The sequence below is a fragment of the Staphylococcus sp. HMSC14D10 genome (assembly GCF_001808125.1).
Taxonomy (GTDB): Bacteria; Bacillota; Bacilli; order Staphylococcales; family Staphylococcaceae; genus Staphylococcus; species Staphylococcus haemolyticus.
The window spans coordinates 1-54,233 of sequence record NZ_KV792271.1 but is presented as its reverse complement, the minus strand read 5'-3'; the positions used below and the strand labels follow the sequence as shown (position 1 = coordinate 54,233).

69 protein-coding genes are annotated in these 54,233 nt (G+C 32.6%); 63 read left to right on the top strand and 6 right to left on the bottom strand.

Annotation, left to right across the window (positions count from 1 at the left end; all coding sequences use genetic code 11):
* Positions 1 to 36: 36 nt before the first annotated feature.
* Positions 37 to 432 carry a hypothetical protein gene (locus HMPREF3134_RS10750; protein WP_070442791.1) on the bottom strand — a complete coding sequence of 132 codons (396 nt, stop codon included), beginning with the start codon at positions 430 to 432 and terminating at the stop codon, positions 37 to 39.
* A gap of 378 nt (positions 433 to 810) precedes the next feature.
* On the opposite strand from HMPREF3134_RS10750, the gene rpsJ reads away from it, so the two are divergent.
* From rpsJ to rpsI, 35 genes are all read left to right on the top strand, one after another.
* The gene (gene rpsJ / locus HMPREF3134_RS10745) at positions 811 to 1,119 is read left to right on the top strand and encodes a 30S ribosomal protein S10 (RefSeq protein WP_015900978.1); all 309 of its coding nucleotides are present in this window, start codon (positions 811 to 813) and stop codon (positions 1,117 to 1,119) included.
* Positions 1,120 to 1,146: 27 nt separating this feature from the next.
* The gene (rplC, locus tag HMPREF3134_RS10740) at positions 1,147 to 1,809 is read left to right on the top strand and encodes a 50S ribosomal protein L3 (protein WP_070442789.1); all 663 of its coding nucleotides are present in this window, start codon (positions 1,147 to 1,149) and stop codon (positions 1,807 to 1,809) included.
* 26 nt (positions 1,810 to 1,835) lie between these two features.
* Positions 1,836 to 2,459 carry a 50S ribosomal protein L4 gene (gene rplD, locus HMPREF3134_RS10735; RefSeq protein WP_070442786.1) on the top strand — a complete coding sequence of 208 codons (624 nt, stop codon included), beginning with the start codon at positions 1,836 to 1,838 and terminating at the stop codon, positions 2,457 to 2,459.
* Positions 2,459 to 2,734, top strand: a complete 276-nt coding sequence (rplW, locus tag HMPREF3134_RS10730) for a 50S ribosomal protein L23 (protein ID WP_011275127.1) — start codon at positions 2,459 to 2,461, stop codon at positions 2,732 to 2,734. Before rplD ends, rplW begins: the two co-directional genes overlap by 1 nt.
* A gap of 39 nt (positions 2,735 to 2,773) precedes the next feature.
* Positions 2,774 to 3,607 carry a 50S ribosomal protein L2 gene (gene rplB / locus HMPREF3134_RS10725; protein ID WP_011275128.1) on the top strand — a complete coding sequence of 278 codons (834 nt, stop codon included), beginning with the start codon at positions 2,774 to 2,776 and terminating at the stop codon, positions 3,605 to 3,607.
* A 64-nt stretch (positions 3,608 to 3,671) separates the two neighbouring features.
* Positions 3,672 to 3,950, top strand: a complete 279-nt coding sequence (rpsS, locus tag HMPREF3134_RS10720; RefSeq protein ID WP_001829710.1) for a 30S ribosomal protein S19 — start codon at positions 3,672 to 3,674, stop codon at positions 3,948 to 3,950.
* A 27-nt stretch (positions 3,951 to 3,977) separates the two neighbouring features.
* Positions 3,978 to 4,331 (top strand): 50S ribosomal protein L22, encoded by a 354-nt coding sequence (gene rplV / locus HMPREF3134_RS10715; protein WP_001829734.1) that lies wholly within the window; start codon positions 3,978 to 3,980, stop codon positions 4,329 to 4,331.
* 23 nt (positions 4,332 to 4,354) lie between these two features.
* Positions 4,355 to 5,008 carry a 30S ribosomal protein S3 gene (gene rpsC / locus HMPREF3134_RS10710; protein ID WP_011275129.1) on the top strand — a complete coding sequence of 218 codons (654 nt, stop codon included), beginning with the start codon at positions 4,355 to 4,357 and terminating at the stop codon, positions 5,006 to 5,008.
* Positions 5,009 to 5,010: 2 nt separating this feature from the next.
* Complete coding sequence (gene rplP, locus HMPREF3134_RS10705; RefSeq protein WP_002432945.1) at positions 5,011 to 5,445, top strand: 50S ribosomal protein L16; 435 nt, start codon at positions 5,011 to 5,013, stop codon at positions 5,443 to 5,445.
* Complete coding sequence (gene rpmC, locus HMPREF3134_RS10700) at positions 5,435 to 5,644, top strand: 50S ribosomal protein L29 (protein WP_011275130.1); 210 nt, start codon at positions 5,435 to 5,437, stop codon at positions 5,642 to 5,644. Before rplP ends, rpmC begins: the two co-directional genes overlap by 11 nt.
* A 26-nt stretch (positions 5,645 to 5,670) precedes the next feature.
* Positions 5,671 to 5,934, top strand: a complete 264-nt coding sequence (gene rpsQ / locus HMPREF3134_RS10695) for a 30S ribosomal protein S17 (protein ID WP_011275131.1) — start codon at positions 5,671 to 5,673, stop codon at positions 5,932 to 5,934.
* Between the two features lie 31 nt (positions 5,935 to 5,965).
* The gene (gene rplN, locus HMPREF3134_RS10690; RefSeq protein WP_002466492.1) at positions 5,966 to 6,334 is read left to right on the top strand and encodes a 50S ribosomal protein L14; all 369 of its coding nucleotides are present in this window, start codon (positions 5,966 to 5,968) and stop codon (positions 6,332 to 6,334) included.
* Between the two features lie 35 nt (positions 6,335 to 6,369).
* Complete coding sequence (gene rplX, locus HMPREF3134_RS10685; protein WP_033079619.1) at positions 6,370 to 6,687, top strand: 50S ribosomal protein L24; 318 nt, start codon at positions 6,370 to 6,372, stop codon at positions 6,685 to 6,687.
* 25 nt (positions 6,688 to 6,712) lie between these two features.
* Positions 6,713 to 7,252 carry a 50S ribosomal protein L5 gene (gene rplE, locus HMPREF3134_RS10680; protein WP_037549744.1) on the top strand — a complete coding sequence of 180 codons (540 nt, stop codon included), beginning with the start codon at positions 6,713 to 6,715 and terminating at the stop codon, positions 7,250 to 7,252.
* Positions 7,253 to 7,274: 22 nt separating this feature from the next.
* Positions 7,275 to 7,460, top strand: a complete 186-nt coding sequence (locus tag HMPREF3134_RS10675; protein ID WP_001140799.1) for a type Z 30S ribosomal protein S14 — start codon at positions 7,275 to 7,277, stop codon at positions 7,458 to 7,460.
* A gap of 31 nt (positions 7,461 to 7,491) precedes the next feature.
* Positions 7,492 to 7,890 carry a 30S ribosomal protein S8 gene (gene rpsH, locus HMPREF3134_RS10670; protein WP_011275134.1) on the top strand — a complete coding sequence of 133 codons (399 nt, stop codon included), beginning with the start codon at positions 7,492 to 7,494 and terminating at the stop codon, positions 7,888 to 7,890.
* 24 nt (positions 7,891 to 7,914) lie between these two features.
* The gene (rplF, locus tag HMPREF3134_RS10665) at positions 7,915 to 8,451 is read left to right on the top strand and encodes a 50S ribosomal protein L6 (protein WP_011275135.1); all 537 of its coding nucleotides are present in this window, start codon (positions 7,915 to 7,917) and stop codon (positions 8,449 to 8,451) included.
* A gap of 31 nt (positions 8,452 to 8,482) precedes the next feature.
* On the top strand, positions 8,483 to 8,845 hold the full coding sequence (gene rplR / locus HMPREF3134_RS10660) for a 50S ribosomal protein L18 (protein ID WP_011275136.1): 363 nt from the start codon (positions 8,483 to 8,485) through the stop codon (positions 8,843 to 8,845).
* A 20-nt stretch (positions 8,846 to 8,865) separates the two neighbouring features.
* Complete coding sequence (rpsE, locus tag HMPREF3134_RS10655; protein ID WP_011275137.1) at positions 8,866 to 9,366, top strand: 30S ribosomal protein S5; 501 nt, start codon at positions 8,866 to 8,868, stop codon at positions 9,364 to 9,366.
* 16 nt (positions 9,367 to 9,382) lie between these two features.
* Positions 9,383 to 9,562, top strand: coding sequence for a 50S ribosomal protein L30 (gene rpmD / locus HMPREF3134_RS10650; RefSeq protein ID WP_011275138.1), 180 nt, complete (start codon positions 9,383 to 9,385; stop codon positions 9,560 to 9,562).
* Positions 9,563 to 9,581: 19 nt separating this feature from the next.
* Entirely contained in the window at positions 9,582 to 10,022 is a 441-nt protein-coding gene (gene rplO / locus HMPREF3134_RS10645) for a 50S ribosomal protein L15 (RefSeq protein ID WP_070442783.1), read from the top strand.
* Positions 10,022 to 11,314 (top strand): preprotein translocase subunit SecY, encoded by a 1,293-nt coding sequence (secY, locus tag HMPREF3134_RS10640; protein WP_070442780.1) that lies wholly within the window; start codon positions 10,022 to 10,024, stop codon positions 11,312 to 11,314. Before rplO ends, secY begins: the two co-directional genes overlap by 1 nt.
* A gap of 18 nt (positions 11,315 to 11,332) precedes the next feature.
* Entirely contained in the window at positions 11,333 to 11,983 is a 651-nt protein-coding gene (locus HMPREF3134_RS10635; RefSeq protein ID WP_011275141.1) for an adenylate kinase, read from the top strand.
* A gap of 198 nt (positions 11,984 to 12,181) precedes the next feature.
* Positions 12,182 to 12,400: a translation initiation factor IF-1 gene (infA, locus tag HMPREF3134_RS10630; protein ID WP_001829792.1), complete on the top strand. Its 219-nt coding sequence runs from the start codon at positions 12,182 to 12,184 to the stop codon at positions 12,398 to 12,400.
* A 31-nt stretch (positions 12,401 to 12,431) separates the two neighbouring features.
* A complete protein-coding gene (gene rpmJ / locus HMPREF3134_RS10625) occupies positions 12,432 to 12,545 on the top strand; it encodes a 50S ribosomal protein L36 (protein WP_001829709.1) in 114 nt (37 codons plus the stop codon).
* A 22-nt stretch (positions 12,546 to 12,567) separates the two neighbouring features.
* Positions 12,568 to 12,933 (top strand): 30S ribosomal protein S13, encoded by a 366-nt coding sequence (rpsM, locus tag HMPREF3134_RS10620; RefSeq protein WP_011275142.1) that lies wholly within the window; start codon positions 12,568 to 12,570, stop codon positions 12,931 to 12,933.
* A 22-nt stretch (positions 12,934 to 12,955) separates the two neighbouring features.
* Complete coding sequence (rpsK, locus tag HMPREF3134_RS10615) at positions 12,956 to 13,345, top strand: 30S ribosomal protein S11 (RefSeq protein WP_000101625.1); 390 nt, start codon at positions 12,956 to 12,958, stop codon at positions 13,343 to 13,345.
* Between the two features lie 83 nt (positions 13,346 to 13,428).
* A complete protein-coding gene (locus HMPREF3134_RS10610) occupies positions 13,429 to 14,373 on the top strand; it encodes a DNA-directed RNA polymerase subunit alpha (protein ID WP_011275143.1) in 945 nt (314 codons plus the stop codon).
* Between the two features lie 21 nt (positions 14,374 to 14,394).
* The gene (gene rplQ, locus HMPREF3134_RS10605) at positions 14,395 to 14,766 is read left to right on the top strand and encodes a 50S ribosomal protein L17 (RefSeq protein ID WP_070442777.1); all 372 of its coding nucleotides are present in this window, start codon (positions 14,395 to 14,397) and stop codon (positions 14,764 to 14,766) included.
* 445 nt (positions 14,767 to 15,211) lie between these two features.
* Positions 15,212 to 16,024 (top strand): energy-coupling factor transporter ATPase, encoded by an 813-nt coding sequence (locus HMPREF3134_RS10600; protein WP_070442774.1) that lies wholly within the window; start codon positions 15,212 to 15,214, stop codon positions 16,022 to 16,024.
* A complete protein-coding gene (locus HMPREF3134_RS10595; protein ID WP_070442771.1) occupies positions 16,021 to 16,884 on the top strand; it encodes an energy-coupling factor transporter ATPase in 864 nt (287 codons plus the stop codon). The genes HMPREF3134_RS10600 and HMPREF3134_RS10595 overlap by 4 nt, the downstream gene beginning before the upstream one ends.
* The gene (locus HMPREF3134_RS10590) at positions 16,874 to 17,680 is read left to right on the top strand and encodes an energy-coupling factor transporter transmembrane component T family protein (protein WP_070442768.1); all 807 of its coding nucleotides are present in this window, start codon (positions 16,874 to 16,876) and stop codon (positions 17,678 to 17,680) included. The genes HMPREF3134_RS10595 and HMPREF3134_RS10590 overlap by 11 nt, the downstream gene beginning before the upstream one ends.
* A gap of 4 nt (positions 17,681 to 17,684) precedes the next feature.
* Entirely contained in the window at positions 17,685 to 18,488 is an 804-nt protein-coding gene (gene truA, locus HMPREF3134_RS10585; RefSeq protein WP_070442765.1) for a tRNA pseudouridine(38-40) synthase TruA, read from the top strand.
* Positions 18,489 to 18,740: 252 nt separating this feature from the next.
* Complete coding sequence (rplM, locus tag HMPREF3134_RS10580; protein ID WP_070442762.1) at positions 18,741 to 19,178, top strand: 50S ribosomal protein L13; 438 nt, start codon at positions 18,741 to 18,743, stop codon at positions 19,176 to 19,178.
* A gap of 19 nt (positions 19,179 to 19,197) precedes the next feature.
* The gene (gene rpsI, locus HMPREF3134_RS10575; protein WP_011275150.1) at positions 19,198 to 19,590 is read left to right on the top strand and encodes a 30S ribosomal protein S9; all 393 of its coding nucleotides are present in this window, start codon (positions 19,198 to 19,200) and stop codon (positions 19,588 to 19,590) included.
* Between the two features lie 166 nt (positions 19,591 to 19,756).
* Here the strand turns inward: rpsI and HMPREF3134_RS10570 are convergent, their stop codons facing one another.
* Positions 19,757 to 20,509, bottom strand: a complete 753-nt coding sequence (locus HMPREF3134_RS10570; protein WP_070442759.1) for an NAD-dependent protein deacylase — start codon at positions 20,507 to 20,509, stop codon at positions 19,757 to 19,759.
* 227 nt (positions 20,510 to 20,736) lie between these two features.
* Here HMPREF3134_RS10570 and HMPREF3134_RS10565 point away from each other — a divergent pair, with 227 nt between their 5' ends.
* The 9 genes from HMPREF3134_RS10565 to HMPREF3134_RS10525 all read left to right on the top strand — a co-directional run bounded on the left by HMPREF3134_RS10565 (position 20,737) and on the right by HMPREF3134_RS10525 (position 29,223).
* Entirely contained in the window at positions 20,737 to 21,492 is a 756-nt protein-coding gene (locus HMPREF3134_RS10565; RefSeq protein ID WP_070442756.1) for a DeoR/GlpR family DNA-binding transcription regulator, read from the top strand.
* Between the two features lie 232 nt (positions 21,493 to 21,724).
* Positions 21,725 to 22,153 carry a galactose-6-phosphate isomerase subunit LacA gene (gene lacA / locus HMPREF3134_RS10560; protein WP_002455017.1) on the top strand — a complete coding sequence of 143 codons (429 nt, stop codon included), beginning with the start codon at positions 21,725 to 21,727 and terminating at the stop codon, positions 22,151 to 22,153.
* 15 nt (positions 22,154 to 22,168) lie between these two features.
* Positions 22,169 to 22,684, top strand: a complete 516-nt coding sequence (lacB, locus tag HMPREF3134_RS10555; protein ID WP_070442753.1) for a galactose-6-phosphate isomerase subunit LacB — start codon at positions 22,169 to 22,171, stop codon at positions 22,682 to 22,684.
* A gap of 12 nt (positions 22,685 to 22,696) precedes the next feature.
* The gene (locus HMPREF3134_RS10550; RefSeq protein WP_070442750.1) at positions 22,697 to 23,629 is read left to right on the top strand and encodes a tagatose-6-phosphate kinase; all 933 of its coding nucleotides are present in this window, start codon (positions 22,697 to 22,699) and stop codon (positions 23,627 to 23,629) included.
* A 3-nt stretch (positions 23,630 to 23,632) separates the two neighbouring features.
* On the top strand, positions 23,633 to 24,610 hold the full coding sequence (gene lacD, locus HMPREF3134_RS10545; protein ID WP_011275158.1) for a tagatose-bisphosphate aldolase: 978 nt from the start codon (positions 23,633 to 23,635) through the stop codon (positions 24,608 to 24,610).
* 19 nt (positions 24,611 to 24,629) lie between these two features.
* Complete coding sequence (locus HMPREF3134_RS10540; protein WP_002448512.1) at positions 24,630 to 24,944, top strand: PTS lactose/cellobiose transporter subunit IIA; 315 nt, start codon at positions 24,630 to 24,632, stop codon at positions 24,942 to 24,944.
* Between the two features lie 5 nt (positions 24,945 to 24,949).
* Positions 24,950 to 26,701 (top strand): lactose-specific PTS transporter subunit EIIC, encoded by a 1,752-nt coding sequence (locus HMPREF3134_RS10535; RefSeq protein WP_070442747.1) that lies wholly within the window; start codon positions 24,950 to 24,952, stop codon positions 26,699 to 26,701.
* Between the two features lie 15 nt (positions 26,702 to 26,716).
* The gene (gene lacG, locus HMPREF3134_RS10530) at positions 26,717 to 28,129 is read left to right on the top strand and encodes a 6-phospho-beta-galactosidase (RefSeq protein WP_141738641.1); all 1,413 of its coding nucleotides are present in this window, start codon (positions 26,717 to 26,719) and stop codon (positions 28,127 to 28,129) included.
* Positions 28,130 to 28,371: 242 nt separating this feature from the next.
* The gene (locus HMPREF3134_RS10525) at positions 28,372 to 29,223 is read left to right on the top strand and encodes an alpha/beta hydrolase (RefSeq protein WP_370739558.1); all 852 of its coding nucleotides are present in this window, start codon (positions 28,372 to 28,374) and stop codon (positions 29,221 to 29,223) included.
* A 42-nt stretch (positions 29,224 to 29,265) separates the two neighbouring features.
* Here HMPREF3134_RS10525 and HMPREF3134_RS10520 read toward each other — a convergent pair whose 3' ends face one another.
* Positions 29,266 to 30,267, bottom strand: a complete 1,002-nt coding sequence (locus tag HMPREF3134_RS10520; RefSeq protein WP_070442739.1) for an LLM class flavin-dependent oxidoreductase — start codon at positions 30,265 to 30,267, stop codon at positions 29,266 to 29,268.
* 144 nt (positions 30,268 to 30,411) lie between these two features.
* Between HMPREF3134_RS10520 and HMPREF3134_RS10515 the strand changes: the two genes are divergently transcribed.
* The 5 genes from HMPREF3134_RS10515 to HMPREF3134_RS10495 all read left to right on the top strand — a co-directional run bounded on the left by HMPREF3134_RS10515 (position 30,412) and on the right by HMPREF3134_RS10495 (position 34,645).
* Positions 30,412 to 31,422: a zinc-binding alcohol dehydrogenase family protein gene (locus HMPREF3134_RS10515; RefSeq protein WP_070442736.1), complete on the top strand. Its 1,011-nt coding sequence runs from the start codon at positions 30,412 to 30,414 to the stop codon at positions 31,420 to 31,422.
* A 120-nt stretch (positions 31,423 to 31,542) separates the two neighbouring features.
* Positions 31,543 to 33,093: a BCCT family transporter gene (locus tag HMPREF3134_RS10510; protein ID WP_070442733.1), complete on the top strand. Its 1,551-nt coding sequence runs from the start codon at positions 31,543 to 31,545 to the stop codon at positions 33,091 to 33,093.
* 176 nt (positions 33,094 to 33,269) lie between these two features.
* A complete protein-coding gene (gene amaP, locus HMPREF3134_RS10505; RefSeq protein ID WP_070442730.1) occupies positions 33,270 to 33,806 on the top strand; it encodes an alkaline shock response membrane anchor protein AmaP in 537 nt (178 codons plus the stop codon).
* 12 nt (positions 33,807 to 33,818) lie between these two features.
* On the top strand, positions 33,819 to 34,058 hold the full coding sequence (locus tag HMPREF3134_RS10500; RefSeq protein WP_011275167.1) for a DUF2273 domain-containing protein: 240 nt from the start codon (positions 33,819 to 33,821) through the stop codon (positions 34,056 to 34,058).
* Positions 34,059 to 34,114: 56 nt separating this feature from the next.
* A complete protein-coding gene (locus HMPREF3134_RS10495) occupies positions 34,115 to 34,645 on the top strand; it encodes an Asp23/Gls24 family envelope stress response protein (RefSeq protein WP_011275168.1) in 531 nt (176 codons plus the stop codon).
* Between the two features lie 77 nt (positions 34,646 to 34,722).
* Here HMPREF3134_RS10495 and HMPREF3134_RS10490 read toward each other — a convergent pair whose 3' ends face one another.
* Positions 34,723 to 36,672 carry an IucA/IucC family protein gene (locus HMPREF3134_RS10490; protein WP_070442728.1) on the bottom strand — a complete coding sequence of 650 codons (1,950 nt, stop codon included), beginning with the start codon at positions 36,670 to 36,672 and terminating at the stop codon, positions 34,723 to 34,725.
* 114 nt (positions 36,673 to 36,786) lie between these two features.
* On the opposite strand from HMPREF3134_RS10490, the gene HMPREF3134_RS10485 reads away from it, so the two are divergent.
* The 7 genes from HMPREF3134_RS10485 (at position 36,787) to HMPREF3134_RS10455 (ending at position 45,616) form a co-directional block, all read left to right on the top strand.
* Positions 36,787 to 37,956 (top strand): MFS transporter, encoded by a 1,170-nt coding sequence (locus tag HMPREF3134_RS10485; protein ID WP_070442725.1) that lies wholly within the window; start codon positions 36,787 to 36,789, stop codon positions 37,954 to 37,956.
* 3 nt (positions 37,957 to 37,959) lie between these two features.
* Complete coding sequence (locus HMPREF3134_RS10480) at positions 37,960 to 39,720, top strand: IucA/IucC family protein (RefSeq protein ID WP_070442722.1); 1,761 nt, start codon at positions 37,960 to 37,962, stop codon at positions 39,718 to 39,720.
* The gene (locus tag HMPREF3134_RS10475) at positions 39,721 to 40,788 is read left to right on the top strand and encodes an alanine/ornithine racemase family PLP-dependent enzyme (RefSeq protein ID WP_070442717.1); all 1,068 of its coding nucleotides are present in this window, start codon (positions 39,721 to 39,723) and stop codon (positions 40,786 to 40,788) included.
* Between the two features lie 238 nt (positions 40,789 to 41,026).
* Positions 41,027 to 42,025, top strand: coding sequence for an ABC transporter substrate-binding protein (locus tag HMPREF3134_RS10470; RefSeq protein ID WP_070442714.1), 999 nt, complete (start codon positions 41,027 to 41,029; stop codon positions 42,023 to 42,025).
* Positions 42,026 to 42,036: 11 nt separating this feature from the next.
* Positions 42,037 to 43,068, top strand: coding sequence for a FecCD family ABC transporter permease (locus HMPREF3134_RS10465; protein ID WP_070442711.1), 1,032 nt, complete (start codon positions 42,037 to 42,039; stop codon positions 43,066 to 43,068).
* Positions 43,065 to 44,030 (top strand): FecCD family ABC transporter permease, encoded by a 966-nt coding sequence (locus HMPREF3134_RS10460; protein ID WP_037549677.1) that lies wholly within the window; start codon positions 43,065 to 43,067, stop codon positions 44,028 to 44,030. The genes HMPREF3134_RS10465 and HMPREF3134_RS10460 overlap by 4 nt, the downstream gene beginning before the upstream one ends.
* A 269-nt stretch (positions 44,031 to 44,299) precedes the next feature.
* A complete protein-coding gene (locus tag HMPREF3134_RS10455; protein ID WP_371106415.1) occupies positions 44,300 to 45,616 on the top strand; it encodes a YjiH family protein in 1,317 nt (438 codons plus the stop codon).
* 75 nt (positions 45,617 to 45,691) lie between these two features.
* On the opposite strand, the gene HMPREF3134_RS10450 is transcribed toward HMPREF3134_RS10455, so the two are convergent.
* Both HMPREF3134_RS10450 and HMPREF3134_RS10445 read right to left on the bottom strand, forming a co-directional pair.
* Positions 45,692 to 46,006, bottom strand: a complete 315-nt coding sequence (locus HMPREF3134_RS10450; protein ID WP_070442705.1) for a heme oxygenase — start codon at positions 46,004 to 46,006, stop codon at positions 45,692 to 45,694.
* A gap of 153 nt (positions 46,007 to 46,159) precedes the next feature.
* A complete protein-coding gene (locus HMPREF3134_RS10445; protein WP_037549668.1) occupies positions 46,160 to 46,420 on the bottom strand; it encodes a SunI/YnzG family protein in 261 nt (86 codons plus the stop codon).
* A 176-nt stretch (positions 46,421 to 46,596) separates the two neighbouring features.
* Between HMPREF3134_RS10445 and HMPREF3134_RS10440 the strand changes: the two genes are divergently transcribed.
* From HMPREF3134_RS10440 to HMPREF3134_RS10410, 7 genes are all read left to right on the top strand, one after another.
* Positions 46,597 to 47,115 (top strand): metal-dependent hydrolase, encoded by a 519-nt coding sequence (locus HMPREF3134_RS10440; protein ID WP_070442702.1) that lies wholly within the window; start codon positions 46,597 to 46,599, stop codon positions 47,113 to 47,115.
* A gap of 55 nt (positions 47,116 to 47,170) precedes the next feature.
* Entirely contained in the window at positions 47,171 to 48,358 is a 1,188-nt protein-coding gene (locus HMPREF3134_RS10435) for a UTP--glucose-1-phosphate uridylyltransferase (protein ID WP_070442699.1), read from the top strand.
* 16 nt (positions 48,359 to 48,374) lie between these two features.
* Positions 48,375 to 49,058 (top strand): PAQR family membrane homeostasis protein TrhA, encoded by a 684-nt coding sequence (locus HMPREF3134_RS10430; RefSeq protein ID WP_011275183.1) that lies wholly within the window; start codon positions 48,375 to 48,377, stop codon positions 49,056 to 49,058.
* 138 nt (positions 49,059 to 49,196) lie between these two features.
* Positions 49,197 to 50,525: a multidrug efflux MFS transporter SdrM gene (gene sdrM, locus HMPREF3134_RS10425; RefSeq protein WP_070442696.1), complete on the top strand. Its 1,329-nt coding sequence runs from the start codon at positions 49,197 to 49,199 to the stop codon at positions 50,523 to 50,525.
* Positions 50,526 to 50,649: 124 nt separating this feature from the next.
* Complete coding sequence (locus HMPREF3134_RS10420; protein WP_070442693.1) at positions 50,650 to 51,117, top strand: SepA family multidrug efflux transporter; 468 nt, start codon at positions 50,650 to 50,652, stop codon at positions 51,115 to 51,117.
* A gap of 75 nt (positions 51,118 to 51,192) precedes the next feature.
* The gene (locus tag HMPREF3134_RS10415; protein WP_070442690.1) at positions 51,193 to 52,644 is read left to right on the top strand and encodes an MDR family MFS transporter; all 1,452 of its coding nucleotides are present in this window, start codon (positions 51,193 to 51,195) and stop codon (positions 52,642 to 52,644) included.
* Between the two features lie 144 nt (positions 52,645 to 52,788).
* On the top strand, positions 52,789 to 53,856 hold the full coding sequence (locus tag HMPREF3134_RS10410) for a P-loop NTPase (protein ID WP_070442686.1): 1,068 nt from the start codon (positions 52,789 to 52,791) through the stop codon (positions 53,854 to 53,856).
* The last annotated feature ends 377 nt before the right edge of the window (positions 53,857 to 54,233 follow it).

Below are 54,233 nucleotides of genomic sequence, written 5' to 3'. Positions count from 1 at the left end.
GCTATTTCTCTAGGGTTTATGTCCCAGACTCTTTTTTTACCATTTATTTGAATGATCATTTTTGTACTGAGTATAAATGACTTTTGCATCTTTATTACGAATATAGATAGGTGCACTCAATACTATAAAAATAAAGAATACCATTAAGAAAAATAGCACCCAATGAACAAACATTCCTACAATTGGAATAAATGCAACAAAAGATCCCACAATACCAATTATTGGAATAATTGACATAGGCTTGATTGCATTTTGATTATCAACTAAAAGAATAATTGCTAGTATGAGATATAAAAAACCATTAATTAACAATGGTTGCCAACCAAAACCTAATATAAAGCTTCCGCCTAGAAAAGGAATGCCATAGAAAAATTCACATAATAATAAGAAGAAACTTATTAGGGCAAGAGCTACTTTAGTATTTCTTTTCAATATAACTACGCCTCCCACTATTTATTAAAAACAAATTTTAAATTCCTACTATTATAATAGTAGAAGCTTAATTTAAGACTTAACTTATATACATTATAAAGTAAAAACAAAAAAAGGGAAAAAATTTACTTAAAATGGTTGATGTACAAAACTATTTAAAGTACAATACTTAAGTATGTGTTAGACAAAGTACAAAAAGTTACAGAAAAACCTTGATTTATCACTGTTTTTCCTGTAACATATCTAATGTTGGACTTGATGAAAGCGATGAAGCGAAAGGTTACTGACACACCCGGCCGCTTTGCCATGGCGTTGTGTGAGATAGTTTTCGTGGAGAAGTCTATCACTTTTAAAGTAGACGAATAAGGAGGGAAAATTATGGCAAAACAAAAAATCAGAATCAGATTAAAAGCTTACGATCACCGTGTGATTGATCAATCAGCAGAGAAAATTGTTGAAACTGCAAAACGTTCTGGTGCAGAAGTTTCTGGACCAATCCCGTTACCAACTGAAAAGTCAGTTTATACAATTATTCGTGCGGTGCATAAGTACAAAGATTCACGTGAACAATTCGAACAACGTACTCATAAACGTTTAATCGATATTGTTAACCCAACACCAAAAACAGTTGATGCCCTAATGGGATTAAACTTACCATCTGGTGTAGACATCGAAATTAAATTATAATAGAAAATTTTAGGAGGTGGACTTTCGATGACCAAAGGAATCTTAGGAAGAAAAATTGGGATGACACAAGTATTCGGAGAAAACGGTGAATTAATCCCAGTTACAGTAGTAGAAGCAAGTCAAAATGTAGTATTACAAAAGAAAACTGAAGAAGTAGATGGTTATAACGCTATCCAAGTAGGTTTTGAAGACAAAAAAGCATACAAAAAAGATGCTAAATCTAATAAATATGCTAATAAACCAGCTGAAGGTCACGCTAAGAAAGCGGGCACAGCACCTAAGCGCTTCATTCGCGAATTCAGAAACGTTAATGTTGAAGAATACGAAGTAGGTCAAGAAGTCACAGTTGATACTTTTGAAGCTGGAGACATTATTGATGTAACAGGAACTTCAAAAGGTAAAGGTTTCCAAGGTGCTATTAAACGTCATGGCCAAGGTCGTGGACCAATGGCTCACGGTTCTCATTTCCATAGAGCCCCAGGTTCAGTAGGTATGGCTTCAGATGCTTCAAGAGTATTCAAAGGCCAAAAAATGCCTGGACGTATGGGTGGAAATACAGTTACTGTTCAAAACTTAGAAGTAGTTCAAGTTGATACAGAAAACAATGTAATTTTAGTAAAAGGTAACGTGCCTGGACCTAAAAAAGGTTTCGTAGAAATCCAAACTTCAATTAAAAAAGGTAATAAATAATAAGTAGCGAAAGGAGGAAAAGCATAATGGCTAATTATGATGTATTAAAAGTAGACGGATCTAAATCAGGTTCTGTTGAATTAAGCGATTCAGTATTCGCTATTGAACCAAACAACAGTGTTCTTTTCGAAGCAATTAACTTACAACGTGCTTCATTACGTCAAGGAACTCACGCAGTTAAAAATCGTTCAGCTGTACGTGGTGGCGGACGTAAACCATGGAGACAAAAAGGTACAGGACGTGCGCGTCAAGGTACAATCCGTGCTCCACAATGGCGTGGTGGTGGTATCGTATTCGGACCAACACCAAGAAGCTATGCATACAAAATGCCTAAGAAAATGCGTCGTTTAGCATTACGTTCTGCATTATCTTTCAAAGTTAAAGAAAACAACTTCACTATCGTTGATAATTTTGGTTTTGAAGCTCCAAAAACAAAAGAATTCAAAAATATATTAACTACACTTGAACAACCTAAAAAAGTGTTAGTAGTTACTGATAGCGAAGACGTAAACGTTGAATTATCTGCACGTAACATTCCTGGTGTACAAGTTAGTACAGCTCAAGGATTAAACGTTTTAGATATTACTAGCGCTGACAGTGTTATTATTACTGAATCAGCTGCGAAAAAAGTTGAGGAGGTGCTCGGATAATGGAAGCAAGAGATGTTCTTAAGCGCCCCGTAATCACTGAAAAATCTTCTGAAGCAATGGCTGAAGATAAATATACTTTTGACGTAGATACTCGTGCTAATAAAACACAAGTTAAAATTGCAGTTGAAGAAATTTTCGACGTTAAAGTTGCAAATGTAAACATCATCAACTACAAACCTAAGAAAAAACGTATGGGCCGTTACCAAGGCTATACAAACAAAAGAAGAAAAGCAATTGTTACTTTAAAAGAAGGTTCAATTGACTTATTCAACTAAACAATAAAATAAAAGTTACCATTAAGGAGGTAAGCGACAATGGCTCTTAAAAAGTATAAGCCAATAACAAATGGTCGTCGTAATATGACTAGTTTAGATTTCGCAGAAATCACGAAATCTACTCCTGAAAAGTCATTATTACAACCGCTACCGAAAAAAGCGGGTCGTAACAACCAAGGTAAATTGACAGTTCGTCACCATGGTGGAGGACATAAACGTCAATACCGCGTTATCGATTTCAAACGTAACAAAGATGGAATCACTGCAAAAGTTGATTCAATTCAATATGATCCAAACCGTTCAGCTAACATTGCTTTATTAGTATATGCTGATGGTGAAAAACGATATATTATTGCTCCAAAAGGATTACAAGTAGGCCAAGTAGTTGAGAGTGGTGCAGATGCTGACATTAAAGTTGGTAACGCATTACCATTACAAAACATTCCAGTTGGTACTGTAATTCATAATATCGAATTAAAACCTGGTAAAGGTGGACAATTAGCTCGTTCAGCGGGTGCAAGTTCACAAGTACTTGGTAAAGAAGGTAAATACGTACTAATCAGATTACGTTCTGGTGAAGTTCGTATGATCTTATCAACTTGCCGTGCTACAATTGGTCAAGTTGGTAACTTACAACATGAATTAGTTAATGTTGGTAAAGCAGGACGTTCTAGATGGAAAGGCATCCGTCCTACAGTTCGTGGTTCAGTAATGAACCCTAACGATCACCCACACGGTGGTGGTGAAGGTCGTGCACCTATCGGTAGACCATCTCCAATGTCACCATGGGGTAAACCAACGCTTGGTAAGAAAACTCGTCGTGGTAAAAAATCATCAGACAAACTTATCGTTCGTGGACGTAAGAAAAAATAATAACAACTTATTTGGGTGTGCGGCTTAATTGCTGCACGCACACAATAAGAAGGGAGGCGCCCAAATGGCTCGTAGTATTAAAAAAGGACCTTTCGTCGATGATCATTTAATGAAAAAAGTAGAAGCTCAAGACGGAAGTGAAAAGAAACAAGTAATCAAAACATGGTCTCGTCGTTCTACAATTTTCCCAAATTTCATCGGTCATACTTTTGCGGTATACGATGGTCGTAAACATGTACCTGTTTATGTAACTGAAGATATGGTAGGTCACAAATTAGGTGAATTTGCTCCAACTCGTACATTTAAAGGACATGCTGCAGACGATAAAAAAACTAGAAGATAATAAATAAAAGTAGAGGAGGAAATCCTAATGGAAGCAAAAGCGGTTGCTAGAACAATCAGAATCGCACCTCGTAAAGTAAGATTAGTTCTTGACTTAATTAGAGGTAAAAATGCTGGAGAAGCTATTGCTATTTTAAAATTAACTAACAAAGCTTCATCACCAGTAATTGAAAAAGTATTAATGTCTGCTTTAGCAAATGCTGAACACAACTATGACATGAACACTGATGAATTAGTTGTTAAAGAAGCATATGCAAATGAAGGACCAACTTTAAAACGTTTCCGTCCACGTGCACAAGGTCGTGCAAGTGCTATCAATAAACGTACAAGCCACATTACAATCGTCGTAAGTGACGGTAAAGAAGAAGCTAAAGAAGCTTAATAACTATTTAAGGAGGGAACACTGTGGGTCAAAAAATTAATCCTATCGGACTTCGTGTCGGAATCATCCGTGACTGGGAAGCTAAATGGTATGCTGAAAAAGATTTCGCTTCACTTTTACACGAAGATTTAAGAATCCGTAAATTCATTGATAACGAATTAAAAGAAGCATCAGTTTCTCACGTTGAAATCGAACGTGCTGCTAACCGTATTAACATTGCTATTCACACTGGTAAACCAGGTATGGTAATTGGTAAAGGCGGATCAGAAATTGAAAAACTTCGTAATAAATTAAACAACTTAACTGATAAAAAAGTACACATCAACGTTATCGAAATCAAAAAAATTGATATCGATGCTCGTTTAGTTGCTGAGAATATTGCACGTCAATTAGAAAACCGTGCTTCATTCCGTCGTGTACAAAAACAAGCTATTTCAAGAGCTATGAAACTTGGTGCTAAAGGTATCAAAACTCAAGTATCAGGTCGTTTAGGCGGAGCTGACATTGCTCGTGCTGAACAATATTCAGAAGGAACTGTTCCACTTCATACTTTACGTGCTGACATCGATTATGCACATGCTGAAGCAGACACTACTTACGGTAAATTAGGTGTTAAAGTATGGATTTATCGTGGTGAAGTTCTTCCTACTAAGAATACTAGTGAAGGAGGAAAATAATAATGTTACTACCAAAACGTGTTAAATATCGTCGTCAACATCGTCCTAAAACAACTGGTCGTTCAAAAGGCGGTAATTATGTAACATTTGGTGAGTATGGATTACAAGCTACTACAACATCTTGGATCACATCTCGTCAAATCGAATCTGCTCGTATTGCTATGACACGTTACATGAAACGTGGCGGGAAAGTTTGGATTAAAATCTTCCCTCATACACCATACACTAAAAAACCTTTAGAAGTACGTATGGGTGCTGGTAAAGGTGCCGTTGAAGGCTGGATCGCTGTTGTAAAACCAGGTAGAATTTTATTCGAGGTTGCAGGCGTATCAGAAGAAGTTGCTCGTGAAGCATTACGTTTAGCAAGTCACAAACTTCCAGTGAAAACTAAGTTTGTAAAACGTGAAGAATTGGGTGGTGAAACAAATGAAAGCTAAGGAAATTAGAGACTTAACCACTTCAGAAATCGAAGAACAAATCAAATCTTCAAAAGAAGAGCTTTTTAACCTACGCTTTCAGTTAGCTACAGGTCAATTAGAGGAAACTGCACGTATTCGTACAGTTAGAAAAACAATTGCACGTCTAAAAACTGTTGCTCGTGAAAGAGAAATCGAAGAAAGCAAAGCTAATCAATAATAAATTCGAAAGAGGAGGTTACAAAAGTGAGTGAAAGAAACGATCGTAAAGTTTATGTAGGTAAAGTTGTTTCAGACAAAATGGACAAAACTATCACTGTATTAGTTGAAACTTACAAAACACACAAATTATACGGTAAACGTGTAAAATACTCTAAAAAATACAAAACTCATGATGAAAACAATTCAGCTAAATTAGGAGACATTGTTAAAATTCAAGAAACTCGTCCTTTATCAGCATCAAAACGTTTTCGTTTAGTAGAAATTGTTGAAGAGTCAGTAATTATTTAATACAAGATTAGAGATAAGGGAGGTTTAACTAATGATCCAACAAGAAACTCGTTTAAAAGTAGCAGACAACTCTGGTGCTCGTGAAGTTCTTACAATTAAAGTATTAGGTGGATCTGGTCGCAAAACAGCGAACATCGGCGATGTTATCGTATGTACTGTTAAAAACGCAACACCAGGTGGCGTTGTTAAAAAAGGTGACGTAGTCAAAGCTGTTGTCGTTAGAACTAAATCAGGCGTTCGTCGTAATGATGGTTCTTATATCAAGTTTGATGAAAATGCATGTGTCATTATTCGTGATGACAAAGGCCCACGTGGTACTCGTATCTTTGGTCCTGTTGCTCGTGAATTACGTGAAGGTAACTTCATGAAAATCGTTTCATTAGCACCAGAAGTACTTTAATTTATAAAAACCAAATCATTTAAGGAGGTGCCCACATGCATATCAAAAAAGGTGACAACGTAAAAGTTATCGCAGGTAAAGACAAAGGTAAAGAAGGTAAAGTAATCGCTACTGAACCTAAAAAAGACCGTGTCGTTGTGGAAGGTGTTAATGTTATTAAAAAACACCAAAAACCAACTCAATTAAATCCTGAAGGTGGAATCTTAGAAACAGAGGCAGCAATCCATGTTTCTAACGTACAATTATTAGATCCTAAAACAAACGAACCTACTCGTGTTGGTTACAAATTTGTTGATGGTAAAAAAGTTCGTATCGCTAAAAAATCTGGCGAAGAAATCAAAACTAATAATTAATAACTAGTTGAAAGGAGGATCCACTTTGAACCGTTTAAAAGAAAGATACAATACTGAAGTTACTGAAAATTTAGTGAAAAAATTCAACTATAGTTCTGTAATGGAAGTACCAAAAATCGAAAAAATCGTTGTAAATATGGGTGTAGGTGATGCAGTTCAAAACTCTAAAGTGTTAGATACCGCTGTAGAAGAATTAGAATTAATCACTGGTCAAAAACCATTAGTAACAAAAGCAAAAAAATCAGTTGCAACATTCCGTTTACGTGAAGGTATGCCAATCGGTGCGAAAGTTACACTTCGCGGAGAAAGAATGTATGAATTCTTAGATAAATTAATCGCAGTTTCATTACCTCGTGTACGTGACTTCCAAGGTGTTTCTAAAACAGCATTCGATGGTCGTGGTAACTACACTTTAGGAATTAAAGAACAATTAATTTTCCCAGAAATCGACTATGATAAAGTAAGTAAAGTAAGAGGAATGGATATTGTTATCGTAACAACTGCTAACACTGACGAGGAAGCTCGTGAATTGTTAACAAACTTCGGTATGCCATTTCGTAAATAATCTCTAAAAGGAGGCTAATTAAGTGGCTAAAACTTCTATGGTTGCTAAGCAACAGAAAAAACAAAAATATGCAGTACGTGAATATACTCGTTGTGAACGTTGTGGTCGTCCACATTCTGTATATCGTAAATTCAAATTATGCCGTATTTGTTTCCGTGAATTAGCTTACAAAGGGCAAATCCCTGGCGTACGTAAAGCTAGCTGGTAATATATAAGAGTCTGAAAGGAGGCAACAATCAATGACAATGACAGATCCAATCGCAGATATGCTTACTCGTGTAAGAAACGCAAACATGGTGCGTCACGAGAAATTAGAATTACCTGCGTCTAACATTAAAAAACAAATTGCTGAAATCTTAAAAAGTGAAGGTTTCATTAAAAACGTAGAATACGTTGAAGATGATAAACAAGGTGTTATTCGTTTATTCTTAAAATATGGTCAAAACAATGAACGTGTTATCACAGGATTAAAACGTATCTCTAAACCTGGTTTACGTGTATATGCTAAAGCAAACGAAGTACCTAAAGTATTAAATGGTTTAGGTATTGCATTAGTTTCAACTTCTGAAGGTGTTATCACTGACAAAGAAGCTAGAAAACGTAACGTTGGCGGAGAAATTATCGCATACGTTTGGTAATAATAAATAAGGAGGTGCCATAACATGAGTCGTGTTGGTAAGAAAATTATTGACATCCCTAGCGACGTTACAGTAACTTTTGATGGTCATACTGCTACTGTAAAAGGTCCTAAAGGTGAATTAACTAGAACATTTAACGAAAGAATGACTTTCAAACAAGAAGAAAACACTATCGAAGTTGTAAGACCTACTGAGTCTAAAGAAGATAGAACAGTTCATGGTACAACTCGTGCTTTATTAAATAATATGGTACAAGGTGTTTCTCAAGGTTTCGAAAAAACACTTGAGCTTGTTGGTGTAGGTTACCGTGCTCAAATGCAAGGTAGTGACTTAGTATTAAACGTTGGTTACTCTCATCCTGTTGAAATTAAAGCTGAAGATGGCATTACTTTCGCAGTAGAGAAAAACACAACTGTTAGAGTATCTGGTGTATCTAAAGAACAAGTTGGAGCAATTGCTTCTAACATCCGTTCAGTAAGACCTCCAGAACCTTACAAAGGAAAAGGTATCCGTTACCAAGGTGAATATGTTCGCCGTAAAGAAGGTAAAACAGGTAAATAATAGATAACTCTCTTAAGAAAGGAGTAATACAATGATCAGTAAAATTGATAAAAACAAAGTGCGTTTGAAAAGACATGCTCGTGTGCGTACTAAATTATCAGGTACAGCTGAAAAACCACGTTTAAATGTATATCGTTCAAACAAACACATTTATGCACAAATTATCGATGATGTTAAAGGCGAAACTTTAGTTCAAGCTTCATCAAAAGATAAAGATATCGCAAGCGATTCAACTTCTAAAGTAGATTTATCTACTAAAGTAGGCGAAGCAATTGCTAAAAAAGCATCAGACAAAGGTATTAAAGAAATCGTATTTGATCGTGGCGGTTACTTATACCATGGTCGAGTAAAAGCTTTAGCAGAAGCTGCTAGAGAAAGCGGATTAGAATTTTAATTTAAAGGAGGGACAAATACATGGCTCGTAGAGAAGAAGAAACGAAAGAATTTGAAGAACGCGTTGTAACAATCAACCGTGTTGCTAAAGTTGTTAAAGGTGGTCGTCGTTTCCGTTTCACTGCATTAGTAGTAGTTGGAGACAAAAATGGTCGTGTAGGTTTCGGTACTGGTAAAGCTCAAGAGGTACCTGAAGCTATCAAAAAAGCTGTTGAAGCAGCTAAAAAAGATTTAGTAGTTGTTCCGCGTGTTGAAGGAACTACTCCTCACACTATCACTGGCCGTTATGGTTCAGGTAGCGTATTCATGAAACCTGCTGCACCTGGTACAGGAGTTATCGCTGGTGGTCCAGTTCGTGCCGTATTAGAATTAGCAGGTATCACTGATATCTTAAGTAAATCATTAGGATCTAACACACCAATCAATATGGTTCGTGCTACAATCAATGGTTTACAAAACCTTAAAAATGCTGAAGATGTTGCTAAATTACGCGGCAAATCAGTAGAAGAATTATATAATTAAGGAGGGAAAATAAATAATGGCTAAATTACAAATTACCCTCACTCGTAGTGTTATTGGTCGTCCTGAAACACAACGTAAAACTGTTGAAGCTTTAGGTCTAAAAAAGACTAATAGTTCAGTAGTAGTTGAAGATAACCCTGCTATCCGTGGGCAAATCAACAAAGTTAGACACTTATTGACAGTAGAAGAAAAATAATTAAGGAGGTGCCTATATAATGAAATTACATGAGTTAAAAGCAGCTGAAGGTTCACGTCGTGTACGTAACCGCGTTGGCCGTGGTGCTGGTTCTGGTAACGGTAAAACTAGTGGTCGCGGACAAAAAGGTCAAAAAGCACGTTCAGGTGGTAGCGTAAGACCTGGATTTGAAGGTGGACAATTACCTTTATTCCGTCGTTTACCAAAACGTGGTTTCACTAACATTAATCGTAAAGAATATGCTATTGTTAACTTAGACCAACTTAATAAATTTGAAGATGGTACTGAAGTAACTCCAGCTTTATTAGTTGAAACTGGTGTAGTTAAGAATGAAAAATCTGGTATCAAAGTACTAGGTAATGGCTCACTTGATAAAAAATTGACAGTGAAAGCTCATAAATTCTCAGCTTCAGCAGTAGAAGCAATTGATGCAAAAGGTGGAGCACACGAGGTGATCTAATGTTTCAAACGCTTGTGAGCTTCTTTAAAACTAAAGAAGTTCGAAACAAGATTTTCTTTACCTTAGCAATGTTAGTTATATTCAAAATAGGAACTTACATTCCGGCTCCAGGAGTTAACCCTGAGCCTTTTGAACAACAAGGTTCTGATCAAGGAGTCGCCGCTCTTCTTAATACGTTTGGTGGCGGAGCCTTAAAGAACTTTTCAATATTTGCTATGGGCATCATGCCCTACATCACCGCATCTATCGTAATGCAATTACTACAAATGGATATTGTTCCGAAATTCTCTGAATGGGCGAAACAAGGTGAAGTAGGTAAAAGAAAGCTTAGCAATGTAACACGTTATTTCGCTATCATTTTGGCTTTTATACAGTCAATTGGTATGGCATTCCAATTTAATAACTATTTAGGTGGTAAATTAATTATTCACCAATCTATTATGAGTTATTTATTGATTGCCATTGTTTTAACAGCAGGAACTGCATTTCTAATTTGGCTTGGTGATCAAATTACTCAATTCGGAGTTGGTAATGGTATTTCTATCATTATCTTTGCAGGTATTTTATCAACTTTGCCTTCATCAATTATTCAATTCGTGCAACAAGCATTCGTTGGTAATGATGATACTACATTAGCATGGTTAAAGGTTATTGGTTTAATAGTAGGTTTAGTTTTACTCACAATTGGGGCTATTTATGTACTAGAAGCGAAACGTAAAATTCCTATCCAATATGCTAAAAAACAGTCTGCACAAAGATTAGGATCACAAGCAACTTATCTACCTTTAAAAGTTAACTCTGCAGGGGTAATTCCAGTAATTTTTGCGATGGCATTTTTCTTATTGCCAAGAACATTAACATTGTTCTTCCCGAAAGCTGATTGGGCGCAAACTATATCTGAATATGCAAACCCTTCAAACACTTATGGTATGATTGTTTATGTAGTATTAATTATCGCATTTACGTATTTCTATGCCTTTGTTCAAGTTAATCCTGAAAAAATGGCTGATAACTTGAAGAAACAAGGTAGTTACGTTCCAGGTATTAGACCTGGTGAACAAACTAAAAAATATATTACTAAAGTACTTTATCGCTTAACTTTTGTCGGCTCTATTTTCTTAGCAGTCATTGCGATATTACCAATATTAGCGACTAAATTCATGAGTTTACCTCAATCTATACAAATTGGTGGTACAAGTTTATTAATCGTAATTGGTGTCGCAATTGAAACTATGAAATCACTTGAAGCTCAAGTGAGTCAAAAAGAATATAAAGGCTTTGGTGGTAGATAATTTGTAGGAGGGCAATTTATGAATATCATTTTAATGGGTTTACCTGGCGCAGGTAAAGGAACTCAAGCGAGTGAAATTGTTAAGAAATTCCCAATACCACATATATCTACTGGTGACATGTTCAGAAAAGCGATTAAAGATGAAACAGATTTAGGAAAAGAAGCTAAATCTTACATGGATCGTGGAGAATTAGTCCCTGATGAAGTTACTGTAGGTATCGTTAAAGAAAGAATATCTGAAGACGATGCAAAAAAAGGATTTTTATTAGATGGCTTCCCAAGAACAATCGATCAAGCTGAGGCGTTAAATGATATTATGTCTGAGCTTGGTAGAAACATCGATGCTGTCATTAACATCGAAGTTCCTGAGGAAGAATTAATGAATCGTCTTACAGGTCGTCGTATCTGTGAAAAATGTGGTACGACTTATCATCTTGTATTTAATCCTCCAAAGGTTGATGGTATTTGTGATATCGATGGTGGAAAGCTTTATCAACGCGAAGATGATAATCCTGAAACAGTATCTAATCGTTTAAACGTTAATGTTAAACAGTCAAAACCTATTTTAGAGTACTATAATGAAAAAGGTGTGCTAAAAAACATTGATGGTGCGAAAGATATTGACGATGTAACCAAAGATGTCATTGATATCTTAGATCAATTAAAATAGATCAACTTAATACGGTCTAGATTTATGTGAATTTGATTAGGTTTCTCTGGCAAGAATTAATTTTCTGAGTGTCGAATGACGATAATAATTCCCGCATTTTGTTAAACTTATTTTAACTAGTCACTATATTAGATTCGTATCGTTGAAGTTGTCTATTGACGATTACCTTACTATTGTAAAAAGGGAGGAAGTTAATCAATGGCGAAACAAGATGTAATTGAATTAGAAGGTACAGTATTAGATACTTTACCAAATGCTATGTTTAAAGTAGAATTAGAAAATGGTCATGAGATTTTAGCTCACGTAAGTGGTAAAATTAGAATGAATTATATTCGTATTCTACCTGGCGACAAAGTAACTGTAGAAATGTCTCCGTATGATTTATCACGCGGTAGAATTACTTATCGTTATAAATAATCGTCACTCCATAATATAGGGAGGTATAAAAATGAAAGTAAGACCATCAGTTAAACCAATTTGCGAAAAATGTAAAGTCATTAAACGTAAAGGTAAAGTAATGGTAATTTGTGACAATCCTAAGCACAAACAAAGACAAGGTTAATAAAAGAGAGGTGTAAATATATATGGCACGTATTGCAGGAGTAGATATCCCACGTGAAAAACGCATTGTTATCTCATTAACATATGTATATGGTATTGGTACTTCAACAGCTAAAAAAATCGTTGAAGAAGCTAACGTATCAGCAGACACACGTGTAAAAGATTTAACAGATGATGAATTAGGTCGTATTCGTGAAGTTGTTGACAGTTATAAAGTTGAAGGTGACTTACGTCGTGAACAAAACTTAAACATTAAACGTTTAATGGAAATTTCTTCATACCGTGGTATCCGTCACCGTCGTGGTTTACCAGTTCGCGGTCAAAAAACTAAAAACAACGCACGTACTCGTAAAGGCCCAGTAAAAACTGTAGCTAACAAGAAAAAATAATAGGTAAAGGAGGCAAATATAAATGGCACGTAAACAAGTATCTCGTAAACGTAGAGTTAAAAAGAATATTGAAAATGGTGTGGCTCACATCCGTTCAACATTCAACAATACAATCGTAACTATCACTGATGAATTTGGTAATGCTTTATCTTGGTCATCAGCTGGTGCATTAGGTTTCAAAGGATCTAAAAAATCAACACCATTCGCAGCTCAAATGGCTTCTGAAACTGCTTCAAAATCTGCAATGGAACATGGTTTAAAAACTGTTGAAGTAACAGTAAAAGGACCTGGACCAGGTCGTGAATCAGCTATCCGTGCATTACAATCAGCTGGTTTAGAAGTAACTGCAATCAGAGACGTTACTCCAGTACCTCATAACGGTTGTCGTCCACCAAAACGTCGTCGCGTCTAATTTATAATAGATTGTTATTGTTACAGGTCACTGAGCGAAACAGTTTAAAATTAAGTCGACGTAATTAAGGAGGATTTTTGTAAATGATAGAAATTGAAAAACCTAGAATTGAGACAATTGAAATTAGTGAAGATGCTAAATTCGGTAAGTTCGTTGTTGAACCACTAGAACGTGGCTACGGTACTACACTAGGAAACTCCTTACGTCGTATCCTACTATCTTCATTACCAGGTGCAGCCGTTAAGTACATTGAAATCGAAGGTGTTTTACACGAATTCTCAGCTATAGATAATGTTGTTGAAGATGTTTCTACAATTATTATGAACATCAAAAAATTAGCACTTAAAATTTATTCTGAAGAAGATAAAACATTAGAAATCGATGTTCGAGATGAAGGCGAAGTTACTGCAAGTGACATTACTCACGATAGTGATGTAGAAGTTCTAAATCCAGAACTTAAAATCGCAACAGTGTCTAAAGGTGGACATTTAAAAATTCGTCTAGTTGCTAATAAGGGTAGAGGTTACGCATTAGCAGAACAAAATAATACTAGTGATTTACCAATCGGTGTAATTCCTGTTGATTCACTATACTCACCAGTTGAACGTGTTAACTATACAGTTGAAAACACACGTGTCGGTCAAAGTAGTGATTTTGATAAATTAACTTTAGATGTTTGGACTAATGGTTCAATCACTCCACAAGAGTCAGTATCATTAGCTGCTAAGATTTTGACTGAACATTTAAATATTTTTGTAGGTCTTACAGATGAAGCTCAAAATGCTGAAATCATGATTGAAAAAGAAGAAGATCAAAAAGAAAAAGTACTTGAAATGTCTATTGAAGAATTAGACTTATCAGTACGTTCATACAACTGTTTAAAACGTGCAGGAATCAATTCAGTTCAAGAGTTAGCTGATAAATCTGAAGCTGATATGATGAAAGTTCGTAATTTAGGTCGTAAATCTCTAGAAGAAGTTAAATATAAATTAGAAGATTTAGGATTAGGATTAAGAAAAGAAGATTAATAAGTTAAAGGAGGTCAACTCATGGGTTACAGAAAATTAGGTCGTACTTCTGATCAACGTAAAGCTATATTACGTGACTTAGCTACTTCACTTATCGTTAGTGAGCGCATTGAAACTACAGAAGCTCGTGCAAAAGAAGTTCGTAGTGTTGTTGAGAAATTAATCACTTTAGGTAAAAAAGGAGATTTAGCTTCTCGTCGTAATGCTGCAAAAACATTACGTAATGTTGAAATTTTAAATGAAGATGAAACTACACAAACTGCACTTCAAAAATTATTCGGTGAAATTGCTGAACGTTATACAGAACGTCAAGGTGGTTACACTCGTATTCTTAAAGTAGGTCCTCGTCGCGGAGACGGTGCTGAATCAGTTATCATCGAATTAGTAGATTAATTCAAGATATAAATACACTAACTACTTATATGTAAAGCAAATGAGTGCAACGATAATGTTTGCCACATACAAATATTGTCTAGCTCAGAGTGCCCCATCAATTAAATATATTTCAAAGCGTGAACTCAACTAAAATATGATGGGGTGCGCGCTTTTTTATTTTCAAAGAAGCAATTAGCTTCTATTCAACCAATAAATTATTATATATAATACTAAGAACTCAAATGGTCATAGTTTATATTGAAAAATCGCATTAGTTGACCGAAATGAAAGTTTTTATTTAGTTTTTCAGTTTTAGTCATCTTTAATAGGGGGCGGGACAATGGATTCAAAATGAATTCTGTCCGGTCCTTTTTTATTTTGAAAAAATGAAATAAAACAATAATATACATGCAATTCATATTCATGTAAACTATACTAGTACAAAGTTTTAGGAGGGATTCTAGTGAAGGCGAATAACACTAATATTATTGAACTTAAGCAAGTTGACTTTCAATATCAAGGCGATGCAGCCTTCACATTAAATAATGTATCCTTTAAGATTCCTAAAAATCAATGGACTTCAATTGTTGGACATAATGGGTCAGGAAAATCAACAATAGCTAAATTAATAGTTGGTATTGAAATTGCGACCAATGGTACGATTTTTTTCAATCAATCACCAATCTCCAATAATAATTTCAAAGATATACGAGAACACGTTGGAATTGTCTTCCAAAATCCAGAAAATCAATTTGTAGGTTCGATTGTTAAATACGATGTTGCGTTTGGTTTAGAGAACTACGCTGTTCCAACTGAAAAAATGAAAGAAATAGTAGCACAATCTATTAGTGACGTTGGAATGACCGATTATGCTGATAGTGAACCACATTCATTATCAGGAGGACAGAAGCAACGAGTAGCTATTGCAGGTGTGTTAGCATTAAGTCCTTCAGTCATTATATTAGATGAAGCGACATCTATGTTAGATCCTCAAGCCAAGAAATCATTGATAAGTTTAATACAAGAAGTTAAAGCAACTAAAGATGTAACAATTATTTCGATTACGCATGACTTAACTGAGGCGCTTGAAGGTGATCATGTCATAGTAATGAATCAAGGAACAGTTTATAAAGAAGGAAATCCACAAACAATATTTAAAGATATAAAAATGTTACAAGAAATTGGACTAGATTTACCTTTCTCAATGAAAATTAATCAACTTTTAGGATTTGATGACCACTTTATTACTTACGAAGGGTTGGTCGAAAAGCTATGAAAATTAAGTTTAATGATGTTACATACACCTATCAACAGGGTACACCATATGAGTATAAAGCATTAGACCACATTAATTTAACTATTGAGCAGGGGAAATACTATGCAATTGTTGGACAAACTGGAAGTGGAAAATCAACTTTAATTCAGCATTTCAATGGGTTATTAAAACCTACTAATGGCAATATTGAGCATGATGAACTTATGATTCATTCTAAAACTAAAGATAAATTTATTAGACCAATCAGACAAAAAATTGGACTAGTTTTTCAATTTCCTGAATCACAATTATTTGAAGATAATATTGAAAGAGAAATTGAGTTTGGACCTAAGAATTTTGGAATGAATGTTGAAGAAGTGAAAGAAAGAGCTTTTGATTTATTGTTAGAGTTAGGTTTTCCAAGAAATGTTATGTCTTTGTCACCATTCCAGATGTCTGGTGGCCAAATGCGTAAAATTGCAATTGTTTCAATCTTAGCTATGAACCCGGATGTCATTGTTTTAGATGAACCTACTGCTGGATTAGACCCAAAGAGCCGTCAACAAGTAATGGAGCTATTTAAAGAAATACAGCTAAAACAAAATAAAACAATCATACTTGTATCTCATGATATGAATGAAGTTGCGAAATATGCTGAAGAAATTATCGTGATGAATGATGGAAATATTATCGAGCAAGTCACACCAAAAGAGTTGTTTAGACAAGGTAGTAAACTTGAAGAGTGGCATATAGCCTTACCAGATATTGTTCAGTTACAACGTGATATTGAAATTAAACATGGTATTAAATTTAAGACAACCGCACTTACTGAGAAAGAATTTGTAAGTATGTACCAGGAGTGGCAACATCATGAAGAATAAATTAATTATAGGTAGATATTTACCAAATAACTCTGTAATTCATCATCTAGATCCACGAGCTAAAGTTTTATTTGTATTTATGTTTATTATTTTAATATTTTTTGCTCATTCTTTTGCAACGTTTGGGTGGATTATTTTATTAATTCTAATGTTTATGTTTTTAGCGAAGATTAAATTATGGTTTTTAATAAAAGGGTTAACACCAATATTTATTTTTACTATATTCACATTCTTCATGCATATCTTCTTCACACATGGTGGTACAAGATTAGTTGATTTTGGAATTATTAAAATTGATAGTGCTGGTATTTTAGAAGGTATCTTTATTTCATTACGTCTCATCACAATTGTTATGGTAGCAACAATAATGACGCTATCAACGAGTCCAATCGATTTAACAGATGCTTTTGAAAAATTGCTAACGCCATTAAAATGGTTTAAATTGCCTGTGCATCAATTAAGCATGATTATGTCAATCGCTTTAAGATTCATTCCAACTTTAATGGATGAATTAGATAAAATCATACTAGCTCAAAAATCACGAGGTTCTGAGTTAAGTTCGGGTGGCTTAATGACACGTATAAAAGCATTTATTCCTTTAATGATTCCATTATTTATCTCAGCTTTTCAAAGAGCGGAGGAATTAGCAATCGCTATGGAAGTACGTGGTTATGATGCTAATGTAAAACGAACAAGTTATAGAAAGCTACAATGGCATATTGGAGACACGATGTGCTTAATAAGTATCATCCCAATAGCCATAGTATTATTAGTATTAAAATATATTGGAGTGTAATACAGTGCGTATACTCGTTAATATTTCTTATCAAGGAAGTCAATTTCTAGGGTTTCAAATTCAACAGCAAGGGAGAACTGTGCAACAACAATTTGAAAAGATATTGAAGCGTATGCATCGGCGACATGTTCGCATTCATCCTTCTAGTCGTACGGACAGAGGTGTACATGCATATGAACAATTTTTTCATTTTGATACAGACTTAAATATTGAACCACAGCAATGGAAGTATGCGATGAATAGTGCTCTACCTGAAGATATATACGTCAAAGAAGTTCAACAAGTCGATGATCATTTTCATTGTCGTTATGACTGTCTAGGCAAGCGATATCGTTATAAAGTATATCAAGCAACACATCGTAATCCTTTTGAAAGTGGCTTAAAGACATTTATTAAGGAAGATTTAAATTATTCAAAAATGAACGAAGCTGCAAAACACTTCATTGGAACACATGATTTTACAGGATTCTGCTCTCAAAAGACTGAAGTCAAAAGCAAAGTACGTACGTTATATCAAAGTGAGATCATCCAAACAGATGAAGGGTTTGACTATGTTGTGACAGGGTCAGGCTTTTTATATAATATGGTTCGCGTGTTAGTAGCGTTTCTAATTGAAGTAGGAAAAGGTAAGCGTCATCCAAGTGAAGTGTCAACGCTATTAAATGAAAAAAATAGAGATAGTGTACCATTTACAGCACCTGCAGAAGGTCTCTATTTAGAGAAGATATATTTAACAGAAAAAGAATTAACAACAGACTTTGGAGACAATATTAAAATTCATCGTAAAAAATCATTACAAAATGACTAAATTGCATTGACAAACGGAGCTATAAAATATAACATAGTTAACGGTATTGTTTTATATCCACCCCATGATAAGCCCCGGAAACTTATTGTGTTACAAGATATATAAGCAAATTATACAGGAATAAAATAAATGAACATTTACGCTTTGAAAATCGTAACAGAATGAATAGATTGCAGGCCTCGTTCGTAGGTTCGACTGCGATACGTACCTGTAATCTAAAACGAAGCATTTATTTTTAGGAGGACAATTATTATGCGTCAAACATTTATGGCAAATGAATCAAACATTGAGCGCAAATGGTATGTTATTGATGCTGAAGGCCAAACATTAGGTCGTTTATCATCTGAAGTAGCATCTATCTTACGCGGTAAAAATAAAGTAACTTATACACCACACGTTGACACTGGTGATTATGTAATCATCATTAACGCTTCTAAAATCGAATTAACTGGTAAAAAAGAATCAGATAAAATTTATTATCGTCACTCAAACCACCCAGGCGGTATCAAATCAGTTACAGCTGGTGAGTTAAAACGTAATAATCCAGAACGTTTACTTGAAACTTCAATCAAAGGTATGTTACCAAGTTCACGTTTAGGTGAAAAACAAGGTAAAAAATTATTTGTATATGGTGGCGCTGAACATCCACACGCTGCACAACAACCAGAAAACTACGAGTTACGTGGTTAATTAGAAGGAGGAAATTACATTGGCACAAGTTGAATATAGAGGCACAGGCCGTCGTAAAAACTCAGTAGCACGTGTACGTTTAGTACCAGGTGAAGGTAATATCACAGTTAACGAACGTGACGTACGTGAGTACTTACCATTCGAATCATTAATCTTAGACTTAAACCAACCATTTGATGTTACAGAAACTAAAGGTAACTATGATGTATTAGTTAACGTACACGGTGGTGGTTTCACTGGACAAGCACAAGCTATCCGTCACGGAATCGCACGTGCATTATTAGAAGCAGATCCTGAATACAGAGGTTCTTTAAAACGCGCAGGTCTATTAACTCGTGACCCACGTATGAAAGAACGTAAAAAACCAGGTCTTAAAAAAGCACGTCGTTCTCCACAATTCTCAAAACGTTAATGCTGGAATTGTTGCAAACTTGTTTGCTTACAAGTTCTGTATGCAAATTGCGTTAGCAATTTGTGTTCAACTGAAATGTTTAAAGCACTTCTCAATTTCGAGAAGTGCTTTTTGTATGCAATAAAAGCTAGAGATTCATAAAACCTCTAGCTTTTGAACTTTATATTTATTTTTTAAATACTTCTTCAACAACTTCTGTCATGTCATTATGAATAACTAAACTTGCTTGTCTATCATACGGTGTAGCGTCTCTATTAATAATTACAAGATTATCTCCTGTAAAGTTAGAAATAAAGCCTGCAGCAGGTTGTACGACTAAGGATGAACCTAACACAATGACAGTATCTGCTTTTTGGATTTTATCTAATGCTCTAAAGACAGTAGGTTGATCGAGCATTTCACCGTATAATACGATATCAGGGCGAATCACATCACCACAGTTCTCACAATATCTTAATTTGTGTCCCATAACATATGATTTCGTATATTCTTTTCCACAATTGATGCAATAAAAGCGATTCAGTGTACCATGAATTTCATCAATCTGTTCACTTCCGGCATCTTCATGTAACCCATCGATATTTTGGGTAATCACACCTAAAGATTTGCCTTCTTTTTCTAACTCTGCAATCCACTCATGGACGATGTTAGGTTTTTTATCTGCTACTAGTAGTCGTTTATGATAAAAGTCGATAAAGCTTTCTTTATTATCATTTAAATGATCAACACTTAATAAATATTCAGGTGAATAACCTTCTTTTGAAATTTCATCAAATAATCCACCCATTGAACGGAAATCAGGTATACCACTTGCAACCGATACACCTGCACCAGTAAAGAATACAATTTTGTTTGATTTATCAACAATTTCTTTTAATTTTTCGATTTTATTACCCAATCGGAGCACCTCATTTATCATCAATACTGTATAGTTTTTTTTAAAAATAAATCTTATACTATTATTACAACATATTTTGCTATTTATTTTCTAGTTTTCAAGAAGCAATGAATGTTGAAAAACAATAAATAATAGTGTTAAAACATATAATAGTATAGAATGAAATTGCGTTTAAAATCTTTATAAAAAATCAATTGTTCTTATAAAAAGAACTTTTTAATAAAATAGAGTTGGATGTGAGAATTTGAATGAATAAATACGATCGTTTAGAAGAAATTACTAAACTCGTAAATCAAAAAGGAACGGTTAGGACGAATGAAATCGTTGAGGAACTTAACGTATCTGATATGACAGTACGTCGTGATTTAGCTGAACTAGAAGAAAAAGGATTACTAACTAAAATACATGGCGGTGCACGTAGTAATTCAGCTTTTCAAATTAAAGAAAAGTCTCATCAAGAAAAGCACACAGAGAATATTGAAGAAAAACGTGCTGTCGCAAGGAAAGCTGTTAACTTAATTGAAGAAAACGATACGATTTTTTTGGGACCTGGAACAACAATCGAGTTACTGGCTCAATTAATAGATCGAGAGTCATTAACAGTGATTACGAATTGTTTTCCAGTATTTCAAATATTATTTGAAAAGCGTTCGCTAAATTTTAAAGTTTACTTATTAGGTGGAGAAATGAGAGAACTTACTGAATCATTTGTAGGTGAAATGACGAATACGCTTCTTAAAACAAAACGATTTAGTAAAATGTTTTTTAGTTGTAATGGAATAAAAGATGCAGATGTGCTCACTTCTACAATTGACGAAGCGTATACACAACAACTTGCACTTCATCGTTCACTTGAAAAATACTTATTAATTGATAATTCAAAAATTGGAAAAGAAGATTTTACCCAATTATGTCATTTAGAAGATTTAACAGCAGTTGTTGTAGATAAAAATGATGAAGATAATGTACAAAAATTAAAAGCTTATACAGAAGTGATACATTAATTGAATGATACCAAGATTGTTTATTTAAACAATCTTGGTATTTTTTTAGATAATTGAACGTAATTAAACATAAAAATGAAATGTTTTGTTTAAAAAAACAAAATTTTAAACAACATTCGAACATTTATTGTTGATTATTTGTTTATTTATGTTTATAATTTAGGTGTAAATATTTGAAAGCGCTTTTTCAAACACATGTGTTTAATTATCTTATTTTCAAAGGAGAATCATTATGACAATTTTTATTGGTTCAGATGTCGCTGGTCAACGTCTTAAAGATGTTATAAAAACATTTTTAAAAGAAAATAACCATGATGTAGTAGATGTAACAGAAGGAAAAGAATTAGACTTTGTTGATTCAACATTAGCAGTTGTACACGAAGTACAAAAGAACGATGATAATTTAGGAATTGCAGTGGATGCTTATGGTGCAGGTAGTTTTATTGTCGCTACAAAAGTAAAAGGAATGATTGCTGCTGAAGTATCAGATGAACGTTCAGCATATATGACACGTAGTCACAACAATGCACGCATGATTACAATGGGCTCTGAAATTGTAGGCGATACATTAGCAAAAAATATTGCTAAAGAATTTGTAAATGGACACTATGATGGCGGACGTCACCAAATCCGTGTAGATATGTTAAATAAAATGTGCTAATTGGAGGAATAAATAATGAAAATTGCTATAGGTTGCGATCACATTGTAACTGATACAAAAATGGAAGTTTCACAACATTTAAAAGCTCAAGGACATGAAGTTATTGATGTAGGTACGTATGATTTTACACGTACACATTATCCTATCTTCGGTAAAAAAGTAGGAGAAAAAGTAGCTAGTGGAGAAGCAGATTTAGGCGTATGTATTTGTGGTACAGGCGTTGGTATTAGTAATGCAGCAAACAAAGTCCCAGGTGTAAGAACAGCATTAGTACGTGATATGACATCAGCACTTTATTCAAAAGAAGAATTAAATGCTAATGTTGTTAGTTTCGGCGGTAAAGTAGCAGGCGAATTATTTATTTTCGATATCGTTGATGCATTTATTAAAGCGGAATACAAACCTACTGAAGAAAATAAAAAATTAATTGCTAAAATTAATCATTTAGAAGCACATAACGATAATCAAGCTAATCCTCATTTCTTTGATGAATTCTTAGAAAAATGGGACAAAGGTGAATATCACGGTTAAGGAAGATGTGAAATGATTCTAACATTAACTTTAAATCCTTCAGTTGATATCTCTTACCCATTAGAACAGTTTCATCTAGATACTGTGAATAGAGTTAAAAAGACGAGTAAAACTGCTGGAGGAAAAGGATTAAATGTAACACGTGTATTATCAGAATTTGGCGAAAATGTGTTAGCAAGTGGCTTTTTAGGTGGCGCATTAGGTCAATTTATTGAAGAACAATTAACGGATGCTCAAATTGAACAGTCTTTCTTCAAAATAAAAGGAGAAACACGAAATTGTATCGCTATTCTACATGAAGGACAACAAACTGAAATACTTGAACAAGGACCAACTATTGGCAAGGAAGAAGCAGAGAGCTATAAAACACATCTTTTAGAACTATTTAAAAGAGCTAATGTTATAGCGATGTCTGGAAGTTTACCTAAAGGTCTTAATACAAATTACTACGCTGATATTGTGAAATTAGCAAATAAACAAGGTCTACCTACGATTTTAGATAGTTCTGGTCAATCATTAATGGATGTATTGTTAAGCGAGAATAAGCCTTCAGTGATAAAACCTAATATTGATGAATTATCTCAATTATTACACACTACTGTCACTACAGATATCGATAGTTTAAAAGAAGCGGTTACTCAACCCATATTCAAAGGTATTGAATGGATTATTGTTTCTTTAGGTGGCGATGGCGCTTTCGCTAAACATCATCAAACATTTTATAAAGTAAATATTCCAAAAATAGAAGTCGTTAATCCTGTAGGGTCTGGTGATTCTACAGTGGCAGGTATTGCATCAGGTCTTGTTCATCAACAATCCGATGAAGATTTACTGAAAAAAGCTAATGCATTTGGAATGTTAAATGCAATGGAGCATCAAACAGGTCATATTAATGTAGATAAATTTAAAGAACTATTCAAACAAATTGAAGTTATAGAGGTGTAATTCATGACAAAATCACAACAAAAACTAGCATCAATCGAACAATTAAGTAATCAAGATGGGATTATTTCAGCTTTAGCATTTGATCAACGTGGAGCATTAAAAAGAATGATGGCTGAACATCAAACAGAACCTCCTACAGTTGAACAAATTGAACAATTAAAAGTACTTGTATCAGAAGAGTTAACACAATATGCATCTTCTATTCTTTTAGATCCTGAATATGGCTTACCTGCTTCTGATGCACGTAATAAAGAGTGTGGTTTATTACTTGCATATGAAAAAACTGGATATGACGTGAATGCAAAAGGTCGTTTACCAGATTGCTTAGTAGAATGGTCTGCTAAACGTTTAAAAGAACAGGGTGCCAATGCAGTTAAATTCTTACTTTATTATGATGTAGATGATTCAGAAGAGATTAACATTCAAAAGAAAGCTTATATTGAACGAATTGGTTCAGAATGTGTTGCTGAAGACATTCCATTTTTCTTAGAAGTGTTAACTTATGATGATAATATTCCAGATAATAAAAGTGCTGAATTTGCAAAAGTAAAACCTCGTAAAGTAAATGAAGCAATGAAGTTATTCTCTGAAGATCGATTCAATGTTGATGTGCTTAAAGTTGAAGTACCCGTAAATATGAATTTTGTTGAAGGATTTACAGAGGGTGAAGTTGTATACACAAAAGAAGAAGCAGCACAACATTTCCGTGATCAAGAAGCAGCGACACATTTACCTTATATTTATTTAAGTGCTGGTGTATCAGCTGAATTATTCCAAGAAACATTAACATTTGCACATGATGCAGGTGCACATTTCAATGGTGTGTTATGTGGGCGTGCGACATGGTCTGGTGCAGTTAAAGTTTATATTGAACAAGGAGAACAAGCTGCAAGAGAATGGTTACGTACAACTGGATATAAAAACATTGATGATTTAAATAAAGTACTAAAAACAACTGCAACATCTTGGAAAGCAAAATAACTTAGGGGAGGTTATTCATATGAACAGAGAAGAAGTACAATTACTTGGTTTTGAAATTGTCGCATATGCAGGAGATGCACGTTCGAAATTATTAGAGGCATTAAACGCTGCTAATGAAGGTGATTTTGATAAAGCTGAACAACTTACGGAGGAAGCAAATGAATGTATTGCAAATGCACATAAAGCTCAAACAAACTTATTAGCTCAAGAAGCGCAAGGTGATGACATTGCATTTAGTATTACAATGATTCACGGTCAAGACCATTTAATGACAACGTTATTATTAAAAGATTTAATGAAGCATTTAATTGAATTATACAAAAAAGGGAGCTGACCCCTATGAATAAGTTAATAGCATGGATAGAAAAAGGAAAGCCGTTCTTTGAAAAAATATCTCGTAATATTTATTTAAGAGCGATTCGTGATGGATTTATTGCAGCAATTCCAATTATCTTGTTCTCAAGTATATTTATTTTAATCACATATGTACCTAACGTGTTTGGCTTCACTTGGAGTAAAACGATGGAAGGTATATTGATGAAACCATATAACTATACCATGGGAATTGTTGGTTTGATTGTAGCTGGAACAACAGCTAAGTCTTTAACCGATTCCTACAACAGGAAATTAGATAAAACCAATCAAATTAACTTTATTTCTACAATGATGGCTGCGATGAGTGGATTTTTATTCTTAGCAGCAGATCCTATTAAAGAGGGTGGATTTTTAAGTGCATTTATGGGCACTAAAGGATTATTAACAGCCTTTATTTCAGCCTTTATTACCGTAATTGTTTATAATTTCTTTATTAAAAGAAATATTACAATAAAAATGCCTAAAGAAGTGCCACCAAATATTTCTCAGGTATTTAAAGATATCTTCCCGTTGTCAGCGGTTATTATCATTATTTATGCATTAGATTTATTATCAAGGAAATTTATTCATACAAATGTAGCGAACGCCGTATTAAAAATCTTTGAACCATTATTTACTGCGGCAGATGGCTGGATTGGTGTCACACTTATCTTCGGTGCTTTCGCATTCTTCTGGTTTGTAGGTATACATGGTCCATCTATTGTTGAACCAGCGATCGCTGCAATTACTTATGCAAATCTTGAAACAAACTTAAATTTGATTCAAGCAGGAGAACATGCAGATAAAATTATTACACCTGGTACACAAATGTTCGTTGCAACTATGGGGGGTACCGGTGCTACATTAGTCGTGCCATTTATGTTTATGTGGTTAACTAAATCAAAACGAAATAAAGCAATTGGTAGAGCATCAGTTGTACCAACATTCTTTGGAGTAAATGAACCAATTTTATTTGGTGCACCACTCGTATTAAATCCAGTATTTTTCATACCATTTATTTTTGCACCAATAGCAAACGTATGGATCTTTAAATTCTTTGTTGATGTACTTAAAATGAATAGTTTTAGCATCTTCTTACCATGGACGACACCAGGTCCTCTTGGTATTGTGATGGGCACAGGATTTGCATTTTGGTCATTTGTGTTAGCAATTGTATTAATTGTAGTTGATGTTATGATTTATTATCCATTTTTAAAAGTATATGATGAACAAATTCTTGAAGAAGAACGTGGTAATAAAGAAGTAAATAATGAATTAAAAGAAAAAGTATCAGCAAACTTTGATACGAAAAAAGCAGATGCAATTTTAGCAACTGCTGGTGCAAATGAAACGACAACAACTGAATCAGCACCTTCAGATGAGGAAGTATCGGCTAAAAATTCATCAAATTCAATTAACGAACAAACTAACGTTTTAGTCTTATGTGCCGGTGGCGGTACAAGTGGATTACTTGCAAATGCGTTAAACAAGGCTGCAGAAGAATATCAGGTACCTGTAAAAGCGGCAGCTGGTGGTTATGGTGCACATATGGATATTATGAAAGACTATCAATTAATTATTTTAGCGCCTCAAGTTGCTTCTAACTATGAAGATATAAAACAAGATACAGATCGACTAGGTATTAAATTAGCTAAAACACAAGGTGTTGAATACATTAATTTAACTCGAGATGGCAAAGCAGCATTAGACTTCGTTCAACAACAATTTGAAAAATAATTAGGAGATGAAAGTATAATGAAAAAATTACCAGAAGATTTTATATTCGGTGGTGCAACAGCAGCTTATCAAGCAGAAGGTGCGACTCAAACAGATGGAAAAGGTCGTGTAGCATGGGACACTTATCTTGAAGAAAACTATTGGTATACAGCTGAACCAGCAAGTGATTTTTATAATAAATATCCTATTGATTTAGAATTAAGTGAAAAATTTGGTGTGAATGGCATTCGTATTTCGATTGCATGGTCACGAATATTCCCTAAAGGATATGGTGAGGTTAATCCTAAAGGTGTTGAATACTATCATAATTTATTTAAAGAATGTCATAGAAGACATGTAGAACCATTTGTAACGTTACATCACTTTGATACACCAGAGACACTACATAGTGATGGTGATTTCTTAAATCGTAAGACAATTGAGTACTTTATTGAGTATGCAAAATTCTGTTTCGAAGAATTTGAAGAAGTAAATTATTGGACTACATTTAATGAGATTGGCCCTATCGGTGATGGCCAATATTTAGTAGGTAAATTCCCTCCTGGAATTAAATACGACTTTGCTAAAGTGTTTCAATCACATCACAACATGATGGTCGCACATGCGAAAGCAGTTAAATTGTTTAAAGATAATGGCTATAGTGGTGAAATAGGTGTCGTGCATGCTTTACCAACTAAATATCCTTATGATCCAACTAATCCAGAAGATGTTAGAGCGGCTGAATTAGAAGATATTATTCATAACAAATTCATTTTAGATGCAACTTATCTAGGTAAATATTCTCGTGAAACTATGGAAGGCGTTCAACACATTTTATCAGTAAATGGTGGTAAATTAGACATACCAGAAGAGGATTATAAAGTATTAGAAGCGGCTAAAGATTTAAATGACTTCCTTGGTATCAATTACTACATGAGTGATTGGATGAGAGGTTACGATGGCGAATCTGAAATTACACATAATGCTACTGGTGATAAAGGTGGTTCTAAATATCAACTTAAAGGTGTAGGTCAACGTGAATTTGATGTTGATGTACCACGTACTGATTGGGACTGGATGATTTATCCTAAAGGCTTATATGATCAAATCATGCGAGTAGTTAAAGATTATCCTAATTACCATAAAATTTATATTACTGAGAACGGACTTGGTTATAAAGACCAATTTGATGAGGAACGTAAAACTGTAGATGATGATGCACGTATAGATTATGTGAAAAAACATTTAGAAGTCATTTCTGATGCTATTCGTGATGGTGCGAATGTGAAAGGGTACTTCATTTGGTCACTCATGGATGTATTTTCTTGGTCAAATGGTTATGAAAAACGATACGGTCTATTTTATGTCGATTTTGAAACGCAAGAACGTTATGCTAAAAAGAGCGCATATTGGTACAAAGAACTAGCGGAAAGTAAGGAAATAAAATAATTGCATTTAATATAACTTTGTAACAAACAGCAATGATAAATACAATTGTAAGGTAGGATTGGGAAATGCTAAAATTTAGCTTTTCTCAGTCCTATTTATTTTTTCTTGGCTTGATCACATGAAAAAATAATTCAAAAATATATATTCAAATTATTACCACATATGCTTAAACGTACAATTTAACTTAATTTTCATTTTTGTAACTACATCATTTATACTTAAAGAAAACAAATTGGAGTATTATTATGAGAATTTTTAAAAAGATAATATCTAGTTTGATTATTAGCCTAATGATTTTTACATTAGTAGGATGTCAATCAAAGAGTAACAATTCATCTCATTATCAAAGTAATGATAAAAAGAAAGTTGCAACTTTATTTATGCATGGATGTGGTGGAACCAATAATTCTGAAAAATATATGGTCTATCAAGCTGTAAAAAAAGGTGTCATCAAGGATGTAGTTACAGCATATGTTTTATCAAACGGAAAAGTACAGTTTAGTGGCAAAATTTCAAAGAAGTCTAGGAATCCAATTATAAAAATATTATTTGAAGATAATAAAAATGGTGACATTATGCAAAATGCTCAAAACATAAAAAATGTACTTACAAAAATGAAATCAAAATACAATATAGATAATTATAATTTTGTAGCGCATTCAATGGGAAACTTATCTTTTGCGTATTTTATGAAATATTATGGAAATGATAAACAATTATCTCAACTTAAAAAAGAAGTAAATATAGCTGGTACATATAACGGTGTTTTATATTTAAATGAAAAAGTAAATGAAATTACTGTCGATAAAGATGGTAAGCCTAGTAAAATGAATGCTGATTATGAAAAATTATTAGATCTAAAAGATGTCTATAAAAATAAAAACATAGAAGTACTAAATATTTATGGTGATTTGAAAGACGGAACACACTCTGATGGAAGGGTATCTAATAGTTCGTCTTGCTCCTTAAAATACTTGTTGGGCAATAGTTCTAAAACATATAAAGAATCTGAATATAAAGGGGAGAAAGCGCAACATAGTGCGCTACATCATAATAAAGAAGTGTCAGATGAAATCATAAATTTTTTATGGTAGTAGTAAGTAATAACATAACTTGAACACTAAAATAATCAAAGTTTAAAGTGAATTATTGGCGACTAATTGAATCAATTCCAATCTTGCTTGTTCCCCATATACATGAGGCATTATCATGATTTCATCCACTTGATACGTATTTAATAAATAAGTTAATTTTAGATGAATATCTTTAGGCAATCCACTTATGACACGGCTTTTATTTTGCTCAATTTTATTACGTTCACTAGTGCTATAATTACGTTGTTGAGCAGTATTAATAGAAGGATATGATTTAGGTTGGTTGAGATAATTAATGCGTAAAAGCCATAAATGTAATGCATCTAATAAATCATCAACTTTATTAAGCGTGTTTGCAGTAACTACAAATGTCGACATAATTACATACGGCTCATTAGATTTTGAAATGTCATTCAATTGTTTGTATCGTTTTCGATAATATTCTATTAGGCTATTAATCTTGGTTTGAGTTTGTCCCATAAATGCAATGACGAATGGTAGCCCTTTTTGAGCAGCTAATTCCGCACTTCTCTCACTCATACCTAGAATAAACATTTGTGGAGAAGTATTAATTTCAGGTGTTGCTTTGATAGACATGAATCGATGTGGGGCTTCATATTTGTTGCTAAAGTAGTGTAGTAAGTCCTCTATTTGATTGTCTAAATTTGGTTTTGTTGATTTATACTCATTAAGTGCTTCATTTACTTGCTTGAAACTCGGAGAACGACCTAAACCCATATCTACTCTATTAGGATGGCGAGCTTCCATTATTCTAAATTGTTCTGCCACTTTGTAGGCACTGTAGTGCGGTAACATGACGCCTCCGCTTCCTATTTTAATCGTTTGTGTTTGTTCTAATAGCATCATCATTACGATTTCAGGTGCACTTGACGCAACAGATAATACATTATGATGTTCTGCAATCCAATATCTTGTATAACCTAATTGTTCAGCAGTTCGGGCTAACGTAATGCTATGATTAAATGCATCATGGGCGTTTCTACCTTCAAAAATTGGAACATAATCTAAAATACTTAATTTCAATTTTTATATGCTCCTTTCAATGATTTTTATAGGAAAAATTAGATTTAGTTGTATTTTAAATTGAAGGCTTCTATATTGCTATATATTTGTTTGAAATATTATACTTAGTTTAATATTAGATTTGAAAAAGGTGGCGGATGAATAGTGAAAGCAATTGGATTTGAACAACCGTTTAAACTATCAGATGGAAATTTATTTAAAACTTATAATTTAGATATACCAGAACCAAAAGGAAATGAATTATTAGTTAAAATTCAGTCTATTAGTGTCAATCCCGTTGATACAAAACAACGATTAATGAACGTGTCAAAAATACCTCGTGTACTAGGATTTGATGCGATTGGTGTGGTTGAATCTGTTGGAAGTGAAGTTACTATGTTTAATCAGGGTGACGTAGTATATTACTCTGGTTCACCTGATCAAAACGGATCAAATTCGGAATACCAATTGATTGATGAGAAATTAGTAGCTAAGGCACCTAAAAATATTAGCGCTGAGCAGGCAGTAAGCTTACCATTAACCGGTATAACAGCATATGAAACATTGTTTGATGTGTTTGGTATTTCACGCAAACGTAGTGAAAATGAAGGTAAAACGTTGTTAATTATAAATGGCGCAGGTGGTGTAGGAAGTATTGTTACTCAAATTGCTAAGTTCTATGGTTTAAGGGTGATTACAACAGCATCGCGTAATGAAACGATTGAATGGACTAAAAAAATGGGTGCTGATATTGTACTCAATCACAAAGAGAGTTTAATAAATCAATTTAAGACACAAGGTATTGAACTGGTTGATTACGTATTCTGTACATTTAATACAGATATGTACTATGACGACATGATTCAATTAGTGAAACCTAGAGGTCATATTGCTACTATTGTAGCTTTTGAAAATGACCAAGATTTAAATGCTTTGAAACCAAAAAGTTTAAGTTTCTCACATGAATTTATGTTTGCTAGACCATTAAATCAAACTGACGATATGATAAAGCATCATGAATATTTAGAAGACATAACAAATAAGGTTGAACAGAATATTTATCAACCTACAACAACTAAAGTTATAGAAGGATTAACCACTGAAAACATCTATCAAGCACACCAAATATTAGAATCCAATACAATGATTGGCAAATTGGTCATTAATTTAAATTAACAAACTATATATATTTCTTTATAAATGGCGTTTATTCCTATAAAAAAAGGCAATAGGATAAACGTCATTTTATTTTGACTTAAATGCTTTATTAACCATTTTATTGAAAGGAGTATTATGTTGCGAAAAAAATCAATTAGTTTTGTGTTTTGGACAGCATTAGCTATTTGTACTCTATTTGTTTTATATGGCGCTTTTATGCCGAAACAATTAGAAACAGGAACCCAAAACATTACTTCATTTATAGCAAAGAATTTTTCTTGGTATTATTTGTTATTGGTTTTATTCATATTTTTTGTTTGTGTATATTTATTGTTTTCAAGATATGCATCGATAACACTTGGTGAAGAAGGTGAAGATCCTGAATTCTCACTACCTTCTTGGTTCGCCATGTTATTTAGTGCTGGTATGGGTATTGGACTAGTATTTTGGACTACTGCAGAACCAATAAGTCACGCATTTACGTTACCCCCTATACATAAAGCAGGTACTCAATCTGCAATCAATGATGCATTTCAATTTTCGTTCTTTCATTGGGGATTACATGCATGGGCAGTATATGGAATTGTAGCATTAGTCTTTGCATATTTTAGTTTCCATAAAGGCTACCCTGGATTAGTAAGTGCAACCTTAGTTCCTATATTTGGTGAAAAATCAATGAAAGGCCCTATAGGTGGTGCAATTGATGTATTAGCTGTTATCGCCACTGTTACAGGTGTCGCAGCAACTCTCGGATTTGGTGCACTTCAAATAAATGAAGGCCTAAATTTCCTATTTAATGTACCAAACAATTTCGGTACACAGGTAATATTAATTATTATTGCGACTATATTGTTTACGTGGTCTGCTTGGTCAGGTATAGATAAAGGGATTAAAACGCTTAGTAACGTCAATATGCTGTTAGCCTTTATTGTATTAATTGGCTTATTTATTGTTGGCCCAACACTTTATATTCTAAATACATTTACAAATGGTTTAGGTAATTATATCTTTAATTTCTTTAGTATGAGTTTACGTATTCCAATGAATGGAGGAGAAAAATTCCAATGGCTCCAAAACTGGACAATATTCTATTGGGCTTGGTGGGTATCATGGGCACCATTCGTAGGTATCTTTATTGCTAGGGTATCTAGAGGTCGTACAATTAAAGAATTTATACTTGGTGTTCTATTTGTACCTTCACTTGTATGTTTCTTCTTCTTTGCTGTATTTGGAGCATCTGCCGTTTATTTACAAGATAAAGGCATTGCTAACATTGCAAAAGAAGCTACTGAAACTGCAACATTTGCTACGTTGGAACATTATCCACTAGGATTTATTCTTAGCATAATTACTCTCGTAGTTATTATGATCTTCTTCGTGACTTCAGCCGATTCAGCAACATACGTATTGGGTATGCTTAGTTCTAAAGGTGACATCAATCCTGCATCATTTGTGAAAGTAAGTTGGGGTATTATTCTAGCATTATTTGCAATGATTATGATTTATACAGGTGGTACACAAGCGATTCAAAACTTATTAATCATTGCCGCTTTACCATTTTCAATAGTTATTATCTTAATGATTTGGTCATTGTTTAAATCATTAAGTATCGATCATCCAAGAACTTCTAATAAGTTTCCAAACATATTACAGTATAAAAGTTCAAAGCAAAAAGAATTGAAAAAATAATAATAAAATATATGTTTTTATTGTGCTAAATTTGGGAATATTCTATCTAGAAAGTAAAACTTTAATAAATATTTATATAATTAAATTAATAGTTTTTCATTAATGTTTTGAAAAATATTTAAAGGGTATTATTTTCTATATAATAATTCAACAATAATTTAGGAGGTGCATACGAGGTGAAAAGGCTAAAAAACTTTATCCTCGGCCTATTAATAGTTGCTATTGTTGGATTCCTATTGTTTATGTACATAAAAGATAGTCGTATATCTAAGTATCAAGACTTCTTCTTACAATTCAATTGGTTCCAACCACTATTAATTGGTTTAGCTGCTCTACTTATATTGATAGGTTTAATATTAGTATTCAGCATCTTTAAACCAACATATAGAAAACCAGGATTATACCAAGATTATGATGATGGTCATATTTATGTATCTCGTAAAGCAGTTGAAAAATCAGCTTACGATACACTTACTAAATACGATCAAGTAAGACAACCTAATGTTGTAGCGAAGCTTTATAATAAGAAAAGCAAATCCTACATTGATATCAAGGCTGACTTCTTAGTACCAAATGATGTACAAGTTAAGTCACTAACTGAAAGTATTCGTTCAGACATTAAGCATAATGTAGAACATTTTACTGAATTACCAGTGAGAAAACTTGAAGTAAATGTCAGAGATCAAAAAACTGCTGGACAACGTGTTCTGTAAGGGAGGGATAACATGGCTGATAATAATAATCAAAATGGACAAGATGCAAGTCAACAAATCATTGACTTCATTAAATCATATAAATGGCGTATCATTGGTTTCTTTGCATTTTTAATTATAGCAATCTTATTCCTAACTTTAGGGTTTTGGAAAACAATTTTGGTTATCGTTTTATGTTTAATCGGAATTGGTGTTGGGTATATTAAAGACCGTACACAGGATTTCATGAATTTCTTAAATAGATGGAGTTAAATAATTTATTTAAGAACTAAATAATAAAAAAATTCAATTATAAAGGAGAATGTAATATGTCAGTAGATAACAATAACAAAGCTAAACAAGCTTACAATAATCAAACTGGAGTTAATGAAAAAGAAAGAGAAGAACAGCAAAAACAAGCAGAACAATACAGAGAACAAAATGAACAACAACAATTTGAAAACAAATTAACTTTCTCAGATGAAGTTGTAGAAAAAATTGCTGGAATCGCAGCTCGTGAAGTTAAAGGTATCTTAGATATGAAAGGCGGTTTCGCTGATAACTTTACTAATGCTTTCTCTAGTGGCAACAATGTAACTACTGGTGTTTCTGTTGAAGTTGGCGAAAAACAAGCAGCAATCGACTTAAAAGTAATCTTAGAATATGGTGAATCAGCACCAAAAATCTTCCGTAAAGTTACTGAATTAGTAAAAGAGCAAGTTAAATATATCACTGGCTTACAAGTTGTAGAAGTTAACATGCAAGTTGATGATGTTATGACTAAAAAAGAATGGCAACAAAAAAACGAAAAAAACAACAATAATAATAACAACAACTCTGAAAGATCAGGATTACAATAATAATAGATTTAACCCTTTAGGTTTATATAGCCTAAAGGGTTTTTATTTTAGAATTAAGCTTTGATTTCTAATATCGTTTAACCATGTAGTGGATTACTTACTTTAATATAAGTATAGTGATGTGCTTCATCTTCTAAACGCATCGTTGTCACGCATTTATAATCAATGTCTCTATCAAATATAATTTGTTTAATTTCTGAAATGTGGCTTGTATTAATATTCGTTAAGCTATTTAAAATGTTATGAATAATTTCGCTTACGCTATCCCACAGTTTAGATTCAAATTCTTCATCCTCAATGAATTTTGAAACAGTTAATATAAGTTCACCTATGTGATTTTGAACTGTCGAGTAAAAGACTTTATTAAATACTGTTGTTTTAGAATCGGTCAAGATTCTAGATTTTTCGTGAAAATGATTTGTCGTATATCCAGATTCATTTAAAAATTGTTCATCAATACGTAAGCCTTCAAAATCACGAATATAAATAGTATTTAATCGTCCATCAGCGTTAAACGTTGCAATTGAATTTTGTAAATGGGCTTCAAGTGCAATGCCATATTTAGCATATAAAGGAATCACTATGCCTAACAATTGAGAAATGTAATCTGACAACCATTCTTGAGCTGCGATATCAAGATTTGATTTGTCGTAATGATGTTTATAACGTTGAATTAAACTAATAATTGGTGGTTCTTCATTATATTTATAATTAACCACTAAACTTGAAGGAATCATAGGAATACTATCTTTTTCAGTTAGATTGTACACATTGTCCCTAAAGAGCGTTCCTAATTGCTCACTTCGGTCTGTTTGAATAGCTTCTTCGTCATTTATATTATAAAAGTGAATACCAGCAAATTCATTTAAAATACCAACTCTATAATGAGTGAAATCTTTATCTTGCTTTAAAATGTCATTTAAGATTTGAGTTACTAAAGGACCATTGTGAGTTGTTTGTTCAGATAAAGTTCTAATTTCACCAGTAATATGTACATTGGTAGATAACTTAATATGTGGCAACGTGCTTGGGAATTTTGGCATTAAAGTTCTAAAAGATAAACCAGCGTAATAAGGTATTTCTATCTTTAGTGGAATCATTAAATTATTATTTATTTCCTCTTCGTATTGACTTAATAATACATTATCTAACTGCCAAGGATGAATAATCATTAAATGATATTCACTCAAATTACTCAAGTTATCACACTCAGTTTTAATTTGGCTATATAGTTCTGGAAATTGCGCTTCTAATTCATCATTATAAGTAAACGATAAAGATTGTGTTCTAGCGACACTTTGATGAATAAGCACACACTTTAAATGAATTTCTTTATTATATTCTGAACTATATTTAATATTCTCGTTAGCATTAAGGCCTTTACGCAATTTAGCTCCAGGATGAAGCGGATGTCCCTCTATAACTGCCTGCTCTGAACGCAAATAACTATCTTGTTCATTAAGAATTATTTCCAATAAAGGTTCATTTGTATGTTGCATCTCATATGCTTGATATGCAAGTGCTAACGCCATATTTGCAACACTGTTTTCCATATCGTCTTTGAATTGAGAACTTGCCTCATTATCAAGCTCTGGATTTTCCTTTAAGATATCAGCTAATACTTCATTAGGGTGAAGTATACGAACACATTGTCTACCATCACTATCACAATAATAAAATGGACCTTCAACATCTACACGGCCAAATGCATGAGTTCCGGAAACTTTTGCGAATAAATATTTATCGCTTTCGGGAAAATGCACGCGCATAATTTGGTGTTCTCCATTTATTGGAAAGTTTTTAATATCACATGACGAGACAAAGGTACTATTTGATTTAGCGTTGACTAAATTTTCTCTGTAAAGGGATGTAATTAAGCGTTGAGAAATTTTATCTCGTGCAACGAGCAATTCATTTTTAATGTAGTTTACTAAATGGGGCATTTCTTGCTTTAAAAACGATAAAGCTCCTAATTCTTCATCAGTTAAATGTAAATCTATATTGTCTATTGAAATTAAATTATCCATATTGCACCTCAAATTTATTTTACAAAAATCTAAATCATTTGTATAATCCATAATATCGATAATGATATTCATTATCAATTATAAAGTTTATTATAAATAAGTAGGTGGAATACTGTGGCGAAATTTTTCTTCTCTAGTTCCTTTTTATTATTTCTAGGGAATTGGATAGGACAAATTGGCTTGAATTGGTATGTACTTACTAGTTATCATAACGCAGTCTATTTGGGATTGGTTAATTTTTGCCGACTCGTACCAATTTTGTTATTAAGTGTCTGGGCTGGCGCTATAGCTGATAAATTTGATAGAGGAAAATTATTGAAATTTACCATATCATCTTCATTTTTAGTGACAAGCACGCTATGTGTTTGTACCTTTTTATTAGAACAAGTGCCGATTATTATCATCCTTATTTATGCCACACTTCGAGGTATGATCAATGCGACGGAAACACCAATAAGACAAGCTGTATTGCCCGATTTATCTGTACATTTAAATACAAGCCAAGCCGTTTCATATCATTCTTTTATCATAAACATATGTCGCTCAATAGGTCCGGCAATCGCAGGATTGATACTCTCAATTTACCATGCACCGTTTACTTTTCTAGTGCAATCAATGTGTTACTTCATTGCTGTTCTATTGTGTTTACCATTAACTTTCAAGACAGTTGGTGAGACAAATAAAGCTAACCAAGGGTTTTCATTTACGGTTGTGTGGGAATACTTTAAGAATAATATGCAGGCCTCAAAAATATTTATTACGTCATTGATTATCATGGCTACTGGTTTTTCGTATACTGCACTAGTACCAGTATTAGTACATGATCTTTTTCCTGGTCGCTCGGAAATCTTTGGTGTGTCAATGACCTTTTGTGCTGTAGGTGGTATGATTGCAACACTTATACTACCCATAATTTTGAAAAAGTTCACCACTGTGCAAATGTATTATTTAAGTTCTTGTCTATTTGGATTAGCGCTTGTAGGTGTCATTATGCATAACATTATATTTATGTTTATCTGCATGTCACTTGTAGGTTTATTTGGTCAATTAGCTAGAACATCAAATCGTATATATTTTCAAGAGGATATAGCATCAGAGCATCGAGGAAAAATATTAAGTATCGTCATGATGGATAGAGGGATGATTCCTTTAGGTAGTTTAATATTAACAACATTATCAGAAATAATGGGACCTATTAATACATTTATCACAATGGGAATATTTACTTTTGTAATTGCCTTTATTGCATATATAATTCAAAGACCAATTAAATTGGAGGAGTAAAGTATGATTCTAAACGCATGGCAAAATGCGGATACTAATATACAATATCGTATTTTAAATGCTTTAATAAAAGAAGGCATTTGGAAAGAACAAACTATTATTACAACTAAAGATGATCAATTAGATATACAATATCATGGATGTATACTTTCTACTCACTTTAATCATAACAGTGTAATGTCAAGGTATGAATTTGTAGGACCAATTGCATATCAATGTGGTGCTAATATAATGGAAGTATCAACAGTAGAAACTTTATTAGAAATATTAAGCAATCATTTTGACATTAATATACATCAGCAATTAATAGATGAAATAATACATAGTAGAGATAGTTTTGTTGAAATTTATAAACAATTTTATCAACGTCAACATAATGTGCAATCTAGTATGCAATTTTCTGGTATGCCAACAACTTTAAATTTTTTTGCATGGTTACAACATTTGAGTGACGCGAATGAAATCAATGATTTGTTATATTCAGAAAGCTTAGTATTAGAAGGTCATCCTACACATCCACTTACTAAAACGAAACTGCCATTAACTATGGATGAAGTTAAAATGTATTCACCTGAGTTTGAAAAAGTAATACCGTTAAAAATTATGTTAATCCATAAAGACTGTGCACAAGCTACGTGTATAGATAATGATGAAGATTTCATATTGAAGAAAGTAATACCTGAATATCAAATAAGAATTAGAAAATATGCACAGTCTATTCATATTTCGTTAGAAGACTATTTTGTGATATTAGTACATCCATGGCAATACAACCATACTATCTACGATAAGTTTGCGAATTGGATTGCTAATAAGTTTTTATTAACAACACCATTTGATGTCGATTCGAAAGCAACACTATCATTTAGGACGATGACACTCATCAATAAGCCATATCATATAAAATTACCTGTCAATGTACAAGCAACGAGCGCTGTCAGAACAGTTTCAAGTGTTACAACGGTAGACGGACCTAAATTAAGTAGCGCTTTACAAAATGTATTAAATCAATATCCACAACTAAATGTTGCAATAGAACCTTATGGTTTATGTGCGAAAACAAATGACGAGGATGCTAGACAGTTAGCATGCATTGTCAGAGAAACACCTTATATTGCAAACAATGGGGTGACTATTGTTACTGGTGCATTGGTTAATCCTAATCCAATTGATCGACATATTACAGTTAATAGTTATATCGAATGGGTTAATGGTGAGTTAAATAATAGAGGTATATTAACCTTTATTCAAAATTATAGTCGACAACTTATTACGCCTTTAATCAATTTAATTCAAGAGTATGGCATAGCTTTAGAAGCGCATATGCAAAATACTATAGTTAATTTAGGACCTAATTATCAAATGAATTTTATTGTGCGTGATTTAGGTGGGTCTCGAATTGATTTAAATACACTTACTCATAAACTGAAAAATATCAACGTGTCCAATCAAAGTTTATTGGCAGATTCAATTGAAGAAGTTATTGCGAAATTTCAGCATGCTGTTATTCAGAATCAGTTAGCTGAATTAATTCATCACTTTTCAAAAACGGAATTTGTAACTGAAGAAGAATTGTTCACTCTAGTTCAAAATGAAGTTAAATTAGCAATAAGTGATAATAAACCACATGCTCAAGCTTTAAAAGATGTGCTCTTTGGTTCAAAGATTACTGTTAAGGCATTATTACGCATGCGTATGAACAATAGAGTGAAAAAATATTTAAATATCGAACTTGATAATCCAATTAGAGATGAGGTGAGATAATTGGCTCAAATCAATATAAACTTATCTAAAATTGAATATAATGCATATGCACTAAGAACGTTATTAGAAAATAATGATATACATTTAACCCCAGTAATTAAATGTGTAGCTGGTGATAATCGAATTATCAAAACATTAATTCAATCAGGGTTCACCCATTTTGCAGAATCAAGACTTGAAAATATAAATGAAGATTTCAAGGGGCAATGCGATTATCTTTTACTAAGACCAACATCTAAAAAACAATATACTCAACTGATTAAATCAGTGAAAATGAGTATGCAAACTGAAATTGAGTCAATTAGAGAGATAAATGACATTGCTAAACAGTTAAATCAAAAACATCAAATTATGTTAATGATAGATTGGAAGGATAGACGTGAAGGGGTTATAACTTATGATGTACTAAATTATATTGAAGAAATCATCAAAATGACTCATATTCAATTAATAGGTATTGCATTTAACTTTATGTGTTTCAAGTCTTCGGCTCCAACTGAAGAAGATATATTAAAGATAAATCAATTCGTTGATGCTATTGAATATAATTTAGGGTTTAGATTAAAAGTTGTATCAGGTGGAAACTCAAGTATGGTACCACAATTAATGTACAATGATTTGGGTAAGATTAATGAGTTACGAATTGGTGAGGCATTATTTAGAGGGATAGATACTACAACAAATCAATCTATACCAATGCTATTTCAAAATGCAATTACAGTAGAAGCGGAAATTTTAGAGATTAAACCACGTCTATCTGACAATAACCAATGCTATTTACAAGCGATTGTAGATATTGGCTATGTTGACACAGACGTAAATAAAATTAAACCTATTAAGAATGATGTTAGCATTGTTGGTGCATCAAGTGATCATCTAATGATTAATTTAAACAATCAAGATTACTATAAAGTTGGTGATATTATAGAATTTGCTATGGAGTATGAGGCGCTTTCTCAAGTAATGTATCATAACCACATGACAAAGCACTATTTTAAGGATAATTATATTCACTCTTTGAATAGTAAGATGGTCAATTCTCCATTATTGATTAATAAAAAATGTTAATCAATTCTTTGTAGGTATTAATAATCATATAAACTTTAATAAATATTAGCCTTTAATTTTGAATTTATTCTGATTAATGGCTTTTTATTTTATCATTTCTAGGTAAAATCCCATAATAATTAAAATTCTAATCTATTTTTATAAAAAAATTAAAAAATATACTAAATCATATTGACATTGATAATCGTTATCAATAAACTATGTATTGTAAACCTATACATATTAAGGAGTGGAATTCATGAAAGGCTTTAAGTTTGCAGGTATAGTCGCATTATTATTTGCATTAGTTTTAGTTACTGCTTGTGGTAATGTTAGCAATAATGGTTCAGGTGATTCAGGTAATAAATCGTCATCGAAAGATTCTATTAAAATTAAACACGAATTAGGCACAACTAAAGTTCCTAAAGATGCTAAACGTGTCGTAGCGTTGGAATTTTCATTTGTAGATGCTTTAGCGGCACTAAATGTTAAACCTGTTGGGGTTGCTGATGACAACAAACCAAATCGTATTATTAAACCATTAAAAGAAAAAATTGGAGATTATAAATCTGTTGGTGCTCGTAAACAACCCAACTTAGAAGAAATCAGTAAATTAAAACCAGATTTAATTATTGCAGATAGTAACAGACACAAAGGTATTTATAAAGAATTAAGTAAAATTGCTCCAACAATTGAATTAAAAAGTTTTGATGGAGATTATAATGATAATATAGAAGCTTTTAAAACAATTGCCAAAGCTTTAAATAAAGAAGATGAAGGTAAGAAACGTTTAGAAGAGCATAAAGAAAAACTTGCAAAATATAAAGATGAAATTCAATTTGATAAAAATGAAAAAGTATTACCAGCTGTAGCGTCTAAATCTGGATTATTAGCTCATCCAAGTGAATCTTATGTAGGTCAATTCTTAAGTCAACTTGGCTTTAAAGAAGCATTAAATAAAGACGTCACTAAAGGGTTAAGCAAATATTTACAAGGACCTTATTTACAACTTAATGCAGAAACGTTAAAAGACGTTAATCCTGAACGTATGTTTATAATGACTGATGGAGCAAGTCCTAAAGAACCATCATATCAAGAAATGAAAAAAGATCCGGTTTGGGACACATTAGATGCGGTTAAACATAATCGTGTAAGTATCGTTAGTCGTGATACTTGGGCAAGAGCTCGAGGGTTAGTATCTTCTGAAGAAATGGCTAAAGAACTTGTAGAAATTTCAAAAAAAGATAAAGAAAAGTAAGGTGGCAAAAAATGACTATTAGATCTACTGATAGTCAATCTGCTTTAGATAAAGCAAATAAGAGACGCACTGCACTCACATTTATTGTGAGTGGGTGCTTTCTTTTTATTTTTGCTTATTTTAATTTAGCGATTGGCTCGTCTGAAATTCATGCTAAACATATTTTTGAATACTTTTTTACATCTATAAATAATAAACAAACATTTCTAATTCATAATGTAAGAATGCCAAGAATGATTGGTGGGTTATTAATTGGCGGTGCGTTAGCCTTAGCTGGCCTCTTAATGCAAGCGATTACTAGGAATCCATTAGCGTCTCCACAAATATTTGGTGTTAATTCCGGTGCATCATTTGTAATAGTATTAGTGACGATATTAATACCCTCACTAGGTAACTATGCAACATATTTAGCCTTCTTAGGGGCATTTATTGGCGGTCTAACTGTATATATACTATCTGGTTCAACGAAAAAAATAACGCCAATTAAATTAGCTCTTGCTGGAATGGCAATTCATTTATTTTTCAGTAGTTTAACACAAGGTATCATAATACTAAATGAAGATTCTAATACTACTGTTATGTTTTGGTTGGTAGGATCTCTTAATGGATTGAAATGGACTGCAGTATTGTCGGTTATGCCTTGGTTAATATTATCACTTATTTTAACTATTTTATTAGGACGTCAATTAACCATTATGGAATTAGGGGATGACATAGCGAAAGGATTGGGGCAAAAGACACAATTGATTAGAATTGTAATAGGTATACTTGTAATTGTATTAGCAGGTGCATCTGTTTCAATAGCTGGACCGATTGGATTCATTGGTTTAATCGTCCCTCATATAGTTAAACGTTATATAAGTAAAGATTACTTCTTAATGGTGCCTTTAACTTTTTTGATAGGTGCCGATTTATTATTACTATCAGATATGTTAAGTAGACTTATTACATTTCCTTACGAATCTCCAGTTGGTATTGTCACTTCATTTGTTGGGGCAATTTACTTCCTATTAATAACTTTAAAAGGGGTGAAACGAGTATGACAAAACGACAATTATCTATTCGTTATACTGTTGTAATCATCTGCTTAATTGTAAGCATATTTGTAAGTTTATGTGTTGGTTCAACAATGTACAGTCCTTTGAAAGCAATTCATGGAATTCTAAAATTTGATGATTTTATATTAAACGAGTACCGAATTCCAAGAACGTTACTAGGTTTAGTTGTAGGAAGTAGTTTGGCCATTTCTGGAGCGGTGATTCAAGGGGTAGTTAGAAACCCACTAGCATCTCCTGATGTTATAGGTATAACTAAAGGCGCAAGTTTGGCAGCTATTATAGTAATTATGCTATTTCCTTCAGCACCGCTATTAGTACTACCTATTGGTTCGTTCATAGGTGCATTATTTATTAGTTTGATTTTGTCATTTTTAATTGCTAAATATAATATTAAAGGCTCAACTTTAGCTTTAATTGGGTTAGCTATCGGTGCTATATGTACCGCTGTAGTTCAATTTTTACTTATTAGAAACCCTATGGATGCAAATAATGCGTTAGTTTGGTTGACAGGGAGTTTATATGGTCATACTATTGAAAATTTTTATTCAATCATACCCTGGTTTGTTATAACTTTACCACTCGTATTATGTTTAAGTTATCAATTAGATATTTTAAATTTAGGAGAAAATATTGCTACGGCGCTTGGTGCAAGAGTACAAAGACTCAAAATGATCTTACTTATTTTGTCGGTTATGCTGGCTGGCGCCTCAATTTCAGTAGTAGGCGGTATAAGTTTTCTAGGCCTAATTGCACCACATATCGCTAGATCTATTGTAGGTCAGCGTTACTTCCATGTTGTAATTATGTCTGGTTGTATAGGTTCAATTTTAATCTTGTTCAGTGATGGGTTAGCGAGAGGAATTCATCCACCATTAGATATACCTGTGGGTGTAATAATTGCTATCATTGGGGTGCCATATTTCTTATTTTTATTAAGACGAATTTAATGAAATTTAAGAGCTAATTATTCTCATATTTATGATGAAAATTAGCTCTTTTTATATTGCATATCAATTAAAAATGATATATAGTATTTAACATGATATTTATAAAAATACATATATTCTTATATTTATATAAAAGTTCGCTGTTTTACTTAATATATTTACATAATCAATGAATATAAAAGCATCAATAATGAGAAAGAAAGAGGTTATTAGTGGTGGAAGGTTACTCAAAGCAACAGATTGCCAAAGGTAGAGCGAAATTCATAACTATGTCTATTATTGGAATTATACTTTTCTTAATTCCAGTCCCATTTACACAAGATGGTGAGAAACAAACTACATTACCTGTAGCCTTTTTAGCAAATTGGCTAAAAGGTCTACTTGGTGATGCAATGCCAATTATCATAATTTTAATTATTACATTGTCTGCAATATTAACAGTACTTTATTCGACAATTTTTAAAAATAAAGTTAAACCAGGCGGATTATTAGATAGTGCATTTAAAGTTGGTCCAGTCTGGATGACATTAAGATTATTAGCCGTCGTCTTTGTATGGATGACCTATTTTAAACTTGGTTCAAAGGTTATTTATTCAGAGGATACTGGTGGTTTAGTGTTTTATGATCTTTTACCTACATTGGTTGCAGTATTTTTATTTGCTGCACTATTCTTACCTTTTTTAATGGAATATGGTTTATTAGAATTTTTAGGCCCCTTATTTAGACCAATTATGAGACCATTATTCACATTGCCAGGGCGATCTACAGTAGATAATTTAGCTTCGTTTATTGGTGATGGAACTGTAGGTGTCCTAATAACAAGTCGTCAGTATGAAAGAGGTATATACTCTAGAAGGGAATCCATAGTGATTTCTACTACGTTTAGTGTCGTTTCAATTACTTTTGCTATCGTTATTGCAGAAACTGTGGAATTACAACATAAATTTTTTGCGTTTTATTTAACTGTAATTATTTCATGTTTTGTTGCTGCAATGATCATGCCACGTATTTGGCCATTAAACAAAATACCTGATGAATTTACTAAAGAAGTTTCTGAGAATACTAGATTAGAAAAACTACCTGAAGGTAAAACGGCACTGGGATATGGTTTTGAAGAGGCAACTATTGTTGGATTGAAAGCACCAGGGTTTAAAGAGTTTTGGAAATCCGGTTTAAAAACTGTAATAGATATGTGGTTTGTTATCCTTCCAGTCGTTATGAGCATCGGAACGCTTGCGACTATGATAGCTAATTATACGCCAGTATTTTCAATTATTGGTCAACCTTTTATTCCAATTCTTGAATTATTGCAAATACCAGAAGCGGCTAAAGCCTCTGAAACATTATTGATTGGTTTTGCAGATATGTTCTTACCTTCTATATTAATTGCTGATGCGCACAGTGAGATTACAAGATTTGTAATTGGTGCCTTAAGTATTTCTCAATTAATATATTTATCAGAAGTTGGTGGTGTAATATTAGGTTCTAAAATACCAGTAAGTTTAGGTAAATTATTTATGATTTTCCTAATTAGAACTGCAATTACTTTACCAATTATAGCGTTAATGGCTCATTTATTATTATAAAATAGTAAAGGCAATGAAGTTAGAGGTTAGAAATGTTGAAATAAACAATTCCTATCTATACTTCATTGCCTTTTTTTAATTTAATGTAGATAACACCGTAGCTTTAACAATTTCACTGCTAATCACCGGTGAAGATTCAGACGATGTTTTGTCTCTGTTTTGATGTGCTTCTTTAAATGCATCGCTTTTAGTCCAAGCTTCAAAGTCTTTTTCAGTCTCCCACCATGTATTTACATACATGTCTTCACTTTCATGATCTCGTACTACTTTCCAAACTTCAATTTTATGAAAACCATGCAATGTTTCAATTTTTCCACCTTTAGTGAATCTTGGCGCCATTTTTTCTGCAAATCCTTTTTTTACGGTAATTCTATTTGTAACAACAAACATAATTTTAACCTCCCTATCTAAGTGTAGTTTAATTAATATTGAGAAAAATACAAAGTAATACAGTATTTATTATTTTAGATTAAAAAACTGTCAACTACATAGCGGAAGTTGACAGTTTTTTATAACTTTGCGAATGAAAAATGTATATTGTTATTATTTAGTTAATTCGTTATAAACCTTTTGGTCGTTGTGCGTATAAATAATGTATTCATGATCATCTGTATCAATAAGCACTCTATTAGTTTTACCAAAGGTAGAACCGATACGTGAAATATTTTTAGAATCTAAATCTGGAACGGCATGAATTTCTTGGTCTTGTGAAATATTTTTAATTTCACTAGTAGGGATTTTGATATCAGCTACTCTCCATTGAATTCTAACTTCATTATTATCTTTCTTAACAGTCATTGCCATTAAAGAACACATCCTTTATGTTATTTATGTCTATATCATATATCATTGTGTAATCGTTTTCAAGTATTAATGATATACTTTTTAAATTTTGTGATACACTATTTATCTAACACCGAAAATATGTTCGTATTTTAGAGTGATTTATGTTAAAATGTTCTCTATAAAGGAGAAGGTTTATGACAGGCAAAACTCACGTATCTGCTGGGTTACTAGTAGGTGCATTAACAACCGAACACTTTCAAACAGATTTGTTCTCAACTGTTACAGTAATATGTTTATCTATAGTTTCAAGTTTATTACCAGACATTTGTCACACTGGTAGTAAAATTGGTAGAAAATTAAAATTGCTTAGTTTAATTATTAGGCTGTTATTCGGTCATAGGACATTCACTCACTCTTTGTTATTTATAGGTATCATTATATTTCTCCTTAATTTGATTCAAACTCCTACTTACTATTTGGTTTCTATTATCGGTGGTATGGCCTCTCATGTTATACTAGATATGTTAACGCCAAGGGGAGTAAAGTTACTTTATCCTATTCCTCTTACTATTAAGTTCCCGTTTGCCTTTAAAACTGGTGGCTTAGTCGATGTATCACTGGCTACTGCATTAAGTATTGGTGCATTATACATATTATTTCAAACCTCTATTAGTCATTTATTAAAATATATAAGTCAGTCCATTTTAGGGTAACTATCAAATAATGAGAGTATGAATACATATTGAATTAATTACAAGGAGAGTTAAAATGTTAGATCAAAATCAATTAAAGAAATATAATCAAGAACATTTGAGTGAATATGAAAAGTTAATGAGCAGTAATGAAAAAGAAAAATTAGAATCGAGAGTGAATGAATTAAATTTAGAAAGTATTCAACAATTATTTCAAGATTTATATGTTAACCGTCAATCAATTTTTGATGTGTCATCTGTTTCAGAAGTAAAATATCTACGCAAGACTGAATTGACTAATCAAGAAAGTGCTAAATATGAACAAAAAGGCATAGAAGCAATACGAAACGGTGAATTTGCAGTTTTATTAATGGCTGGTGGTCAAGGGACGCGTTTAGGTTATAAAGGGCCAAAAGGTTCATTTGAAATAAAAGGAGTTAGTTTGTTTGAATTACAAGCACGACAATTACTTAAACTTAAAAAGGAAACAGGTCATTTAATCAATTGGTATATCATGACTAGTGATATCAATCATGAAGAAACGTTATCGTACTTTGAACAACATGATTATTTTGGTTATAAACCTGATAATGTACATTTCTTTAAACAAGAAAACATGGTCGCATTAAGTGAAACTGGGCAATTGGTACTTAATGAACAGGGATATATAATGGAGACGCCAAACGGAAATGGTGGTGTATTTAAATCATTAGAAAAAAATGGTTACTTAGATAAAATGGCATCTGATGGTGTGAAATTTATTTTCTTAAATAACATTGATAACGTATTAGTTAAAGTATTAGATCCATTATTTGTTGGGTTTACAGTGGTAAATGATTGTGATGTAACTTCTAAATCAATTCAACCTAAAGATGGTGAAAGTGTCGGACGATTAGTAAATCAAAATAGTAAGGACACGGTTCTTGAGTATTCTGAATTGGATGAAGCGGTCGCTAATACGTTTGATAATGCAAATATTGGAATTCATGCCTTTAAAGTTGCATTTATTAAACAAGCAGTAAATAATGATTTACCATATCACTTAGCAGTGAAAAAATTAAAGCAATTAGATGAAGATTTTGGAGTTGTTGAAAAACCAACATTAAAATTTGAATTGTTTTACTTTGATATTTTTAGATATGCAACAAGTTTTGTAACGTTGCAAGTTAATAGAGAAGATGAATTTTCTCCACTTAAAAATAAAGAAGGTAAAGATAGTGTTGAAACTGCTACATCAGATTTAGAACGTTTGAATTTAATTTAAAAGGTGGTGGGGCCAGATGTCTAACTCAACTAAGAATGCAAAAGGTACTGTTGTCGAATCATTTAAAGACATCATTCCTCTATCTTTCGGTGAAGAAATTGGTAACTCAGTTTCACATGGTGTAGCTGCGTTACTTACACTTTTTTTACTACCATATGCTGCAGTTCATAGTTATATAGCACATGGAACGTTAAGCTCAGTTAGTATTTCTATATTTGTAATTAGTATTTTTATGATGTTTATCTCTTCAACTATATATCATGCAATGAAAAATAATACTGCTCACAAATATATTTTAAGAATTATTGATCATAGTATGATTTATGTTGCTATTTCAGGAACTTATACGCCAGTTTTATTAACTGTCGTAGGAGGATGGATTGGTTGGTTTGTATTCATATTACTTTGGGGTACTACAATTTGGGGGATTTTGTATAAGTCCATTTCTGTTAATGTGAATCCTAAATTAAGTTTGATTGTCTATTTAGTAATGGGATGGGTTGGTATTATTTTTCTACCTATTATCATTATGCGCACATCTTGGTTATTTATCTTATTCATTGTACTAGGAGGCTTATCTTACACTATTGGTGCTTGGTTTTATGCACAAAAAAACCGTCCATATTTTCATATGATTTGGCATATTTTTATCGTAATCGCTTCAATGTTTCATTTAATAGCAATACTTTATTTTATATAGAGAATTCAAAATAAGGTTGATGATTTTATCGGTCATCAGTCTTATTTTTTATTTAAAGTAATCATTCTATTGCATATAAAATAAAATGTTGATTATTCTATTAAAGAATCTGAAATTTATTTAGGAGGAATAATGTTCATGAACTTTAAATCAATAGGTATCGTCGTAACTTTAGTTTTAACTATGTTTATGGCTGCAATAGAAAGCTCAATTATCTCATTAGCGATGCCCACTATAAGAACTGATTTAAACGCTGGTGCATCTATATCATTAGTATTTACTGTTTATTTCATAGCGCTTGTAGTTGCGAATCCTATTGTTGGTGAATTATTAACAAGATTTAAAATATTATATATTGCAATGGTAGGCGTGTTTTTATTTGGTATTGGTAGTTTAATGTCAGGAATGAGTGGCACATTTATAATGCTTATTATCTCTAGAATCGTTCAAGGATTGGGAGCAGGAGTTATGATGTCACTGACTCAAATTGTTCCAAAATTAGCATTTGAAATACCATTTAGATACAAAATTATGGGAATAGTAGGAAGTGTCTGGGGAATTTCAAGTATTATTGGACCGTTATTAGGTGGGGCAATTTTAGAGTTTGCAACATGGCATTGGTTATTTTTTATAAACATTCCAATAGCGGTTATTGCAATTATACTTGCATTTATTACTTTTCATTTTCCAGAAGAATCAGAAGTTAAATCCTCAAGCTTCGATGTTAAGGGACTTTCTTTCTTTTACATATTTATAGGATTATTTATGTTTGGTTTATTGAATAAGTCATCAGTAGTATTAAATATTATTTCATTGACGTTAGCATTCATTTTTATCTTTATTTTATTTAAATTTGAGAGCAAAATAAAAAATCCATTTATCCCAATTTCAGAGTTTAATCGTTCAGTTTCACTAGTGTTTGTAACAGATTTATTAATAGCTATGTCTTTAATGGGATACAATTTATACATTCCAATCTACTTACAAGATCACTTACATCTTTCACCACTTCAAAGTGGTTTGGTAATATTCCCGCTGTCAGTAGCTTGGTTAATTTTAAATTTTAACTTAGCAAAGGTAGAAGAGAACTTAACTCGAAAAGCATTATATATTAGTGCTTTTACATTATTATTGATTAGCAGTATCATACTCATGTTTGGTCTCAAATTACCGTTATTAATAGCAGCAACAGTAATTCTTGCTGGGTTAAGTTTTGGATTTGTTTATACAAAGGACAGTGTCATCGTTCAAGAAGAAACAGATCCTAGACATATGAAGAAAATGATGTCTTTCTATGCATTAACTAAAAATTTAGGTTCGTCAATAGGTTCAACTGTAATGGGATATTTCTATGCTATGTCAGTTGGAATCATGGATGGGCATTTTTACAATATATTATTTGCAGTATCATTAGTCGCTATTCTTCTCATTATTATGTGGTCAACGCTTAATAGATCCGATGTATAGAGTGTTTAATCATTCAAATGAAATATAATTTAAGAATAATAAAGTTTTAGACTAACGTACTTTAAATTTTATATCGTGATTTATTAATGATAAAATGACCGTGTATAAAAAGGAGGACAGAAGGATGAAGTTTTTTAAAAATAATTATAAAAATATTTTATCAACTTTACTTGTCCTCACTATCTTTATCATTTCAGGTGCTATTTTTTTAATGTTTTTAGGATTCGGTTTATTTGGATTAAGTCGAATTCTAATTTTTTGTAAGCTAGGTTATTTTACCTACAATAAAAATTTAGTAGATAATTTAGTTTATTATGGTAGCTATATTGTTTTTGGTTACTTCATTTTATTTGCCATTGAACATTTAATGGATTATTTTAGAAAACAATTGCCCAATAATCCATATTTTAATGGCAGTTTGTACCACTTGATTTCATACGTTGTTACTACGATACTCTTCTATTTTATTATTCACATACATTACGTTTATATCGAGATCGATTTTTGGGTTATTTCAGTCATCATAGGATTGTTATATATATTTAAAATTATATTTTATCCAGATAGTGAGAACCTTAATAATAAGAAATAGCAAGCATTTAGTTTGCTTGGCATACTAAAGTTTTGTTGAATATAAAAATATGTATGAAATAAAAGGAGTTTTTATATGGCGAATATAGAAGTATCCACAAAAAAACGGAACCTCATCGTAGCGGTAATGCTATTAAGTGCATTTATCGCTATTTTAAATCAAACTTTACTAAATACGGCTTTGCCACACATTATGAGCGAATTAAATACATCTGAAAATACTGCTCAATGGTTAGTAACGGGCTTTATGCTTGTTAATGGAACTATGATTCCTTTAACTGCCTATCTGATGGATCGAATAAAAACAAAACCATTATATTTAGTTTCAATGGGAATTTTCTTAGTTGGTTCAATTGTAGCTGCCATTGCACCTAGTTTTGGTGTCCTAATGTTTGCCAGAGTGATACAAGCAATCGGTGCCGGAATTATTATGCCACTCATGCAGTTCACATTGTTTACATTATTTTCAAAAGAGAAACGTGGATTTGCAATGGGATTGGCTGGTTTGGTCATACAATTTGCTCCAGCAATAGGTCCTACGTTTTCTGGGTTAATTATTGATAATACAAGTTGGAGAGTGCCTTTCATTATAGTTGTAGGCATTACGCTCGTAGGATATATATTTGGTGCTATCACGCTATCTAGTTATAACGAAACTAAAAAGACAGCGTTAGATAAAAGATCGGTTGTTTATTCAACATTAGGATTCGGATTAATGCTTTATGCGTTCAGTAGCGCAGGTAATTTGGGGTTCACTAATCCAATTGTTATAATCTCTGCCTTTATTGGTCTTCTAATAGTTATCACATTTATTAGAAGACAGTTAAGTATCACTAATCCCTTGTTAAACCTCAGAGTTTTTAAAAGCAAAATATTCACTTTCAGTACTATAACCTCAATGATTGTAATGATGTCAATGGTAGGTCCAGCCCTCTTAATTCCTTTATTTGTTCAAAATGGACTTGGGTTGAGCGCATTTATGTCTGGATTGGTCATTATGCCCGGAGCAATTTTAAACGGTATAATGTCTGTTTATACAGGTAAAATATATGATAAGTATGGGCCTAGACTTTTAATTTTAATTGGTTTCATTATTCTTATCGCAACAACGGCATCTTTAAGTTTCTTGAAATATGATTCATCATACACTATGTTAGTTGTTGTTTATGCAATAAGAATGTTTGCAGTTTCATTATTAATGATGCCTATCAATACTGCAGGCATCAATGCACTTAGAAATGAAGATATATCACATGGTACTGCCATCATGAACTTCGGTCGTGTTATGGCCGGCTCTCTAGGAACAGCTTTAATGGTCACTTTCATGAGTATTGGTGCAAAAATACTAAGCACTGGTTCTTCAGCAAGTTCGAACCATGAAATATTACAAAGACAGAGTGTTGCAGCTGGTGTAGATTTATCGTTTGCAATAGTAACTGGTCTTGTAATTATTGGTTTTATTTTCTCTTTATTCATCAAAGAGGAAAGACACTATAATAAAAATTCAAAAAATACACGGGATATGTAATTCTCATATTGATAGAAGTTAGCCAACAAATAGTGAGCTAACTTCTTTTTTTATACATTTAAAAAATATATACTAATTTAGAAAGTCAATACATATTAATATTTGATATTATAGAGGTATAAAGAATAATAAGGGGGATTTTCATTGTTAACGGTAGATCAAGTGAAAGAAATAGTTGGAGCATTAAAAGATCCAATTATAGATGTACCACTTAAAGAAACAGACGGTATTGTAGAAGTAACTATTAAAGAAGAAATAGAGCATGTTAGTGTCAAAGTGGCAATGGCACAATTAGGCGGACAACCGCAATTAGATTTACAAATGGCAATAGTTAAAGCGCTTAAAGATAATGGTGCTAATACTGTTGGCATAAGATTTGAAGAATTACCTGCCGAAACGGTTGAGCAATATACTGGTAAGAAAGAAGAACAACCTAAGACCATTGAAGGGCTTTTATCTAAAGACAATCCTTTAGAATTTATAGCGATCGCTTCAGGAAAAGGCGGTGTAGGTAAATCTACAGTAGCAGTAAATTTAGCAGTAGCCTTAGCCCGCGAAGGTAAACGTGTTGGTTTAGTTGATGCGGATATTTATGGTTTTAGTGTTCCAGATATGATGGGTATTGATGAGAAACCAGGAGTTCAAGGAAAAGAGATTATTCCAGTAGAACGTCATGGAGTGAAAGTTATATCAATGGCCTTTTTTGTAGAAGAGAATGCACCAGTAATATGGCGTGGACCTATGTTAGGGAAAATGTTAACCAATTTCTTTGTAGAAGTGAAATGGGGAGAACTTGATTACTTACTATTAGACTTACCTCCAGGAACAGGGGATGTAGCTTTAGATGTACATTCAATGCTACCAAGTAGTAAAGAGATAATTGTAACGACACCGCATCCTACTGCAGCATTTGTTGCGGCTAGAGCAGGGGCAATGGCAAAACATACCGAGCACTCTATTCTCGGTGTTATCGAAAATATGAGTTATTTTGAAAGTAAAGAAACAGGTAATAAAGAATATGTCTTTGGTAAAGGCGGAGGACGTAAACTAGCAGATGAATTAAATACTCAGTTATTAGGAGAACTACCATTAGAACAACCTACTTGGAATCCTAAAGATTTCTCACCCTCTATTTATCAAGCAGATGATCGTTTAGGAAAAATCTACACATCTATCGCCCAAAAAGTGATAGCATCTACAATTAAAAAATAAAGATAGATTTAGTGTAAAATTGACGCATGAAATTTTAAATTTCATGCTTTTTTCTATTGCAAAATATCTTGAATCTGATAGAATACATTCTTGTGGGTAACACATCCAACCGAACCATATTTTATTTAAAATTTAGTTCAAAAAAGTGTTGACGTAATACTTTTATCTTGATATTATATAAAAGTCGTCAAAAACAGATGTTAATTCTTTATAAAGTTTGTTTCGATGGTGTAAAAGTTACCATTGCAAAACAAATTAAGATGACTTAAAATATTAAAAGTAATCAATAAAAGTTATTGACTTTGTTAAATGAAAGTTATATAATATAGAAGTTGATTTTTAAAAAAATGAACATTGAAAACTGAATGACAATATGT

Coding starts and splice junctions, on each gene's coding strand:
- rpsJ (WP_015900978.1), top strand. CDS start 811: ATGGCAAAACAAAAAATCAGAATCAGATTAAAAGCTTACGATCACCGT.
- rplC (WP_070442789.1), top strand. CDS start 1,147: ATGACCAAAGGAATCTTAGGAAGAAAAATTGGGATGACACAAGTATTC.
- rplD (WP_070442786.1), top strand. CDS start 1,836: ATGGCTAATTATGATGTATTAAAAGTAGACGGATCTAAATCAGGTTCT.
- rplW (WP_011275127.1), top strand. CDS start 2,459: ATGGAAGCAAGAGATGTTCTTAAGCGCCCCGTAATCACTGAAAAATCT.
- rplB (WP_011275128.1), top strand. CDS start 2,774: ATGGCTCTTAAAAAGTATAAGCCAATAACAAATGGTCGTCGTAATATG.
- rpsS (WP_001829710.1), top strand. CDS start 3,672: ATGGCTCGTAGTATTAAAAAAGGACCTTTCGTCGATGATCATTTAATG.
- rplV (WP_001829734.1), top strand. CDS start 3,978: ATGGAAGCAAAAGCGGTTGCTAGAACAATCAGAATCGCACCTCGTAAA.
- rplP (WP_002432945.1), top strand. CDS start 5,011: ATGTTACTACCAAAACGTGTTAAATATCGTCGTCAACATCGTCCTAAA.
- rpmC (WP_011275130.1), top strand. CDS start 5,435: ATGAAAGCTAAGGAAATTAGAGACTTAACCACTTCAGAAATCGAAGAA.
- rplN (WP_002466492.1), top strand. CDS start 5,966: ATGATCCAACAAGAAACTCGTTTAAAAGTAGCAGACAACTCTGGTGCT.
- rplX (WP_033079619.1), top strand. CDS start 6,370: ATGCATATCAAAAAAGGTGACAACGTAAAAGTTATCGCAGGTAAAGAC.
- rpsH (WP_011275134.1), top strand. CDS start 7,492: ATGACAATGACAGATCCAATCGCAGATATGCTTACTCGTGTAAGAAAC.
- rplF (WP_011275135.1), top strand. CDS start 7,915: ATGAGTCGTGTTGGTAAGAAAATTATTGACATCCCTAGCGACGTTACA.
- rplR (WP_011275136.1), top strand. CDS start 8,483: ATGATCAGTAAAATTGATAAAAACAAAGTGCGTTTGAAAAGACATGCT.
- rpsE (WP_011275137.1), top strand. CDS start 8,866: ATGGCTCGTAGAGAAGAAGAAACGAAAGAATTTGAAGAACGCGTTGTA.
- rpmD (WP_011275138.1), top strand. CDS start 9,383: ATGGCTAAATTACAAATTACCCTCACTCGTAGTGTTATTGGTCGTCCT.
- rplO (WP_070442783.1), top strand. CDS start 9,582: ATGAAATTACATGAGTTAAAAGCAGCTGAAGGTTCACGTCGTGTACGT.
- secY (WP_070442780.1), top strand. CDS start 10,022: ATGTTTCAAACGCTTGTGAGCTTCTTTAAAACTAAAGAAGTTCGAAAC.
- HMPREF3134_RS10635 (WP_011275141.1), top strand. CDS start 11,333: ATGAATATCATTTTAATGGGTTTACCTGGCGCAGGTAAAGGAACTCAA.
- infA (WP_001829792.1), top strand. CDS start 12,182: ATGGCGAAACAAGATGTAATTGAATTAGAAGGTACAGTATTAGATACT.
- rpmJ (WP_001829709.1), top strand. CDS start 12,432: ATGAAAGTAAGACCATCAGTTAAACCAATTTGCGAAAAATGTAAAGTC.
- rpsM (WP_011275142.1), top strand. CDS start 12,568: ATGGCACGTATTGCAGGAGTAGATATCCCACGTGAAAAACGCATTGTT.
- rpsK (WP_000101625.1), top strand. CDS start 12,956: ATGGCACGTAAACAAGTATCTCGTAAACGTAGAGTTAAAAAGAATATT.
- HMPREF3134_RS10610 (WP_011275143.1), top strand. CDS start 13,429: ATGATAGAAATTGAAAAACCTAGAATTGAGACAATTGAAATTAGTGAA.
- rplQ (WP_070442777.1), top strand. CDS start 14,395: ATGGGTTACAGAAAATTAGGTCGTACTTCTGATCAACGTAAAGCTATA.
- HMPREF3134_RS10595 (WP_070442771.1), top strand. CDS start 16,021: ATGAAAATTAAGTTTAATGATGTTACATACACCTATCAACAGGGTACA.
- HMPREF3134_RS10590 (WP_070442768.1), top strand. CDS start 16,874: ATGAAGAATAAATTAATTATAGGTAGATATTTACCAAATAACTCTGTA.
- rplM (WP_070442762.1), top strand. CDS start 18,741: ATGCGTCAAACATTTATGGCAAATGAATCAAACATTGAGCGCAAATGG.
- HMPREF3134_RS10570 (WP_070442759.1), bottom strand. CDS start 20,509: ATGATAAATGAGGTGCTCCGATTGGGTAATAAAATCGAAAAATTAAAA.
- HMPREF3134_RS10565 (WP_070442756.1), top strand. CDS start 20,737: ATGAATAAATACGATCGTTTAGAAGAAATTACTAAACTCGTAAATCAA.
- lacA (WP_002455017.1), top strand. CDS start 21,725: ATGACAATTTTTATTGGTTCAGATGTCGCTGGTCAACGTCTTAAAGAT.
- lacB (WP_070442753.1), top strand. CDS start 22,169: ATGAAAATTGCTATAGGTTGCGATCACATTGTAACTGATACAAAAATG.
- HMPREF3134_RS10550 (WP_070442750.1), top strand. CDS start 22,697: ATGATTCTAACATTAACTTTAAATCCTTCAGTTGATATCTCTTACCCA.
- lacD (WP_011275158.1), top strand. CDS start 23,633: ATGACAAAATCACAACAAAAACTAGCATCAATCGAACAATTAAGTAAT.
- HMPREF3134_RS10540 (WP_002448512.1), top strand. CDS start 24,630: ATGAACAGAGAAGAAGTACAATTACTTGGTTTTGAAATTGTCGCATAT.
- HMPREF3134_RS10535 (WP_070442747.1), top strand. CDS start 24,950: ATGAATAAGTTAATAGCATGGATAGAAAAAGGAAAGCCGTTCTTTGAA.
- HMPREF3134_RS10500 (WP_011275167.1), top strand. CDS start 33,819: ATGGCTGATAATAATAATCAAAATGGACAAGATGCAAGTCAACAAATC.
- HMPREF3134_RS10495 (WP_011275168.1), top strand. CDS start 34,115: ATGTCAGTAGATAACAATAACAAAGCTAAACAAGCTTACAATAATCAA.
- HMPREF3134_RS10490 (WP_070442728.1), bottom strand. CDS start 36,672: ATGGATAATTTAATTTCAATAGACAATATAGATTTACATTTAACTGAT.
- HMPREF3134_RS10480 (WP_070442722.1), top strand. CDS start 37,960: ATGATTCTAAACGCATGGCAAAATGCGGATACTAATATACAATATCGT.
- HMPREF3134_RS10470 (WP_070442714.1), top strand. CDS start 41,027: ATGAAAGGCTTTAAGTTTGCAGGTATAGTCGCATTATTATTTGCATTA.
- HMPREF3134_RS10465 (WP_070442711.1), top strand. CDS start 42,037: ATGACTATTAGATCTACTGATAGTCAATCTGCTTTAGATAAAGCAAAT.
- HMPREF3134_RS10460 (WP_037549677.1), top strand. CDS start 43,065: ATGACAAAACGACAATTATCTATTCGTTATACTGTTGTAATCATCTGC.
- HMPREF3134_RS10455 (WP_371106415.1), top strand. CDS start 44,300: ATGTCTATTATTGGAATTATACTTTTCTTAATTCCAGTCCCATTTACA.
- HMPREF3134_RS10450 (WP_070442705.1), bottom strand. CDS start 46,006: ATGTTTGTTGTTACAAATAGAATTACCGTAAAAAAAGGATTTGCAGAA.
- HMPREF3134_RS10445 (WP_037549668.1), bottom strand. CDS start 46,420: ATGGCAATGACTGTTAAGAAAGATAATAATGAAGTTAGAATTCAATGG.
- HMPREF3134_RS10440 (WP_070442702.1), top strand. CDS start 46,597: ATGACAGGCAAAACTCACGTATCTGCTGGGTTACTAGTAGGTGCATTA.
- HMPREF3134_RS10435 (WP_070442699.1), top strand. CDS start 47,171: ATGTTAGATCAAAATCAATTAAAGAAATATAATCAAGAACATTTGAGT.
- HMPREF3134_RS10430 (WP_011275183.1), top strand. CDS start 48,375: ATGTCTAACTCAACTAAGAATGCAAAAGGTACTGTTGTCGAATCATTT.
- sdrM (WP_070442696.1), top strand. CDS start 49,197: ATGAACTTTAAATCAATAGGTATCGTCGTAACTTTAGTTTTAACTATG.
- HMPREF3134_RS10420 (WP_070442693.1), top strand. CDS start 50,650: ATGAAGTTTTTTAAAAATAATTATAAAAATATTTTATCAACTTTACTT.
- HMPREF3134_RS10415 (WP_070442690.1), top strand. CDS start 51,193: ATGGCGAATATAGAAGTATCCACAAAAAAACGGAACCTCATCGTAGCG.